The 57,671-nt window shown below is 58.7% G+C and carries 52 protein-coding genes and 1 pseudogene (2 of these 53 cut by a window edge); 34 read left to right on the forward strand and 19 right to left on the reverse strand.

Translation table 11 applies throughout. The features are described 5' to 3' along the window. Window positions 1-169 carry the final stretch of an AraC family transcriptional regulator gene (locus MARLIPOL_RS09825; protein WP_012137917.1) on the forward strand. The gene continues 794 nt to the left of window position 1, outside the view, so the window shows 169 of its 963 coding nt (coding positions 795-963); its start codon lies beyond the left edge, outside the window; the stop codon is at window positions 167-169. Window positions 170-185: 16 nt separating this feature from the next. Here the strand turns inward: MARLIPOL_RS09825 and MARLIPOL_RS09830 are convergent, their stop codons facing one another. After that, window positions 186-2,249, reverse strand: a complete 2,064-nt coding sequence (locus MARLIPOL_RS09830) for a TRAP transporter large permease subunit (protein WP_012137918.1) — start codon at window positions 2,247-2,249, stop codon at window positions 186-188. A gap of 26 nt (window positions 2,250-2,275) precedes the next feature. Continuing rightward, window positions 2,276-3,340 (reverse strand): hypothetical protein, encoded by a 1,065-nt coding sequence (locus tag MARLIPOL_RS09835; protein WP_012137919.1) that lies wholly within the window; start codon window positions 3,338-3,340, stop codon window positions 2,276-2,278. Between the two features lie 264 nt (window positions 3,341-3,604). Here MARLIPOL_RS09835 and MARLIPOL_RS09840 point away from each other — a divergent pair, with 264 nt between their 5' ends. Then, window positions 3,605-3,877 (forward strand): HU family DNA-binding protein, encoded by a 273-nt coding sequence (locus tag MARLIPOL_RS09840; RefSeq protein WP_012137921.1) that lies wholly within the window; start codon window positions 3,605-3,607, stop codon window positions 3,875-3,877. A gap of 38 nt (window positions 3,878-3,915) precedes the next feature. Here the strand turns inward: MARLIPOL_RS09840 and MARLIPOL_RS09845 are convergent, their stop codons facing one another. From MARLIPOL_RS09845 to gshB, 8 genes are all read right to left on the reverse strand, one after another. Continuing rightward, window positions 3,916-4,935, reverse strand: coding sequence for a putative solute-binding protein (locus tag MARLIPOL_RS09845; protein WP_012137922.1), 1,020 nt, complete (start codon window positions 4,933-4,935; stop codon window positions 3,916-3,918). A gap of 213 nt (window positions 4,936-5,148) precedes the next feature. Beyond that, window positions 5,149-6,456, reverse strand: coding sequence for a dihydroorotase (locus MARLIPOL_RS09850; RefSeq protein ID WP_012137923.1), 1,308 nt, complete (start codon window positions 6,454-6,456; stop codon window positions 5,149-5,151). Further along, the gene (locus MARLIPOL_RS09855) at window positions 6,453-7,466 is read right to left on the reverse strand and encodes an aspartate carbamoyltransferase catalytic subunit (protein ID WP_012137924.1); all 1,014 of its coding nucleotides are present in this window, start codon (window positions 7,464-7,466) and stop codon (window positions 6,453-6,455) included. Before MARLIPOL_RS09855 ends, MARLIPOL_RS09850 begins: the two co-directional genes overlap by 4 nt. Before the next feature lie 33 nt (window positions 7,467-7,499). Beyond that, a complete protein-coding gene (pyrR, locus tag MARLIPOL_RS09860; protein WP_012137925.1) occupies window positions 7,500-8,009 on the reverse strand; it encodes a bifunctional pyr operon transcriptional regulator/uracil phosphoribosyltransferase PyrR in 510 nt (169 codons plus the stop codon). Between the two features lie 40 nt (window positions 8,010-8,049). Then, window positions 8,050-8,475, reverse strand: a complete 426-nt coding sequence (gene ruvX / locus MARLIPOL_RS09865) for a Holliday junction resolvase RuvX (protein ID WP_036191231.1) — start codon at window positions 8,473-8,475, stop codon at window positions 8,050-8,052. Beyond that, a complete protein-coding gene (locus MARLIPOL_RS09870) occupies window positions 8,468-9,034 on the reverse strand; it encodes a YqgE/AlgH family protein (protein ID WP_012137927.1) in 567 nt (188 codons plus the stop codon). The genes ruvX and MARLIPOL_RS09870 overlap by 8 nt, the downstream gene beginning before the upstream one ends. After that, entirely contained in the window at window positions 9,031-9,897 is an 867-nt protein-coding gene (locus MARLIPOL_RS09875) for an energy transducer TonB (protein WP_012137928.1), read from the reverse strand. The genes MARLIPOL_RS09870 and MARLIPOL_RS09875 overlap by 4 nt, the downstream gene beginning before the upstream one ends. Window positions 9,898-9,899: 2 nt before the next feature. Next, the gene (gene gshB, locus MARLIPOL_RS09880) at window positions 9,900-10,847 is read right to left on the reverse strand and encodes a glutathione synthase (RefSeq protein WP_012137929.1); all 948 of its coding nucleotides are present in this window, start codon (window positions 10,845-10,847) and stop codon (window positions 9,900-9,902) included. Between the two features lie 294 nt (window positions 10,848-11,141). On the opposite strand from gshB, the gene pilG reads away from it, so the two are divergent. The 12 genes from pilG to MARLIPOL_RS09940 all read left to right on the forward strand — a co-directional run bounded on the left by pilG (window position 11,142) and on the right by MARLIPOL_RS09940 (window position 27,770). Continuing rightward, window positions 11,142-11,534 carry a twitching motility response regulator PilG gene (gene pilG, locus MARLIPOL_RS09885; RefSeq protein WP_008175635.1) on the forward strand — a complete coding sequence of 131 codons (393 nt, stop codon included), beginning with the start codon at window positions 11,142-11,144 and terminating at the stop codon, window positions 11,532-11,534. A 32-nt stretch (window positions 11,535-11,566) separates the two neighbouring features. After that, window positions 11,567-11,929 carry a twitching motility response regulator PilH gene (gene pilH / locus MARLIPOL_RS09890; RefSeq protein ID WP_012137930.1) on the forward strand — a complete coding sequence of 121 codons (363 nt, stop codon included), beginning with the start codon at window positions 11,567-11,569 and terminating at the stop codon, window positions 11,927-11,929. Window positions 11,930-11,949: 20 nt separating this feature from the next. After that, window positions 11,950-12,495: a chemotaxis protein CheW gene (locus MARLIPOL_RS09895; RefSeq protein ID WP_012137931.1), complete on the forward strand. Its 546-nt coding sequence runs from the start codon at window positions 11,950-11,952 to the stop codon at window positions 12,493-12,495. Window positions 12,496-12,585: 90 nt separating this feature from the next. Next, a complete protein-coding gene (locus MARLIPOL_RS09900) occupies window positions 12,586-14,661 on the forward strand; it encodes a methyl-accepting chemotaxis protein (RefSeq protein WP_036191234.1) in 2,076 nt (691 codons plus the stop codon). Between the two features lie 27 nt (window positions 14,662-14,688). Continuing rightward, complete coding sequence (locus tag MARLIPOL_RS09905) at window positions 14,689-15,588, forward strand: CheR family methyltransferase (RefSeq protein ID WP_012137933.1); 900 nt, start codon at window positions 14,689-14,691, stop codon at window positions 15,586-15,588. 11 nt (window positions 15,589-15,599) lie between these two features. Further along, window positions 15,600-22,979 (forward strand): Hpt domain-containing protein, encoded by a 7,380-nt coding sequence (locus MARLIPOL_RS09910; protein WP_012137934.1) that lies wholly within the window; start codon window positions 15,600-15,602, stop codon window positions 22,977-22,979. Next, complete coding sequence (locus MARLIPOL_RS09915) at window positions 22,979-24,028, forward strand: chemotaxis protein CheB (protein ID WP_012137935.1); 1,050 nt, start codon at window positions 22,979-22,981, stop codon at window positions 24,026-24,028. Before MARLIPOL_RS09910 ends, MARLIPOL_RS09915 begins: the two co-directional genes overlap by 1 nt. 11 nt (window positions 24,029-24,039) lie before the next feature. Beyond that, the gene (locus MARLIPOL_RS09920) at window positions 24,040-24,501 is read left to right on the forward strand and encodes a chemotaxis protein CheW (protein ID WP_012137936.1); all 462 of its coding nucleotides are present in this window, start codon (window positions 24,040-24,042) and stop codon (window positions 24,499-24,501) included. Window positions 24,502-24,589: 88 nt separating this feature from the next. Next, window positions 24,590-25,081: a Fur family transcriptional regulator gene (locus MARLIPOL_RS09925; protein WP_012137937.1), complete on the forward strand. Its 492-nt coding sequence runs from the start codon at window positions 24,590-24,592 to the stop codon at window positions 25,079-25,081. After that, window positions 25,074-25,856 (forward strand): zinc ABC transporter ATP-binding protein ZnuC, encoded by a 783-nt coding sequence (znuC, locus tag MARLIPOL_RS09930; protein WP_012137938.1) that lies wholly within the window; start codon window positions 25,074-25,076, stop codon window positions 25,854-25,856. Before MARLIPOL_RS09925 ends, znuC begins: the two co-directional genes overlap by 8 nt. Further along, window positions 25,843-26,655, forward strand: a complete 813-nt coding sequence (znuB, locus tag MARLIPOL_RS09935; protein WP_012137939.1) for a zinc ABC transporter permease subunit ZnuB — start codon at window positions 25,843-25,845, stop codon at window positions 26,653-26,655. Before znuC ends, znuB begins: the two co-directional genes overlap by 14 nt. A 101-nt stretch (window positions 26,656-26,756) precedes the next feature. Beyond that, window positions 26,757-27,770 carry a PAS domain-containing protein gene (locus MARLIPOL_RS09940; RefSeq protein ID WP_012137941.1) on the forward strand — a complete coding sequence of 338 codons (1,014 nt, stop codon included), beginning with the start codon at window positions 26,757-26,759 and terminating at the stop codon, window positions 27,768-27,770. Window positions 27,771-27,778: 8 nt separating this feature from the next. Here MARLIPOL_RS09940 and MARLIPOL_RS18330 read toward each other — a convergent pair whose 3' ends face one another. Then, on the reverse strand, window positions 27,779-28,024 hold the full coding sequence (locus tag MARLIPOL_RS18330) for a CDGSH iron-sulfur domain-containing protein (protein ID WP_012137942.1): 246 nt from the start codon (window positions 28,022-28,024) through the stop codon (window positions 27,779-27,781). Between the two features lie 124 nt (window positions 28,025-28,148). Here MARLIPOL_RS18330 and MARLIPOL_RS18915 point away from each other — a divergent pair, with 124 nt between their 5' ends. The 4 genes from MARLIPOL_RS18915 (at window position 28,149) to arsJ (ending at window position 32,298) form a co-directional block, all read left to right on the forward strand. Next, window positions 28,149-28,919, forward strand: a complete 771-nt coding sequence (locus MARLIPOL_RS18915) for a metalloregulator ArsR/SmtB family transcription factor (protein WP_036191369.1) — start codon at window positions 28,149-28,151, stop codon at window positions 28,917-28,919. After that, a complete protein-coding gene (gene arsB, locus MARLIPOL_RS09950; protein WP_012137944.1) occupies window positions 28,919-29,947 on the forward strand; it encodes an ACR3 family arsenite efflux transporter in 1,029 nt (342 codons plus the stop codon). The genes MARLIPOL_RS18915 and arsB overlap by 1 nt, the downstream gene beginning before the upstream one ends. Window positions 29,948-30,089: 142 nt before the next feature. Next, window positions 30,090-31,094 (forward strand): ArsJ-associated glyceraldehyde-3-phosphate dehydrogenase, encoded by a 1,005-nt coding sequence (locus MARLIPOL_RS09955; protein WP_012137945.1) that lies wholly within the window; start codon window positions 30,090-30,092, stop codon window positions 31,092-31,094. A gap of 1 nt (window position 31,095) precedes the next feature. After that, window positions 31,096-32,298: an organoarsenical effux MFS transporter ArsJ gene (gene arsJ, locus MARLIPOL_RS09960; RefSeq protein ID WP_012137946.1), complete on the forward strand. Its 1,203-nt coding sequence runs from the start codon at window positions 31,096-31,098 to the stop codon at window positions 32,296-32,298. 274 nt (window positions 32,299-32,572) lie between these two features. Here the strand turns inward: arsJ and MARLIPOL_RS09965 are convergent, their stop codons facing one another. Then, window positions 32,573-33,655, reverse strand: a complete 1,083-nt coding sequence (locus MARLIPOL_RS09965; protein ID WP_012137947.1) for a patatin-like phospholipase family protein — start codon at window positions 33,653-33,655, stop codon at window positions 32,573-32,575. Window positions 33,656-33,828: 173 nt separating this feature from the next. Between MARLIPOL_RS09965 and MARLIPOL_RS09970 the strand changes: the two genes are divergently transcribed. Then, the gene (locus tag MARLIPOL_RS09970) at window positions 33,829-34,899 is read left to right on the forward strand and encodes a GGDEF domain-containing protein (protein ID WP_012137949.1); all 1,071 of its coding nucleotides are present in this window, start codon (window positions 33,829-33,831) and stop codon (window positions 34,897-34,899) included. Between the two features lie 14 nt (window positions 34,900-34,913). Here the strand turns inward: MARLIPOL_RS09970 and MARLIPOL_RS09975 are convergent, their stop codons facing one another. Further along, window positions 34,914-35,828, reverse strand: coding sequence for an alpha/beta fold hydrolase (locus tag MARLIPOL_RS09975; protein ID WP_012137950.1), 915 nt, complete (start codon window positions 35,826-35,828; stop codon window positions 34,914-34,916). A 198-nt stretch (window positions 35,829-36,026) separates the two neighbouring features. Between MARLIPOL_RS09975 and folE the strand changes: the two genes are divergently transcribed. Together folE and MARLIPOL_RS09985 are read left to right on the forward strand one after the other, a co-directional pair. Continuing rightward, entirely contained in the window at window positions 36,027-36,596 is a 570-nt protein-coding gene (folE, locus tag MARLIPOL_RS09980; protein ID WP_012137951.1) for a GTP cyclohydrolase I FolE, read from the forward strand. 4 nt (window positions 36,597-36,600) lie between these two features. Continuing rightward, complete coding sequence (locus tag MARLIPOL_RS09985; protein ID WP_012137952.1) at window positions 36,601-37,365, forward strand: SDR family NAD(P)-dependent oxidoreductase; 765 nt, start codon at window positions 36,601-36,603, stop codon at window positions 37,363-37,365. A gap of 84 nt (window positions 37,366-37,449) precedes the next feature. Here the strand turns inward: MARLIPOL_RS09985 and folK are convergent. The 3 genes and pseudogenes from folK to MARLIPOL_RS09995 form a co-directional block, all read right to left on the reverse strand. After that, window positions 37,450-37,743: pseudogene (gene folK / locus MARLIPOL_RS18805) on the reverse strand (2-amino-4-hydroxy-6-hydroxymethyldihydropteridine diphosphokinase); the annotation flags it as partial. A gap of 7 nt (window positions 37,744-37,750) precedes the next feature. After that, window positions 37,751-39,448, reverse strand: coding sequence for a hypothetical protein (locus tag MARLIPOL_RS09990; RefSeq protein WP_012137954.1), 1,698 nt, complete (start codon window positions 39,446-39,448; stop codon window positions 37,751-37,753). Continuing rightward, the gene (locus tag MARLIPOL_RS09995) at window positions 39,445-40,173 is read right to left on the reverse strand and encodes an MBL fold metallo-hydrolase (protein WP_012137955.1); all 729 of its coding nucleotides are present in this window, start codon (window positions 40,171-40,173) and stop codon (window positions 39,445-39,447) included. Before MARLIPOL_RS09995 ends, MARLIPOL_RS09990 begins: the two co-directional genes overlap by 4 nt. Window positions 40,174-40,340: 167 nt before the next feature. Here MARLIPOL_RS09995 and MARLIPOL_RS10000 point away from each other — a divergent pair, with 167 nt between their 5' ends. The 7 genes from MARLIPOL_RS10000 (at window position 40,341) to MARLIPOL_RS10030 (ending at window position 48,790) form a co-directional block, all read left to right on the forward strand. Then, window positions 40,341-40,781 (forward strand): CoA-binding protein, encoded by a 441-nt coding sequence (locus tag MARLIPOL_RS10000; protein WP_012137956.1) that lies wholly within the window; start codon window positions 40,341-40,343, stop codon window positions 40,779-40,781. A 104-nt stretch (window positions 40,782-40,885) separates the two neighbouring features. Next, window positions 40,886-42,187: an HD-GYP domain-containing protein gene (locus MARLIPOL_RS10005; protein ID WP_051123127.1), complete on the forward strand. Its 1,302-nt coding sequence runs from the start codon at window positions 40,886-40,888 to the stop codon at window positions 42,185-42,187. Window positions 42,188-42,281: 94 nt separating this feature from the next. Further along, window positions 42,282-44,519 (forward strand): putative bifunctional diguanylate cyclase/phosphodiesterase, encoded by a 2,238-nt coding sequence (locus MARLIPOL_RS10010; RefSeq protein ID WP_145768782.1) that lies wholly within the window; start codon window positions 42,282-42,284, stop codon window positions 44,517-44,519. 52 nt (window positions 44,520-44,571) lie between these two features. Beyond that, window positions 44,572-44,886 (forward strand): hypothetical protein, encoded by a 315-nt coding sequence (locus MARLIPOL_RS10015; RefSeq protein WP_012137960.1) that lies wholly within the window; start codon window positions 44,572-44,574, stop codon window positions 44,884-44,886. A 253-nt stretch (window positions 44,887-45,139) separates the two neighbouring features. After that, complete coding sequence (locus tag MARLIPOL_RS10020; RefSeq protein ID WP_012137962.1) at window positions 45,140-45,586, forward strand: MerR family transcriptional regulator; 447 nt, start codon at window positions 45,140-45,142, stop codon at window positions 45,584-45,586. Between the two features lie 3 nt (window positions 45,587-45,589). Further along, complete coding sequence (locus MARLIPOL_RS10025) at window positions 45,590-48,199, forward strand: heavy metal translocating P-type ATPase (RefSeq protein ID WP_012137963.1); 2,610 nt, start codon at window positions 45,590-45,592, stop codon at window positions 48,197-48,199. A 129-nt stretch (window positions 48,200-48,328) separates the two neighbouring features. Further along, the gene (locus MARLIPOL_RS10030; RefSeq protein ID WP_012137965.1) at window positions 48,329-48,790 is read left to right on the forward strand and encodes a DUF411 domain-containing protein; all 462 of its coding nucleotides are present in this window, start codon (window positions 48,329-48,331) and stop codon (window positions 48,788-48,790) included. 47 nt (window positions 48,791-48,837) lie between these two features. On the opposite strand, the gene MARLIPOL_RS18660 is transcribed toward MARLIPOL_RS10030, so the two are convergent. Beyond that, the gene (locus MARLIPOL_RS18660; RefSeq protein WP_012137966.1) at window positions 48,838-49,911 is read right to left on the reverse strand and encodes a hypothetical protein; all 1,074 of its coding nucleotides are present in this window, start codon (window positions 49,909-49,911) and stop codon (window positions 48,838-48,840) included. Between the two features lie 139 nt (window positions 49,912-50,050). Between MARLIPOL_RS18660 and MARLIPOL_RS10040 the strand changes: the two genes are divergently transcribed. The 3 genes from MARLIPOL_RS10040 to MARLIPOL_RS10050 all read left to right on the forward strand — a co-directional run bounded on the left by MARLIPOL_RS10040 (window position 50,051) and on the right by MARLIPOL_RS10050 (window position 53,065). Continuing rightward, window positions 50,051-50,725 (forward strand): Fe2+-dependent dioxygenase, encoded by a 675-nt coding sequence (locus tag MARLIPOL_RS10040; protein ID WP_012137967.1) that lies wholly within the window; start codon window positions 50,051-50,053, stop codon window positions 50,723-50,725. A gap of 84 nt (window positions 50,726-50,809) precedes the next feature. Next, window positions 50,810-52,795 (forward strand): ribonuclease R family protein, encoded by a 1,986-nt coding sequence (locus MARLIPOL_RS10045; protein ID WP_012137968.1) that lies wholly within the window; start codon window positions 50,810-50,812, stop codon window positions 52,793-52,795. A gap of 60 nt (window positions 52,796-52,855) precedes the next feature. After that, window positions 52,856-53,065: a hypothetical protein gene (locus MARLIPOL_RS10050; protein ID WP_012137969.1), complete on the forward strand. Its 210-nt coding sequence runs from the start codon at window positions 52,856-52,858 to the stop codon at window positions 53,063-53,065. Window positions 53,066-53,077: 12 nt separating this feature from the next. Here MARLIPOL_RS10050 and MARLIPOL_RS10055 read toward each other — a convergent pair whose 3' ends face one another. Then, window positions 53,078-53,971: an acyltransferase gene (locus MARLIPOL_RS10055; RefSeq protein WP_012137970.1), complete on the reverse strand. Its 894-nt coding sequence runs from the start codon at window positions 53,969-53,971 to the stop codon at window positions 53,078-53,080. 197 nt (window positions 53,972-54,168) lie between these two features. On the opposite strand from MARLIPOL_RS10055, the gene MARLIPOL_RS10060 reads away from it, so the two are divergent. Continuing rightward, complete coding sequence (locus MARLIPOL_RS10060; protein ID WP_012137971.1) at window positions 54,169-55,320, forward strand: alpha/beta fold hydrolase; 1,152 nt, start codon at window positions 54,169-54,171, stop codon at window positions 55,318-55,320. 85 nt (window positions 55,321-55,405) lie between these two features. Then, a complete protein-coding gene (locus tag MARLIPOL_RS10065; RefSeq protein ID WP_012137972.1) occupies window positions 55,406-56,008 on the forward strand; it encodes a TetR/AcrR family transcriptional regulator in 603 nt (200 codons plus the stop codon). 19 nt (window positions 56,009-56,027) lie between these two features. Here MARLIPOL_RS10065 and MARLIPOL_RS10070 read toward each other — a convergent pair whose 3' ends face one another. Continuing rightward, entirely contained in the window at window positions 56,028-56,699 is a 672-nt protein-coding gene (locus MARLIPOL_RS10070) for a haloacid dehalogenase type II (RefSeq protein ID WP_012137973.1), read from the reverse strand. A 100-nt stretch (window positions 56,700-56,799) separates the two neighbouring features. Here MARLIPOL_RS10070 and MARLIPOL_RS10075 point away from each other — a divergent pair, with 100 nt between their 5' ends. Beyond that, window positions 56,800-57,671, forward strand: the 5' portion of a protein-coding gene (locus MARLIPOL_RS10075) for a LysR family transcriptional regulator (protein WP_012137975.1). 40 nt of this gene lie beyond the right edge of the window; only the first 872 of its 912 coding nucleotides appear in the window; its start codon is at window positions 56,800-56,802; the stop codon falls past the right edge of the window.

Here is a 57,671-nt window from a genome sequence, read left to right on the forward strand (position 1 = left end):
TCGGCGGCTGATGCTCGCCGAGGGGCTGGAAGCCGCCACCGCCAGCTACCGGGTGGGCTACGAAAGCCCCTCCCACTTCAGCCGGGAATACAGCCGCCTGTTCGGCGCACCGCCGAGGGCGGATGTTACCTTCTTGCGCGGCGAGCGCAGGGCGCCGGAGCCTGTTTGATGAACCGGGCCTGGACTCACGCGTAGAACAACAACGGCACAAAGGCCACCAGTACCAGGGATATTCCCATGGCAATCAATGGCATGATGATGCGTTCGTGTCGTTGATAGAAAGTGCCACCTTCCTGTTGCGCGGCCAGCACTTCCGCTTCACCGACGACCTGCCGGGTTAACAGGTGGTTCAGCGCAACCGGCGGGCTCAGGTAGCCCAGTTCGAAGGCCACCAGGGTCACCATCCAGAAGTGAATCGGATGAATTCCACTGCTGTAGGCGATGGTGGACACCGTGGCGGTGACCAGGATAACGGCACCAAAGGCGTCCATGATCATACCCAGGATCACCAGGATGACGACCATCAACAACATCGCGGACCAGGCGCTGTCGAAGGCCTGGGGGAAAACCTCCATGATCTGGGACCGTTCGATGACGCCACCAATGCTTACCGACAGCCCCAGCAGCAACAACAGCGCGCCTATCTCGGAGGTCGTGTCGTTGGTGGCCGAGCGAAGGCTGCTCTCCATGCCCTGATGTGACGGCGCCTCACTGGCGCGACCAGCGGTCTTCTTCAGGGTCACATGCTCAAACAGCAGTATCGCCAGCATGATCACCGGCAGCAGTCGTGGCGCCGAGAATTCATCCATTCGTACGTCTAGGGCAAATCGGTATAGCAGCACCACACCGGCGATCACCAGGGCGTAAGGAATCAACGGTCGCAGGGCCTGCATCATCGCCGGGAAGGCTTCTGCGGAGGGCGCCAGGTTGAACTTGCTCTGGCGGTTGACGGTCAACGCCACCGTCATGAACATTATGGCCGTCAGCACAAACACCCAGATGCCCCAGCCAAACAGCTCGTCAGTGGTCACTTCCCGGTTGAGATAGGCAATCACCACCACCAGCAAGCAAGGGCGCAGCACCACCCCCAATGAACCGGACATGGCCGTAGCAGCCAGAGCAAGATGCCGGCGGGCGCCGGCAGCACGCAATTCACCGTAGATCACCGCACCGGCGGCGATGACGAAAATGCCGGAAGCGCCGGTGTAAGCAGTGGGCACCGCAGCCACCAGGACGGCAACCACGGCCAGCATCTCCGGCGGCATGCGCCACGGGCGGAATACGTCGAAGACCAGGGTCGCCAGCCGTGTCTGCTTGAGCATCATCCCCACCCAGACGTAGAGCCCGACGTTCAGAAACATGTCCGCCAGCTCCATCATCTTTCCCAGGTAGATACCGATACCGGAAGCGTGCCCGATCAGGACGAAGTAAGTCCCTGAAATCAGACACATCACCGTATACAGCGGGACCGCGAGGAACGCCTTGTTGAGACTGCCACCGTCACGCAGATCATCGGGCACCCGGAACAATCGGTACAGACTGGCCAGGGTGAGACAGGCAAAACCAATGATCCACAGGTTATGGAGGAGCAGAGCCTCCGCAGACATGGTGGTTTCATCGCCCATGCTCGACTGCCGAAAAATCACACTGGAACCCAGCAACATGGCATTGGCAATGGTCTGGAGGGTATGGGATACGGTGTAGTCGAGCCGGGTTTCCATCGCCCGCATGGCGATGTGGTGGCGGCTGAGTGTCGCGGTCACCGCACACAGCATCACCAGAATCACCAGGATATAACGCTGGGATTCCAGCCCGAATGCGATCAGGTCGGCCACGAACAACTCTACAGCCCGGTAGGCTTTAACGCTGGGGGTCAGTTTGTCCTTCAGGTTCTCATAACTGGCGAAACTGGCCTGGCAATCCGCCACCGACCGCTCGATGGCGAGGCGGACATCCGCCGGGTCTTTCTCATGCGCCCCCAGAAGTGCCGCCATGGGGTCATCAGAAGCACCCGATTCGGCAAGCTCCTGCTGGACCGCAGCCTCAATGTCCCGGTTGGGATTGCAGCTCGGCTGGACCGGATCGGAGCGGAGCTTGTAGTAGCTCCCCCACATCTGTTCTCCGGCCCGCAGCATCTGGTTGTGAATGTCACTGCTGGTGGAAAACAGCACCACCGCCAGCAACAGCAAACAAGCCGGCAAAGAGGAAAACCACTCCAGCCGGGTACGACGAAATCCAATCTGGGACATAACAGCGCGACCTGAAGGCATGGGCGTTACAACAAGTCGTCCAGATCCATGGTTTCAACGTCTTCCTGCTCGTCATCCCAGAAAGTACCCAGCTGCCCCAGGGGTGTTCGATGGCCGTTGTTCTCAACCCACATACGGTCAGAAATGGCCACAATCAGCTGTGTCGACATGGCATCGACGAAGGCCCAGTCTTCATTCGAGGGTGTTTCCTCAATGGACTCCGCATGCCGGCGGATCACATCACGCAGACGCTCATTGTCGCCCTTGTTCATTGCAGAAATCGCGTGGAAAACATGGCTGAGGCGGACACCCGCCTGTTCACCCTGACGATCGGACATTTCCAGTCGCTCGAAGGCGTTTTCGCCCTCAGGCATGGCGCCAGGAATCATCGCCCAGATGGTAGCCCGCAGCGCCATCGGCGCTCCCCACCACTTTTCGTTATCCAGGCAGCTGGTTGCCCTGCCAACCATCGAGCCCACATTCTTGGGCACACCAATCGCGGAGGTGGATTGAATTTCGGCGTTCAGGGCCTGAAGTCCTGACAACAGGCCCGCCATGTAAATGAATTCGTCCAGATCGTCATCGAAGTCCGGGCACTCGCCGGTACCGGGCTCGCCGTAATAGGCATTGTGATGCTGCCAGCTGCGGAAGTAGCGCTTGGCGGCCAGGGCGTGTGCACGTTTCTGACGGATCATCGCATCCTCAGCGGCATCACCATCCATGTCGCCCAGAGCGGCCAGTCCGGTCAACTCGTGTTCACGGGCCTGCTCATCGGCACAGCCCGCGGCCGACAGGTAGAGCATCACAGCAATCTGATCCGGCTCATTGGTGACCCGACCAAACGACATCAACAGCGGGGTCGTGGCCTCGCTCATGGCGCAACCCATAGCCAGATCATCGGTGTTCAGCAGATAGGGCACGGTATGGTTGCGGGAGAATCCCTGAAGAACATCTCCGGTGGTCTTGTAGACCATGTGGTTCACCACGCCACACCCGCTCAATGCAACGCTTGCGACCACGGCTGCGGTCACACCACGCAGCTTTGCCATTTTGGGCAACCACTGCCCCGCAGCTTTCTGGAAACGTTTCATACTTTCTGCACCTTCTTTATTGTTTTCAGAACTAATCGGGCCGCCTGGACCACCGCCTGCGCATCGTTACAATTTGTAACCGGGCACGCATTATGGCGGACAACCCCCTGTTTTTATGAGAACCGCACCGCAAATGAAAACGGTAAAACACTATCCTTCGCCATCATGGGTTTGCACATTGCCGCCGAACCCACTATAGATTTGTTCAGCCTGCGGCTGGCTTGCCGCCGGTGTGACACCAAAAACGACAACAAGGAGTACCCGATGCGCAAACCCGAACTGGCAGCCGCCATTGCCGATAAAACCGGCCTGACCCGCGAGAAAGCCAGCGAAGTCATTACCGCTTTCACTGACCAGATCTCAGCGGCAGCCTCCAGAGGCGAGGACACCACACTGATCGGATTTGGCACGTTCAACATCCGCACACGCGAAGCCCGCGACGGACGTAACCCCCAGACCGGCGCCACCATCAAGATCCCTGCCAGCAAGACCGTCGGGTTCAAAGCCGGTAAGGCACTGAAAGAGTCGGTCGGTTAAGCTGACCCGGCCCGCTGGAGCGGGCCCTCTCCCTCCCCTCAGGAAGCACACTCAGACCGGGAACCGTCCACCCGGCAACGAATGGCCTTCATCAGCTTGATCGCACGCTCGTCGTACACACCGTCTTCAAGCAGGGACAGCCGTACCTTACGCAGCATTTTGTCGTATTCCGCCACATCTTCCTGCGGGGGATGCATCCACACGTCGTCCGGAATGTCGGCTTCAGCCTGGTTAATGATTTTGTAGGCTTCATCGATGCGCGCGATGGCCTGGTCGCGAACCATCTGCCCGGCGTCATCCGGGAAACGGTCGCGGTGGATGATGACCTGGAAATTCATGTAAGCCAGGGCGTACTTGAATACGCCGCCATCAGGCTGCACGCCCTTATAAAGCTCCAGCGGGGAGTAGGCCACCGCAGGTGCATAGGCCAGATCCACACTGCCGTTATTGAACTTGCCGGCAAAGTTGGCGGAGTTCGAGCCCACGACCGAAGCCCCCACATGACGCACCATGCGCACCGAAGCGGTGTCGAAATCCAGTGTCGCGATACGCTTGCCCTGAAGCTCCTGCACCGAATCGATGGAGCGGTCGCGGGTGTGCAGGTACACGGCACCGCCCGGGAATACGCCGGCCACTTCGTAGGGACCATCAATCAGGAATGGGCGGGCCTTGGGCTGGCTCAGGGTGTTATAGAGCAGGCGCATTTCCTCTTCGCCCGGGACCGCTCCCATGGCCTCCAGCGAGCCAGTGAACTTGTTGAATTCACGGGCCCGGGTACCGGTCAGAAGTACCGCGTCGCACTGCCCGGCCTTGAAGTCCTCGGCCGCCACTTTCTCGTCGGTGTAGGCTCGCAGGTCAAGCTTGATGCCTTGCTTCATGGCCACCGGCTGAAAGGTTTTAGTGATGGCAAACAACGGGCCATTGGCACCGACCGGGTCAAACACACAAAAACTTCGTTCGAGAACAGATTCTTCGGCCTGGCTCACAGGCGAGAGCAAAAGACTGGCACACAGGGCAGCGGCTGCGGCCACCCTTTGCGGGAGGTTAGCTGATTTCACGGGATAACTCCTGAATTATTATTGTCAGACGTCAGGCACATCCTGTTTGTACCCGTCATCGTGAGATCCTGACCTGAGATTAGGTCGGGTGCCGCAAGAATACGTTGGCACGGGCGCCTGTCTTCAAGGGCTTTTCAGCAAAAAGATGGAAATCTGTGATCAGCTCGACAGAGGTTTGGCAACCTCTGCCGCATTTTTCCAGGTACTGCCGGGTCAGGACGACCCCACGCCCCAGGCCACCCGCCCATCACAGAGGGTCAGTTTGACAACGCCAGGGATGGCGTTATCAAGCACCGGCGCATGCCGCCCAGCGGAAATCAGGGTGCCCTCACCCGGTGTCCAGGTCGCTTCCGGATCGAAGACACACAGGTCAGCAATTGCACCTGCCTCAATGCAGGCATCCCGACCAAGGATGGCCGCGGGGCCCGCCGTCAGCGACCGCAGCAGAGCCGGTAATGTCAGCTCACCCCGGCTGACCAGCATCAGTCCCATGGACAGGGTGCTTTCGATGGTGGACAGGCCGGGTTCGGTAGCACCCAGGGGCGCCTGCTTGGCTGCCGAATCGTGGGGCTGGTGCTGACTGACGATGGCATCGATGACACCATCGCGGACACCGGCCAGCAGGGCCTGGCGATCATCTTCTGTCCGCAGCGGTGGGCGCACGTGGAAGCGGCTGTCGAATCCGGACAGAGCATCTTCGGTAAACAGCAACTGGTGCATGGCCACATCGGCCGTCACGCCAATGCCACGACGGCGGGCATCCGCCACCATGTCCACACTGCGGGCCGACGACAACTGACTGAGATGCAGGCGGACACCGGTTTCTTCCGCCAGCAACAGCATCTCCATAACCGACGTGGTTTCCGCCACTTCCGGAATACCCAGCAGGCCGAGCCGTGAGGCCACCAGGCCGTCGTGGGCATAACCATCCGCCGCCAGCGCCTGATTTTCGGGGCTGAACATCACCGTCAGCCCGAAGGTTTTGGCGTAGGCCATACAGCGGCGCAGGATCCGCGCATTGCGCACACCACGGCGACCGTTACCCAACGCCACACATCCGGCAGAGGACAACCCCGCCATATCGCTAAGCAATTCACCTTCCAGGCCTCGGGTAACTGCGCCTACCGGCAGTACCCGGATGGGTGAGCGAGCCTCAGCGACATCGCGAATCAGATGGGTGACAGCGCCGGAATCATTGACCGGCGATGTCTCCGGCGAGGCACAAACCGTGGTAAAGCCACCCCGGGCCGCAGCCCTTGTCTCTGAGGCTATGTTGCCTTTTTGCCCGGTGCCCGGTTCCCGCAGGTTGCAGCACAGATCCACCAGACCCGGTGCGACAACACTGTCAGCGGCGTCAAAAACCTCATCACTGGTGGCGGCGTCGGCGGCCTCACCAATAGCGCTGATTCGACCATCAACGATATGAAGGGACGCCTTGGTCAGTTCATCACTGCCGGGCAGGAGCAGCCGGCCATTGATGATTTTCAGGGATGTCCCAGGGGTGTTGTTTGTCGCTGTCACGCCTGTTCCCTCCCGGCCTGTTTCTGATTACGTTCCGACACCTGCCCGCCCATGGCCATGGACATCACCGCCATGCGAATGGCAATGCCGTTGGTGACCTGATTCAGGATCACTGACTGGGGGCCATCGGCCACGGCGGATTCAATTTCCACCCCGCGGTTGATCGGCCCCGGGTGCATCACGATGCATTCAGGATGGGCCAGCGCCAGCTTGTCCCGGCTAAGGCCGTAGAGGCGATAAAATTCCCGCTCGCTGGGCAGCAGGGCCCCTTCCATCCGTTCCTTCTGGAGCCGCAGCATGATCACCACGTCCAGATCCTTCATGCCTTTTTGCATGTCGTATTCCACAGTGCAGCCCAGGCTTTCCACGTCCGTCGGCAACAACGTGCCGGGAGCGATCACCCGTACTTCTGCCGCACCGAGTTCATTCAGTGCACGGATCTGGGAGCGCGCCACACGGGAGTGCAGCACATCGCCGACAATGGCCACTTTCATGCCTTCGAATCCACCCTTGTGCTGGCGAATGGTCAGCATGTCCAGCATCGCCTGGGTGGGGTGGGCATGGCGGCCGTCACCGGCGTTGATGATGGCGACACCCGGGGTCACGCTCTCGGCAATGAAATGCGGCGCCCCGCTCTGGGAATGACGAACCACAAACATATCGCTGGCCATGGCTTCCAGGTTGAGCAGGGTGTCGGACAGGGACTCGCCCTTGGAGGTCGCGGAGGTACTGATGTCCAGGTTCAGCACGTCGGCGGACAGCCGCTTGGCCGCCAGTTCGAATGTACTGCGGGTGCGGGTGCTGGATTCGAAGAACAGGTTCACCACCGTGCGCCCCCGCAGCAGAGGAACTTTCTTGATGGTGCGCTCGCCCACTTCTATGAAGGAATCCGCGGTATCGAGTATGTCGGTCAACAGGGCGCGGTCGAGCCCGTCAAGAGTCAGGAAATGCCGCAACTGACCATCCGCCGTCAGTTGCAGGGATCGTTTGGAAGCTTGGTCTACAGTCATGTGTCGCCTGTTCACAAGAGAGTTTCGCGGTGGTTACTGTCCGGTTTCCTGCAATTCGATGTGCAGTGGATCGGGGCCGCGGAGCTTAACCCGCTGATGACTTTCAAGTGCCAGCACCTTGCCCGTCACGTCCGGCTGGACGGGCAATTCCCGGGCCCCCAGATCAATCAGTGTGGCGAGAATGATACTGGCTGGACGGCCATAATCGAAGATTTCATTCATCGCGGCGCGAATGGTGCGACCGCTCATGATGACGTCGTCGATCAGGATGATGTCGCGATCCTCGGTACTGAAGGGCAGGCTGGATGGTTTGACTTTCGGGTTCAGACCAATGCGGCTGAAGTCATCCCGGTAAAAAGAAATGTCCAGTTCCCCATAGGGCTCTTCGAGTCCCAGGCGCTTCCTCATGACGTCGGCGAGCCAGACGCCGCCGGTGCGGATACCAATGAGCGCCGGCGACGTCACGCCCCGGTCGGCCATGATGTTGCGCAACCCAGCTTCCAGTTCGTCCAGTAACCGGTTCATATCAAGCAATGCGGTCATTATTTCCTCACTTAACACCACCGGCGATATCCGGCGGAATTTACTGCTGGCGAAACCAGGTTTCCAGGATCAGGACGGCGGCGCGGTCATCCACCCCATGGCGACCGAAATCACGACTTCCCCCACTCGCCATCACCTCGCCCTTGGCTTCGAAACTGGTCAGGCGCTCGTCGACCATTTCCACCGGCACATGAAAGCGGCCATGCAGGCGTTTGCCGAACTTGCGGGCGCGGGCGCACATGTCGTTTTCGCTGTCGTCCATGTTCAGGGGCAGGCCGACCACTACCAGGTCCGGCTTCCATTCGTCCAGCAAGTGGCCGATGGCATCCCAGTCCGGAATACCGTCTCTGGCCGGTAACAGAGTCAGTGGCTGGCCGGTACCCAGCAGTTGCTGGCCGGTGGCTACGCCGATGCGGCGGGTACCGAAATCAAATGCCATGACCCGGCGATTGTTTCCTTCAGGCATGGCCGATGGACTCGCTCAGTTGGTTCAGATCGATCCCAATCAGCTTCAGTACGGCCTCGTACCGTTTGTCCCAGGGGGTACGGAACAGGATGTCGGTGTTGGCCGGACAGGTCAGCCAGGAGTTACTGCCCAGCTCGCTCTCCAATTGACCCTCTCCCCAGCCTGCATACCCCAGCGCCACCAGGAATGCGTCCGGCCCCTCATCACAACCGATGCCTTCCAGGATATCGCGGGACGTGGTGAGCATGACATCATCGGTCACCTGCGCAGTGTTGTGCCAGGTGGTGCCGGGCGAATGCAGGACAAAACCGCGTTCGGGCTGCACCGGGCCGCCACTGAACACCGGCAAGTCCAGTTCACCGCCCTCCATATCCAGTTGTTCGAGGATTTCCCCCAGGTGAATATCCAGAGGGTGGTTAATCATCAGCCCCAGGGCACCGTCGTCGGAATGCTCGCACAGGTAGATCACCGCACCGTGAAAACGCGGATCATCAAGATATGGAGAGGCCACCAGGAAGTGGTGCCGCAAACTGTTGGGCGAATGTTTTGATGCCGTCATCCCGATGTCAGCCCCCGACGCTGGAAAGACCAGGTTCGAATGATTTCAAGCTCGTCGACTTCCTCTTTCATGCCTTCCGGGAACGGCGCGAATGGTGCGGCCATGCGCACGATACGGATGGCGGCATCATCCAGCACGGTGCTGCCGGAGGATTGCAGAATGGCGACTTCTTTGATTGTGCCATCCTTTTCCAGAGAAACCAGCATTCTCAGTGTGCCATAGATGCCGGCTCGCCGCGCCTCTGTCGGGTAGTTGATATTGCCAACCCGCGTCACCTTGGTGATCCAGTTCTGCACGTACCAGGCGTTACTTGAGCGCAGGGTCGATGCCGCTGTGACCCGCATGATGCGGGGCTTTTTGGCATAGGCCTGGCGCTGGGCATCAAACCGGGCTTCAAGGCTGGCGATTTCCAGGCTGCGCTCCATCAGACTCTTTTTCTTACGCACCGGCAGCGGTTCTTCCGTCGGCTCCACCGTCTCTTCCGGCTCCCGGACCTGACGGACCGACGCCGCTTCGGTCTTGATCGCTTCGCGATCCTGCTGCTTCACCGGCTCGGTCCGCGACGGCGGTTCCGGCTGCACTTCGGCAATCTTTGGCTGGCTGGCCTCTGTCGGCTGCGGCGAGGTCAACTCGCGGACCTCTTCTTCGGAACCACTGCCCTGCTGGCTGGTCTGTGCCAGGAAGTCGGCCTGATCCGGATCGGTTTCATCGTCAAACTGCGACAGGGTGATTTCCATGGTTTGCGCGGATGAACGCGGAGGCTCCGGCGCGAAGGTAATCCCCAGCACAATCACTGCGTGCACGGCCAACGCCATGAACAGGGTAAAGGAAAACCGGTCGAAATCACTTACCTGCGCTGCCATTGCTACTTCAACCGCTTCTCGATGGCATCCATCAGCTGCCCGGAAATGTCGATCCCGAAGGCTGCATCCAGTTCACGAATACAGGTAGGACTGGTGACGTTGATTTCCGTGAGGTAATCCCCGATCACATCGAGCCCGACAAAGATCAGCCCTTTCTCTTTGATTGCCGGCGCCACCCGTTCACAGATCTCCCGATCACGATCAGTCAGTTCACGACCTTCTCCGCGACCACCGGCGGCAAGGTTGCCCCGGTTTTCACCGTGGGACGGAATCCGCGCCAAAGCGTAGGGTACCGGTTCGCCGTCTATCAGCAGAATGCGCTTGTCACCATCGCTGATCTGGGGAATGAATTTCTGGGCCATGGCCTGGTGGGCACCATGATTGGTGAGGGTTTCGATAATCACGCCCAGATTGGCGTCGTTTTCCTTGACGCGGAAAATGGAGCGACCACCCATGCCATCCACCGGCTTCATGATGATGTCACCGTGTTCGGCATAAAACTCACGGAAGCGGGTGGACGACCGGGTCACAATCAGCGGTGGTGTCAGGTCTTCAAACTGTGTCGCGAACAGTTTCTCGTTACAGTCCCTGAGGGTGGAAGGCGGATTCACCACCAGCGCCCCTTGCAGCTCGGCCGCATCGAGAATGTAAGTGGCCATCAGGAACTCCCTGTCCACCGGCGGATCCTGGCGCATAAGGATGACATCCAGATCGCCCAGCGCACGATCCTGGGAGGCGCCGAAGGCAAACCAGTTCTCCGGATCCATGTGTACCGTCAGGTCACGGGTGTGCGCTCTTGCCTGGCCACCTTTCAGGTACATGTCCGGGAGCTCCATGTACTCAATCTGCCAGCCTCGTTTCTGAGCCGCCAGCAACATGGCCAGTGAACTGTCTTTCTTGAAGTGGATCTTTTCGATGGGGTCCATCACGATCCCGAGTCGGACTGTCATAATGCCTCTTGAGCTCCAGGGTTAAAAACACGAACCGGTCAGCAGAGCGAAGGATAGTTTAAGTGCTATGCTGAGAACACTGATGGTATTGTACCCGAGCTTTTAATGCATCCGCAGAAATCCGGGGTGTATAACGTGACATTGCCGGCAGAAGTACATTTGGTCACAAAGTTATGCTTTTTATCCGGCCATCGATCCTCTATAAATAAGCGGGATTTATAGAAGAACCCTGAGGTTTGTGTTAAAACCCCCGTTTAAAATAATGACAGTCGCTGAGCGCAAGGCACCTGGACAATGGATGACAACTTCGAGAATCTGAAGATTATGGTGATCGACGACAGTAAAACCATCCGTCGCACCGCAGAAACCCTTCTGAAAAAGGTTGGTTGTGAGGTCATCACCGCAACTGACGGCTTTGATGCTTTGGCGAAAATCGCCGATTCCCAGCCGGACATCATTTTTGTCGATATCATGATGCCGCGCCTGGACGGATATCAGACCTGCGCACTGATCAAGAACAATTCCTCTTTCAAAAAGACGCCGGTCATCATGCTCTCCAGTAAGGACGGTCTGTTTGACAAGGCCAAGGGCCGCATTGTCGGTTCTGATCAGTATCTGACCAAACCGTTCAGCAAGGACGAGCTGCTCAACACCATCCGCCAATACGTACCCCAGGCGGAACAGTAAATCTGCCGAAGTATCGAACTATTGAGGAAACCATGGCCCGCATTCTGATTGTTGATGACTCCCCCACCGAGGTGAAGAAAATCTCAAGCATTCTGGAAAAGCACCGGCACGAAGTACTGACTGCTGATAACGGTGCTGACGGCGTGGCAAAGGCCCGCGCCGAGACTCCGGATCTGGTTCTGATGGACGTGGTCATGCCTGGCCTGAATGGCTTTCAGGCTACCCGGCAGCTGACCCGCGCTCCGGAAACCGCTTCCATCCCCGTGGTGATCGTGACCACCAAGGACCAGGAAACTGACCGTGTCTGGGGCACCCGCCAGGGCGCCAAGGGCTACCTGGTCAAGCCTGTCAACGAAGATGACCTGATCAAAACAATCAACAGTCTGATTGCCTGATCCCCAACCGTGGAGTGCCCATGTCCGCCAAGGCCGCCCCTTTTGCCGTTCTGACGGATATCGCCCAGCGCAGCCGGTCCATGGCGGCCGGCCTGCCGGAGCAACAGGAAGCCGTTGAACTCTGGAATGGCATCGGCTTTGTTCTGGCGGGCGAACGCTATGTGGCGCCCATGGGTGAGGTTACCGAAATTCTCCATGTCCCCCGGTTTACACATATTCCGGGGGTCAAGCCGTTCATGATGGGTGCGGCGAATGTTCGTGGCCGCCTCCTTCCCCTTGTCGATCTCGCCGGATTCTTTGATATATCGCGCTCATCACGCAGTCAACGTGAGCGCCGGGTTCTGGTGGTCGAACAGGGCGATGTGTTCAGCGGCCTGGTGGTCGACAGCGTGTCCGGCATGCAGTACTTCGCGCGGGACAACTTCGTGGCCTCGCCCGGAGAAGTACCACCGAGTGTTCGACCGTTTGTGAATGGTGGTTATGAACGAAATGAAGAAGTCTGGAAAGTGTTCTCCGCCGCCGACCTGGTGGAAGACGAGCGGTTTCTGGACGTTGCGCAGTGGTAAGGATGATGACAATGGCAGGAGCATCATCCCTGCTACCCAAGCACGCAGAAGCAAACTTGCCAATATAATGAAAAGGCCGGGAGCCAGAAGATGAAAAACAGAGCCGGAAGATTCAGTATGGGACAGGGAGGCAACAAGCTCGTTGCCGGCCTGATTGCCGCACTGATTGCACTCACTGTCCTGCTTGTTGTGGTCCTGTTCATAATCAACAATGACAGCCAGAACGACCAGGAATACATCGCCCACGCCTCCGAGCTGCGGGTACTGTCACAGGAAATTGCAAAGAACGCGACGGAGGCCGCCGGCGGTACCGCTGAAGCCTTCGACCAGCTGCGTCGTTCCCGTGATGAGTTCCAACAGCTGTGGTCTTATGTGGTTGACGGCAACCCCGAAACCGGCCTGCCGCCCAGTGAGATTGCCCGGCAAAGCAGTGTGCAGGCCAAGTGGGATGCGGTACGTGAAAACGCCGACAGCATCCTCTCCACCCGGGATGCGGTGCTTGGTCTCCACGAAGTGGCCCGCACCCTGAACGAAACCATTCCGCAACTGCAGGTGGAGTACGATGACATCGTACAGATCCTGCTGGACAACAACGCACCGGCAGAACAGGTGGCTCTGGCACAACGCCAGTCCCTGCTGGCAGAGCGTATTGTGCGTTCGGTCAACAACGTACTGTCCGGTGACGAAGATGCGGTTATCGCCGCCGACAGATTTGGCCGTGACGCCAGCCTGTTTGGCCGCGTACTGCAGGGCCAGATGGAAGGCAACCCGGCCATGGGTATCTCCCGCGTAGATGACGAAGACGCCATCTATGGCCTGGAAGCCGTTGGCGAGCTGTTCGAATTCGTTTCCCAGAACGTAGACGCGATTCTTGAAGCTTCTCCCGACCTCTTCAAGGTACGTACCGCGGCCTCTGATATCTTCCAGAACTCCCAGATCCTGCTGGACGATATTTCCGTCATGGCAGACCAGTTTACCGGGCAGGCCGGCTCCCGCCTGATCAGCCCGACCCTGGCCTTTATCATCCTGGCCGCCATGGTCGGTATTGTTGTCCTGATCGGTGTCGTGCTCTATCGCGAAGCCCAGGAACGGATTTCGACCACCCAGGAGCAGAACGAACAGAACCAGAATGCGATCCTGCGACTGCTGGACGAACTCGCCGATCTGGCGGATGGTGACCTGACCACCGAGGCCACGGTCACCGAGGACTTTACCGGTGCCATCGCCGACTCCATCAACTACGCGATCGACCAGATGCGCGGGCTGGTACAGGCGATTCGTGGCACGGCAGTTCGGGTTGCCTCGGCATCCCAGGAAACCCAGGCCACGGCCATGCACCTGGCCGACGCGTCAGAGCACCAGGCCCAGGAAATTGCCGGCGCCTCCGCGGCGGTGAACGAGATGGCGGTGTCCATCGACCAGGTATCCTCGAACGCCGCCGAATCCTCTGCGGTTGCGGAGCGGTCGGTTGCGATCGCGAAGAAAGGCGCGGAAGTGGTACAGAACACCATTCGCGGCATGGACAACATCCGTGAGCAGATCCAGGAAACCTCAAAGCGGATCAAGCGTCTGGGTGAATCTTCCCAGGAAATCGGTGACATCGTATCGCTGATCAACGACATCGCCGACCAGACCAACATCTTGTCCCTGAACGCGGCAATCCAGGCCTCCATGGCCGGTGACGCGGGCCGGGGCTTCGCGGTGGTTGCGGACGAGGTTCAGCGCCTGGCGGAACGTTCCTCCGCGGCGACCAAGCAGATTGAAGCACTGGTCAAGACGATCCAGTCGGATACCAACGAAGCGGTTATCTCCATGGAGCACACCACCGCCGAGGTGGTCCGTGGTGCTCGTCTGGCCCAGGACGCGGGTATCGCCCTCGAGGAAATCGAGAACGTATCCATGAGTCTGGCGGAGTTGATCCAGAACATCTCCAACGCCGCCCGTCAGCAGTCCTCGTCTGCGGCGCACATTTCCAACACCATGAACGTTATCCAGGAGATTACCTCCCAGACCTCCTCCGGTACCAACGCGACAGCGAAGTCGATCGGTAACCTGGCAGAAATGGCGTCCGAGCTGCGGTCTTCCGTTGCCGGCTTCACACTGCCTGATGAAGAAGGCGCGGAGCAGCAGGAAGAGGAAGACAGCGACGTCCCGGTGGTGGGCTGATCAACCTTCCGAGGCGACTGACGGTTTATGGCTGAAACACGCGACAACCGCTCAACTGCCGAGGGCATCTGGTCACTGCGCCGACTTCCGGAAATGGATGAGGTGCAGTTCACCCAGTGGCAAACCTTACTGGAGCGGCGAACCGGCATCACCCTGTCATCGGGCCGCCGGTCCTTTCTCGAGACTAATCTCGGGATACGGATGCGTGAGATTGGCTGCGACAGTTATCAGGCCTACTACGAGCAGATCGTCTCCGGGGCCGATGCCATTTTGGAGTGGGCAACCCTGGTTGACCGCCTGACTGTCCAGGAAACCCGGTTCTTCCGGGATCCCGATGCCTTCCGGTTCGTCTCGGACTTCGTCCTGACCCGGCCGAGGGAACAGCTGAAACGGCGACCACTGGAAGCCTGGAGTGTCGGTTGCTCCAGTGGCGAAGAGCCCTACACGCTGGCGATGATTCTGAACGAATGCATGGCCCAGTTGGCGCTGCCACCGCTGTTCGGGGTAACCGGATCGGACATCAGCAAACCAGCCATCGAACGTGCCCGCAAGGGCGTGTTCAATACCCGCAAGCTGGCGGGCGTGAACGACGATCTCAAGGCCAGGTACTTTCAGCCGGCAGAACGAAATGCCGTGGCAATGACCGAAAGTATCCGGGAACGGGTGTGTTTTACCCAATTGAACGTGCTGGACCTGAACGAAGCTCCGATGCACGGGATGAGTATTATCTTCTGCCAGAATCTGCTGATTTATTTCCGGCGCTGGCGTCGGCGGGAAATCGTGAAGCGGCTTGCAGAGAGGCTGGCGCCCGGGGGGTTGCTGGTCCTGGGCCAGGGAGAGCTGACCGACTGGCAGCCACCTGGCTTACAGAGGGTACCCTCGGAACATGTGCTGGCGTGGATCAAACGCCAGACTGACGAAGAATAACCGGAGTGGTTATGGGCAATCACCATGACAGCATCGCCCTGGACTGGGTTCGGGACGAAATACAGGACACGCTGACCCAGGGTCAGCAGGCACTGGAAGCGTATGTCGAGAACCGCGACGATACCGCGCGTCTGCGCTTTTGCCTGAACTACCTCCATCAGGTGCATGGCACCCTGCAGATGGTGGAGTTGTATGGCGCGGCCCTGCTTACCGAGGAGATGGAAAAGCTGACCCAGGCGGTGCTGAATGACACCGTCGGCAGCGTGGACGACGCCGTTGAAGTACTGATGCAGGCCATCCTGCAGCTGCCCCAGTACCTGGAACACCTTGCCACCAGCAAGGATGATTTCCCCATGGTGCTATTGCCGCTGCTGAACGACCTGCGAGCTGCCCGTGGCGAGTCTCTGTTGTCGGACACCTCCCTGTTCAAGCCCGACCTGAGCCCATCGCAGCATCGGGCCGCCAACAATGCGTCCCAGCGGCTGCAAGACCCCAAGGTACTCGGTCACATCCGCAAGCTGCGGCAGATGTACCAGTTCGCCCTCGCCGGCGTGATACGTGAAGCGGACCTGGATGCCCACTTTGACTATATGCAGAAGGTTCTGCAGCGGCTGATCCGCCTGTGCCAGAAAACCCCCAGGGGCGAACTCTGGAAAGCGGCGTCGGCTTTTCTGGAAACCCTGCAAAACCGCGTTAATCCGGTCAACACGGCGGTCAAATCCCTACTGAGAGAACTTGATTCCGAAATCCGCCGTCTCGGCGATGAACATGTGGACATCCTTCAACAGCCGGTCCCGGAAGCACTGCTGAAAAACCTTCTGTACTACGTAGCACGCGCTCGTGAACTGGACACGCCGCAGGTGACGGAGCTCCGCCAGCGTTATCAGCTGGAGCAGGCACTGCCGTCGGAAGACGATGTCGATGCCGCCAGGACGCGGGTGTCCGGCCCCGGTCGTGAAGCCATTCATTCCGTGGTTAGCGCGCTCAACGAGGAGCTGGCCAAGCTCAAGGACCAGCTCGACCTGTTTGTACGCGCCGAGCTGCGCCAGAACGATGAACTGGAAGAACTGTTGCCGGGGCTGAAACAGGTAGCCAATACCCTGGCGGTCCTGGGTCTCGGTATTCCCCGCAAGGTGGTGACCGAGCAGATCGAACTGGTCGAGCGCCTGTCCGGTCAGATCGCTGCCGTCGACGACGGCACCCTGATGGACATCGCCGGGGCTTTACTCTACATCGAAGCCAGTCTGGCCGGCCTGGATAGTGATCGCTACCAGGAAACGCCAGCAATTGACGAGTCCGAGCAAGGCATCAACCTGGGCAATCGCGAACTCAATGAAGCCAGCAGTGCGCTGTTACGGGAATCCAGAAACACTCTGGAACAGGTGAAAACCGCCATCGTCAATTTCATCGCGTCCCAATGGGATACCCGGGAAATTGAACACGTTCCCGGCCTGCTGCACAGCATTCGTGGCGGCCTCAGCCTGGTTCCACTGGATCGCGTGGCCGACATGCTGGGCTCCGCGGAACGTTACATCAACGATGTGTTATTGGGTGGCAAGCAGGTACCGGACTGGAAGCAACTGGATACCCTTGCGGATGCGGTAACCAGTGTCGAGTATTACCTGGAGCGCCTGGCCGAAGGTATTGGAGAAAATGACAGCATTCTGCAAGTCGCCGAGGAGAGCCTGGCATCCCTGGGCTTCCCCGTAGGGGCCGAGCCGACCTGGCAGGGCCCCGGAGAGCAGACTGTTCCGGTGGTCGAAAGCACAGTACCTTCCTCCGGAGAACAACTGGCGGTGCCAGAGGAAACCAAGGGTTCCGATGAAGAACTGCTGGACGATGAAATACTCGAGATCTTCGTGGAAGAGGCCGAAGAGGTCCTGCAGACCATTCACGATTTCTACCCGCGCCTGCGCCAGAACCACGACGACCGCGAAGCCCTGGCTGAAGTCCGCCGCGCCTTCCACACCCTCAAGGGCAGTGGTCGACTGGTGGGTGCAACCAGCATCGGTGAGCTGGCCTGGTCTGTTGAAAGCCTGCTGAACCGGGTGATCGACCAGACCATCAAACCCAACGATGAGCTGTTCTCCCTGATCGACGATGTGAATACCCGCATTCCTTCACTGATCAGCGATTTCCGGGAAGGCCGATCAGACGGTGATGTGATTGAGCTGATCGCACGTGCGGAGGCCATGTCCACCACCCGCAAGACGGATGACGATTCCCCGACCGCCATCGAAGATGAAGCACCTCAGAAGGAAGTGGCCTCTGAACAGTCAGAGCCAATGGCGGAGGGCGTTCCCGCCGTCAGCAGCGCAGACGATGACGACCTGATTGATGACGAAATCCTCGAGATTTTCATCGAGGAAGCCGGTGAAGTCCTGGACAGCATTCGCGAATACCTGCCTATGCTGCTGCGACAGCATGATGACCGCACGGCCCTGTCGGAAGTAAGGCGTGCCTTCCATACCCTTAAGGGCAGTGGGCGCATGGTCGGCGCACTGGTGGTCGGCGAGCTGGCCTGGTCCGTGGAGAACATGCTCAATCGCGTTATCGATGGCAGCATCTTCATGAACGATGACGTCGCAGCCCTGCTTGAGGATGTCACCGCTGCCCTGCCCGCACTGGTAGAGGACTTCGAGAAGCGTCAGCCCGCCAGCCAGGACACCGCGCCCCTGGAAGCCCGCGCCACTTCCCTGGCCAATGGCGAGATTCCGGACGCAGACACCATGCCAGCGGTTGACGACCATGGCATGCACGACACTGAGGAACTCTCCTCAGAGGCCGAACACGATGGCACAGGCGTCGATCCGGTCCTGCTGGATATCTTTGAAAGCGAAGCAGAGACTCACCTGCAAACCCTAAGGGAGTTTCTGGAAAGCGCCGGTGACAAGGCGTCTGTCGCTTATACCGACGATCTCTCCCGCGCGCTGCACACCCTCAAGGGCAGCGCGCACACCGCGGGCATTGATCCGATAGCAGCGGTGATTACACCACTGGAACGGTTCGTCAAGGAATCCCGGGCCCAGAACAAGCGGGCGAACCAGGAGATCATCACCCTGATCGCCGACGCCTGCGAATTTTTGACCCAGGGCCTGCGCCAACTCAGGCAGGATCCCCAGGCGCCCCTCGCCGGCACCGACGCCTATCTGGAACGACTCCGTGACATAACGACCGCCACTCTGCGCAGCCATGCCAGCGTAGACGACGAGTCCCCACGGCAACAGTCCGCACCGCAACTGGTCCAGCTGTTCCTGAACGAGGGTCTCGACATTCTGCTGGACGCCGATCGCATCCTCGACGAATGGGCAGCGGATCCGGAACAGACAACCGCGGTCGAAAAACTCCGCACTGAACTGCACCAATTAACCAATGGCGCGCAGGAAGCCGGTCTGGCCGATGTGGCCGGATTGTCGGACGCCCTTGGCCAGATCTATGAATGTGCCGGTTCGCCAGGTTTTACGCCGGACGCAGGCTTCTTCACCACGGTACGCGCTGCCCATGAGCAGCTGATCAACATGATGGATCAAGTCGCCGCAGGGTTGGCGACGGAATCCGGTGACGAACTGATTGCCGAGCTGGATGCCCTGAGCATCGACCTCACCGAGTCCGGGGAACCCGAACCTGACGCGTTCGAACAGGAATTCACCGGCGACCTGGAAGAGATCGACCTCAGTTTCGACATGGAGGAAGAATCACCCCCCGCTGAGGACAATGAGCAGCCTCCTTTGGTGGAAACCGATGAGGATATGGATCAGGAGCTCGCTGAGATCTTCCTGGAAGAGGCTCGAGACCTGATCAACAGCTCCGCCGATACCCTGCACAACTGGAGTGACAACACCGACAACCTCGACCTGCTGAGACTGCTGCAGCGAGACCTGCATACTCTCAAGGGTGGCGCGCGACTGGCGGATATCCCCGCCGTAGGTGATCTTTCCCATGAACTGGAAAACCTGTTCGAGGGCCTGACCGAACAGCGACTGTCGATCACCGGCGAACTGTCGGACCTGTTGTTCCGCAGCCATGACCGCCTGGCCGGTATGGTGGATGCGCTGGAACAGCAGGATTCACCACGCCCGGCCCCGGATCTGATCAGTGAAATCCGTGCCTATATGGATAACACGGGAGCATCCCGACCCGTGACGGATGTCGCCACACCGGAAGTGGACGACGAGACACCGCCGTCGAGCCCGGACGAGCCCGGGGATTTGGAAGCCACCGACCTGTCCCACCTTGATCCGGAGCTGGTGGGCATCTTCCTGGAAGAAGCCTACGACCTGATCAACTCAACCGGTAGTGCCCTTCATACCTGGAGCGAGGACCCCTCGAACCGGGCCGTGGCAGCCGAATTGCAACGTGACGTGCACACCCTCAAAGGTGGTGCCCGCATGGCCGGCGTCGATGCCATCGGCGACCTGACGCACGTACTTGAAGATCTGTTCGAGAAGGTGGCCGAAGGCCAGCTGGCGGCCAGCAGTTACATGACTGACCTGCTGTTCGCCTGCCACGACCGGCTGGCACAGATGGTCGAGCAGGTCGCCACTCAAAAACCCTGCCCCCCGGCCGAGGAACTGGTTGCCGAGGTGAAGGCCATCCTCTCGGGTAAACCGGTATCACCCAAGCAGGACGTGAGCGAGGCAATACCGGAAGCCACCAACGACGAATTGATCGGCATCTTTCTGGATGAAGGTCTGGAGATCCAGGCCGCCATCAGCGAGAGCCTGGCCCAATGGCGGGATGAACCGGACGAGTTTACCGGGGTCACACAGCTTCAGCAGGAACTCCATACCCTCAAGGGTGGCGCGCGCCTGTCCGATGTTGACCCCATCGCCGATTTGGCGGAGGCATGGTCCGACGCCCTGGATCCTCTGATCAGTGGCGCCAGTAATCAGGCCGCATTATTGGCACTGAGCGACCGGGCTCTGGATAATCTCAAGCAGATGCTGGTCAGCCTGGAAGACGGCGAAAAACCGGTGGCAAACCAGACCCTGGTGCAGGCGCTGATGGATGCTCACAAGGCCGCCGCAGAGGATGTGTCCGGAGACAGCATCTCCGAAGAAACCGATGAGCCGGAAGTTGACCCCGAAGTTCTGGAGATTTTTCTGGAGGAAGCCGGTGAAATCCTCGACCAGCTCGAGCATCTGCTGGAAGACTGGCGCAAGGAGCCAGCCAATCACCATTTCAACCAGGAAGCGCAACGCGCACTGCACACCCTCAAGGGTGGCGCTCGCCTGTCAGGGCTGAGCGAACTGGGTGATAAGGCCCATGCGTTTGAAACCCGGCTGATCGATCTGGGGGGCAATGCACCGGATGATCACACCTGGCAAAAGATCACCGATGATCATGACGCCATCGTCGCGCTGGTGAACCGTGTCCGGGAGAACGCGGGGCAAGAACACACGCCTCCCACTCCGGTACCGGAAAAACCGGCCGAGGAAGACCAACCGGTCGAATCAGCGCCCGCTGCCGCACAGACGCCTGAGCCAGCAACCGCACCACAGCCACAGAAATTACCGGCCAAGCCCCACAAGAAAGCGATGGATGTGCAGCGCGCAGCCCAGGAAACGATTCGGGTATCGGCGCCGTTGCTGGACGAATTGGTCAACCTGGCGGGTGAAACCAGTATTACCCGTGGCCGCCTGGAACAGCAGAGCAGTGATTTCAGTTACACCCTGGATGAGATGGCCGCCACCATCGAACGTTTGCGCGAACAGTTGCGACGGATGGATATCGAGACCGAGACCCAGATCCTTTTCCGCGCGGAAAAGGAACACGGGCCGGACTACGGTGACGATTTCGATCCCCTGGAAATGGACCGCTATTCATCAATCCAGCAGTTGTCACGGGCACTGACCGAGTCCTCATCGGATCTCGCGGACCTGCGTGAAACCCTGTCCGATCGGGTACGGGATACCGAGACCCTGCTGGTACAGCAGTCCCGCATCAACACGGAACTGCAGGAAGGTCTGATGAAGACCCGCATGATTCCGTTCGCCTCCATGGTTCCACGCCTGCGACGGATCGTGCGCCAGATCAGCGGCGAGCTGGGCAAGAAGGTCGAGTTCGATGTCCGTAACCCGGAAGGGGAAATGGATCGCAACATCCTTGAACGCATGATTGCCCCGCTGGAGCATATGCTGCGTAACGCCCTGGACCATGGCATCGAAACCCCGGCGGACCGCAAGAAGTCGGGCAAACCGGAAACCGGTGAAGTGACCCTGTCACTGACCCGGGAAGGCGGTGATGTGGTGCTGCGAATGATCGATGATGGCGCTGGCATTCCTTCCAGCGTGATCCGCGAGAAAGCCATCCGCCAGGGCATGCTGTCGGCGGACGAAGAGCTGAGCGAACGGGAAGTACTGCAATTCATCCTGCAGCCAGGCTTCTCCACTGCCCAGCAGGTCACACAGATCTCCGGCCGTGGCGTTGGCATGGACGTGGTTGCCAGCGAGATCAAACAGCTAGGCGGCAGTCTGGACATTGACTCCACCGTGGGTCGCGGTACCACCTTCACCGTACGTCTGCCCTTTACCGTGTCCGTGAACCGGGCACTGATGGTGTCCACCGGCGAAGATTTCTACGCCATCCCGCTGAATACCATCGAAGGTATCGTGCGGGTCAGCACCTACGAGCTCGAGGAATACTACAAACCGGACGCACCGCTGTATGAATACGCTGGTCAGCAATACCGGCTGCAGTACCTCGGCAACCTGCTGAACAGCGATCACCACCCCAAACTTCAGGGCCAGGCGCTGCCACTGCCGGTCATTCTCGTTCGTGGTACCGAGCAGCCGATGGCCCTGCAGGTGGACAACCTGATGGGCAGCCGTGAAATCGTGGTGAAATCCCTGGGGCCACAGTTCAACTCAGTGCGTGGCGTCTCCGGGGCCACCATTCTGGGTGATGGTAACGTGGTAGTGATTCTCGATCTGCCTGCAATGATCCGTTCCGACATCCTGTCCGAGCGTCAACGCCTGGCCAGCCTGGAAAAGGCCCGGGAATCCGCACGCTACGAACAGCGTGAGACCCTGGTTATGGTGGTAGACGACTCCGTAACGGTGCGAAAAGTGACTTCCCGCCTGCTCGAACGGAACGGCATGGAGGTGATTACCGCCAAGGATGGTCTCGATGCGGTGGCCCAGCTTCAGGATCACAAGCCCGACATCATCCTGCTGGATATCGAAATGCCACGAATGGACGGCTTCGAAGTGGCCAGCTTTGTACGCCATGACGATAACCTGAGGGATACACCGATCTGTATGATCACTTCGCGGACGGGAGAAAAACACCGGGAGCGGGCGCTGGCAATTGGTGTCAACGAGTACCTCGGCAAGCCATTCCAGGAAACCGAGCTGCTTGAGACCATTACCCGGCTGACCAGGAACCAGTGATGGCTGGCCTTCCGTCAGGTCGGCCCCGGGTCGGGATCGTTTCCGACATCGTCCTGCAGCGGCATCGTTTGCAAGCGGCCACGTCAAAGTTCGGCCTGGACGTGTGCTTCACCGGGGATCCGGACCGCCTGCAGGATTATCCGGAATTCCCGGATGCCAACCTCTGGCTGGTGACTCTGGAAGATGAAGCTGATCACCCGATGCTGTTCGATCACCTCCTTGGTAACACCGACGCCCCGGTTTTGTTCGGACTCGACCCGGCGCCCAAACCCGGCACCACCGACTATTTCCGCTGGGAACAGCGGCTGATGGGTAAGCTGGAACAGCAACTGGGCCACCTGGAAGAACTCGATTCCGAAGCCAGCCTGCAGGAACTGGCGGAGCAGTCACCCATGGAAGCGCCGCCATTACCCCATTGGATTCCGCCGGCGGCGTCTGATTCCATCGCCAGGGATATCTGGATTCTCGGTGCTTCCCTGGGAGGCCCTGCGGCTGTGAAAACCTTTCTGGACCACCTGCCTCCCGGATTACCCGTTGGCTTCATCTACGCCCAGCACATTGATGGCAATTTCACCGATGTACTGACCCGGGTCCTCGGACGTCACGCTCACTACCAGCTCAAGAGCGCGCAAACCGGTTACCAGGTACGCAATGGCGACGTCATATTGTTACCAGTGGAACGGGAATGGGCACTGGATGACGACGGCGCACTGATCGAAAAGGATACCCCCTGGCCCGGGCCTTACGGCCCATCCATCGACCAGGTTCTGCTGAACATTGCCGATCATTACGGCAACCACTGCCATGCTATTCTGTTTTCCGGCATGGGTAACGACGGGGCGATAGCAGCCCCCCTGCTGAAAGCCTATGGTAGCCGTATCTGGGTCCAGGAAAGCAACAGCTGTGGCAACAGTTCCATGCCCGACTCCGTCGCTGCCACCGGGTGTACCTCCTTCTGCGGTACGCCGGAACAGCTGGCCCGGGAACTAGTCAAAACGATTGAAGAATCCTGCCTGCTCAAGGGCCGGCAAAATAGGGATTCTGCCTGAGGAAATGAGTGATGAGTGATAACAGTCAAGCCCTCTCCTGCGTCATGATCCCGATGAACGGCAGACAACTCCTACTGCCCAACGTGTCCATTGCGGAAGTGGTGGATTACGCCAGCACGGATGCCGGTACCAATACTCCGGAGTGGCTGGTGGGGTACCTGAACTGGCGGGGACTTAACTTGCCGGTCATCTCCTATGACGCGGCTAACGGCGCCACCCTGACGATCCCTGGCGATAACCGTGGGCGCATAGTGGTACTCAATACCATCGGCGATGAGCACCAGAAGGTCCCGTTCATGGCAATGGTGACCCAGGGCATTCCTAGCCAGGCGCGCCTGAGTGAAGAGCAGATACGCAAACTGGACGGTGATACCGGCCCCGCCGACCTGATGCAGGTAGAGGTGGAAGGCGATACCGCCTGGATCCCCAACCTGGAATATCTGGAATCACTGGCCGCCGAAGTCGCTCACTGATCCGACCTACGGGAGATTCCATACATACCGGACATGGCGTGGCCGTTTGCAAATGTTATAATGTTGCAAATTCTTCAGGACCGTGTCCATGTCGACCAGCGCTCTTCCCTATCGCCCACACAATCACGATGCCTGTGTTGCCCAGGCGCTGGCGGACGCCCGCGCCATTTGTCAGCAACGGAATGCACGACTGACTCCGACCCGTGAACGGGTTCTGGAACTGATCTGGCAGTCCCACAAGCCCCTGGGAGCCTATGATGTCCTGGCTGTGCTGACAGAAGATGGCCATAACGCCGCCCCGCCTACGGTGTACCGGGCATTGGATTTCCTGCAACAACATGGGCTGGTTCACCGTATTGCCTCGTTGAACGCCTTTGTCGGGTGTACCCATGCCGGCAAGCACCACAATGGCATGTTCCTGATCTGTCGCAGCTGCGGCAACGTGTTGGAACTGACCGCGCCGAACGTGGCCAAGGCCGTTTCGGAGGCCGCTTCCGCCGAAGGCTTTCAACCGGAAGACGTGATGATCGAGATCGCCGGGCTCTGCCCCGCCTGCCGCGCGGGCGCTGCTCATGACTGAGCCACTGGTAACCCTCGAACGAGTAACCATCGCCTTTGACGACCGCCCCGTGGTGGACCGGGTGGACCTGAAAGTCCATCGTGGAGACATCATCACCATTATCGGTCCCAACGGCGCCGGCAAGACCACCCTGATCAAGGCCGTTCTCGGTATCCAGAGAGTGACGGAAGGATCGGTAAAACTCGCCCGCAACCTGACGGTCGGCTACGTACCGCAACACCTGATCCTGGAATCCACTCTGCCATTGACGGTCAGACGCTTTATGGCACTTAGCGGACGCCCTGGCTCTGAGTGTCAGGCTGCACTGGAGAAGACCGGTGTGGGACACCTGGTCGACGCGTCCATCCACCACCTGTCCGGAGGAGAAAAACAACGCCTGTTACTGGCCCGTGCGCTGGCGAGGAAGCCGGATCTGCTGGTACTGGATGAACCGGCGCAGGGGGTCGATATCAACGGTCAGGCGGCGCTTTATGATCTCATTCGACAACTCCGGGACCAGCTTCATTGCGGCGTGATCATGATCTCCCACGACCTCCACCTGGTGATGGCCGCCACGGACAAGGTGATCTGCCTCAACCAGCATATCTGTTGCAGCGGGTATCCGGCCGATATTTCCCACGACCCTGCGTTCATTGAAACCTTTGGTCAACCCGTAGCAGAGAGTCTGGCGGTGTACCACCATCACCATAATCACCGCCACGACCTGCACGGAGATGTGGTCTCAGGTGCAGTCACGGACGACAATCACCAGGAGTGCGACCATGCCCATCATTGACGCCATTCTGGACGACTTTTTCTGGCGAGCATTGCTGGGCGGCCTCGGTGTTGCCCTGGTGGCCGGGCCACTCGGATGTTTCGTGGTCTGGCGGAGAATGGCATATTTTGGCGATACCCTGGCGCACTCCGCGCTGCTGGGCATTGCCCTGAGCTTCCTGATCAGCGTTCCCCTCAACGTCGGTGTTATCATCACCTGTGTGGTTCTTGCGATCGCCCTGGTGCTGTTGTCCCGCAGCCACACGCTGGCGACCGATACCCTGCTGGGCATCCTCGCCCACAGCGCGCTCGCTATCGGCCTGGTCACCCTCAGCTTCATGCCCGATGTCCGCGTCGACCTCACCGGCCTGCTGTTCGGCGACCTGCTGGCCATGAGCCGTGATGATCTGCTGTGGATCTACGGCGGCGCCCTGCTGATCCTGTTACTGCTGGTAGTGCTCTGGCGCAGCCTGCTGATGAGTACCATCCACGAAGAGCTGGCCCGGGTGGAGGGCATTCCCGTTGAACGCCTGCGGCTGGTACTGATGCTGATGTTCTCATTGGTCATCGCGGTGGCCATGAAGATCGTCGGTGTACTGCTGATTACGGCGTTGTTGATCATTCCAGCTGCCACCGCCCGCCGTCTGGCGCGCAGCCCCGAACACATGACGCTGCTGGCGGTTATGTTCGGGTTCGTTGCCGTCGGGGGAGGGCTGACCCTGTCCTGGCACCTGGACACACCAGCCGGACCTTCGGTGGTGGTGACAGCGTTCAGCGTGTTCCTGCTGATTTATGGCGGGGCGCGGCAAACCCAGGTCTGACAACACTGCTTTTCCTGTGGCACTCCATTGGTCTAAAGTGTAGATCAGCGGGAACACAACCCGCCCCCTGATCGTTATCGATCGCCAAGACGGACGGAGCCATGGAAAGCACCAGTCTCAACAGGAGTCCGGGGCAGTATATTCGTTCACTGTGGCATCCCTTTCTATGGGTGCCGCTGGTGGTGCTGGTTGCTGGCCTGACCGTCACTGCCTTCACCGCAGAACAGCTGGCAAACCATACCCGAATCCTCGCCGAACATGCCTATCGCGCCCAGCACGACGCCCTCGTTAACCGTCTGCACGCTGAAGCTGTTGCCCAGTCACCAGAGCGCCAGGTAGAAGAATGGCTGGCGTCCGTGTTTTCCATGCCCTACCCGAGTCTTGCAGCAATACGTGTGGATACCCTGGAACGCCATACCAAAATGCCACTCTTCCAGACCGGCCCCCTCGTCCCGCTGGATGACTCGCGCTCCCTGCGTTCAGAAATTAATCTGGACCGACATCACTGGCTCATCACCACCATGCCGGATAACACCGTCTTCCGGCAAAGAGCCAACACCGCACGATATGCCACCTGGACCGCAGGTACCATGATCACTGCCATCGGCGTAGCACTGACGCTCTTTCTCTCTGCCCGGATTCACACTCTCAGCGATCAGCTAAGTGACCGACAGCTTGCCAGCGAAAAGCTGGACCAGCAGTTGGGCAATATGCAGGTGGAGAAATCCATCCTGCGCCAGGCCCTGAATGACAGCGAACAGCGCAGCCGGGATCTGGTGGCACTCTCCGGGGCCATGATCGGGGAACTGGATGAACAGGGCTGTATAGGTTTTATCTCGGCCACTGCAGCAGACTGGTTGCAACGAGCACCTGCCGACCTGTCGGAAACACCGTTTGAGGAACTGGTCGCGCCCGAACACCGCGCCAATTTCCGCAAAGCCCTGGCGGCCGCACGCAGCGAGAAACAAATGCATCGGATCGACCTGGAATTGCTGACCGCTGACCAGGACGAAAACATCGTACCGGCGACACTCCGCATCCTGGCTTTGCAGGATCCTGTCCACGGTTTTGCCGGCTATCGCATCAGTGCACGACCCAGCGCTGCCACTACGTAACAGCATCGCTACAGAGTTTTGTGGGAACCATCGCACAGGGGGGCAGTGCCGGTTTGTTTGCAACCGCAAAACCAGACCCACTGCTTTTTCTCTGCCACATACTTAACAGGGGTAAACCCCGTCCCCTTGTGTGACCCATCGCAGAAAGGCTGGGACTGACTGCGGCCACATGCACACCAGAAATAGCTCTTACCTGCCTCGACCAGAACCGAACAGGGCGTTGTCCTGGGAATTTCGGGCTTTGCAGCGGCCATGGAAGACTCCTCATTATTGATGTCATGTCTTTTGGGCAGTATAGCCGTGATGCGCAATACCGTTGCCAACAGCCGGACATTCAAATACCATTATATTCACTTTTTGTTATATATGGTGATAAGCATGTCCTCCCGTCGCAGAGTCCTGTTTGTCTGCACCGCCAACAGCGCCCGCTCCCTGATGGCCGAAGCCCTGCTCAGGGACATGGCGGGCGATCATTTCGACGTCGCCAGCGCGGGCACTGAACCGGCGCAACCTCACCCGCTGGCGCTGCAGTGCATTCGAGAAGCCGGAATCAATCCCGACACCGTGCACAGCAAATCGTTGAGCTGTGTGAGTGACGAGAAATGGGACTATGTCATCACCCTGTGTGACAAGGCCTCACAGGAATGCCACACCATCGGTGAGACCGCCCAGCGGATCGCCTGGGACTTCCCGGACCCGGTACCCACAAACCGACATGCGGCATTCTCGCTGCTCATGAAAGAGCTCAGGGAACGCCTGAGCCTGTTCGTGATGGTGCACCAGAAAGCCACCAGCCAGGCCGTCAGTTATGACCCTGCTGCGGTATTCAAGGCGCTGGGCGATGAAAACCGTCTTGCCATCATGCTGATGATCCGACAACAGAGCGAACTGTGTGTCTGCGAACTCACCACCGCACTGGACGCGTCCCAGCCCAAGGTCAGCCGCCATCTTGCCCAGCTCCGTGAACTGGCCCTGCTGGACGACGAACGAAGGGGACAATGGGTCTACTACCGCCTGCACCCGGCGATACCGGACTGGGTACTTGATGTGCTGAGGGATACAGCCGATGCCAACATCGCTTTCCAGCAGCCTTTTCTGACGCGACTGGCCACCATGCCCGACCGCCCCGTAAAAATGGACTGTGTCTGATGGGAAATTTTGAACGCTACCTCAGCCTGTGGGTTGCCCTCGCTATTATTCTCGGCATCACGTCCGGCACTCTGCTACCCGGACTGTTCGAGTTCGTCGCCAGCCTGACCTACGCCCACGTCAACCTGGTGGTGGCGGTCTTCATCTGGGCGATGATCTACCCGATGATGGTGCAGGTGGACTTCACCGCCATCAAAAATGTTGGCCGTAAGCCCCAGGGGCTGGCGTTAACACTGGTGGTCAACTGGCTGATCAAGCCCTTTACCATGGCCGCGCTGGGGTGGTTGTTCTTCAAGGTCCTGTTCGCCGACCTGGTGGACCCAACCACCGCCACCGAATACATCGCCGGTATGATCCTGCTGGGGGTCGCCCCCTGTACCGCCATGGTGTTCGTCTGGAGCCAACTGACCCGGGGAGATTCCGGCTACACTCTGGTGCAGGTATCGGTGAACGACATCATCATGATCTTCGCCTTCGCCCCTATCGCGGCATTCCTGCTGGGTCTGTCATCCATCACCGTGCCCTGGGAAACCCTGGTTCTGTCGGTATTGCTGTACGTGGTTGCCCCACTGATTGCCGGCATCCTGACACGGAAGTGGCTGCTGCGTGACGGTCAGCAGAGACTGGATCACTGGCTACAGCGCAGCAAACCCACCACGATCATGGGCCTTTTGGCCACAGTGGTACTGCTGTTCGGCCTGCAGGCGGACCGCATTCTCGACAACCCCTACGCCATCGGCCTGATTGCCGTGCCGTTGCTGATCCAGAGCTACGGCATTTTCTTTATTGCCTATTTTGCAGCGCGCAAAATGAAGTTACCCCACAACGTCGCCGCACCGGCTGGCCTGATCGGTACCTCCAATTTCTTCGAACTGGCGGTCGCCGTGGCCATCAGCCTGTTCGGACTAACCTCCGGGGCGGCACTGGCCACCGTTGTCGGCGTGTTGGTGGAAGTTCCGGTGATGCTGTCATTGGTTGCATTCGCGAACAGAACCAGACACTGGTTTCCGTCAGCTTCAGCTGCATAGTCGGCTCTTTCTGGTTTGGGGGGAGGTCTGGCGGGAAGAGGGTCAGAAACAAGAAACGTGGTTTCTTTGAACGTTTCCGACCCTCTTCCCGCCAGCCCCCGGCCGATATCTCACGGGCTTTGGACTTTTTGGGAGATTTGAGATGAGTAAGATCAAGGTCGGGATTAATGGGTTTGGGCGTATCGGTAGGCTGGCTTTGCGAGCTGCATGGGGCTGGCCGGAGATGGAGTTTGTGGCCATTAACGATCCGGGCGCGGATGCCGGAACGCTGGCGCATCTGCTGAACTTTGACAGCATTCACGGACGGTGGGCGCACGAAGCCAGTTCGGATGGTACACATGTGGTCATTGGTGATCAGCGTATCCGTGTCACCCACAATAAAACCATCGGAGAGACTGACTGGTCTGGTTGTGATCTGGTTATTGAAGCCAGCGGCGTCAACAAGAAGGTCAGCGCCTTACAGGCGTATCTTGATCAAGGCGTGAAGCGCGTTGTGGTTACAGCACCAGTCAAAGAGGCTGGCGCCAAGAACATCGTCGTGGGTGTGAACGACGGTATCTTTGATCCCGCCAAGGACCGGATTGTGACAGCCGCCTCCTGCACCACCAACTGCCTGGCGCCGGTGGTGAAAGTGATTCACGAGAAACTGGGTATCAAGCATGGGTCCATCACCACCATTCACAGCCTGACCAATACCCAGACTATTATCGATGCGCCACACAAGGACCTGCGTCGTGCCCGGGCCTGCGGCAGTTCGCTGATCCCGACCACCACCGGTTCAGCTACGGCCATCATCGAGATCTTCCCGGAACTGAAAGGCCGCCTGGATGGCCACGCGGTGCGGGTGCCTCTGACCAACGCTTCGCTGACGGACTGCGTGTTCGAGGTAAACCAGCCTACGGACCGGGAAACGGTAAATCAGTTGCTGAAGGAAGCCGCGGAAGGCGACCTGAAGGGCATTCTGGGTTACGAGGAACGCCCGCTGGTGTCTATCGACTACAAGACCGATCCGCGCTCATCCATTATCGATGCCCTGTCCACCATGGTGGTTAACGGCACCCAGGTGAAACTCTACGCGTGGTACGACAACGAATGGGGTTACGCCAACCGCACCGCCGAACTGGCACGCCGGGTGGGTTCCGCCTGATATGACGCCGGCCATCCGACAGTATCTGGTAATCACCGGCAACTATTGGGCCTTCACGCTCACTGACGGCGCCCTGCGGATGCTGGTGGTACTGCATTTTCATCAGCTGGGCTACTCGCCGCTGGAAATCGCCCTGCTGTTCATCTTCTACGAGTTTTTCGGCGTAGTGACCAACCTGGTGGGCGGCTACCTCGGCGCCCGCATCGGCCTGAACCGCACCATGAACCTGGGACTGTTCCTGCAAGTGCTGGCGCTGGGCATGCTCGCGGTACCCGCGGCCATGTTAACCGTGCCCTGGGTCATGGCCGCACAGGCCCTGTCTGGCATCGCCAAAGACCTGAACAAGATGTCCGCCAAGAGCGGTATCAAACTGCTGGTACCCGATGAGCAACAGGGCAAGCTGTACAAGTGGGTGGCCATCCTGACTGGCTCCAAGAACACTCTGAAAGGCGTTGGTTTCTTCCTGGGCGGGGTACTGCTGATGGCCGCCGGCTTCAAGGGCGCGGTCATCATCATGGGCGCCGGCCTGCTGGTGGTATGGCTGGCCAGCCTGTTCCTGCTCAAACAGGAGTTGGGCAAGAGCAAGGCCAAAGCCAAGTTCACCGACATCCTCTCCAAGAGCCGCGCCATCAACGTCCTCTCCGCCGCCCGCCTGTTCCTCTTCGGCGCCCGCGACGTCTGGTTCGTCGTGGCCCTCCCGGTCTACCTGCACACCGTCTTCGGCTGGGATTTCTGGAAAGTCGGCGGCTTTATGGCCACCTGGATCATCGGCTACGGCTTCATCCAGACCATCGCGCCGCGCATCACCGGCAACATGGAAGGCAAACAACCGGCAGTGCTCTGGGCCGCCGCCCTGGCAGTGATCCCCGCGGCGATTGCCATCGGCCTGATGGCGGGCTGGTCGCCCCAAGTTGTGGTGATAGGGGGCCTGCTGTTATTCGGCGTACTGTTTGCCATCAACTCCTCCCTCCACAGCTACTTGATCGTCAGCTACGCAAGAGGCGACGGCGTGTCTCTGGATGTGGGCTTCTACTACATGTCCAACGCCGCAGGAAGGCTGCTAGGCACCATCCTCTCCGGCTGGGTTTACCAGGCCTACGGCCTGGAAGCCTGCCTCTGGATATCCGCCGGGCTGGTAGCAATGGCCGCCACCCTGGCCTCTGGTTTACCCGAAAAGCAGGCGCGGCAAACCAAACAGATATAACCCTCGGACGGTTCAGCACACGGTCGATCAAGGGCCGGTGGGGTCACAGAGTCAAAAAATTCAAAGAAACCACGTTTCTCCTTTTTGGCTCTATAGATCCAACAAGGGCTGGCGGGGCCACAGGATCAAAAAATTCAAAGAAACCACCGTTTCTCCTTTTTGGCTCTATGGATCCAACAAGGGCTGGCGGGGCCACAGGGTCAAAAAATTCAAAGAAACCACCGTTTCTCCTTTTTGACCCTGTGGCCCCGCCAGCCCGTCTTCCCCCCCCAGCTCAAAGCGGCCGAACCACCTCAGCCAACCGCCCGGAAGAAACCAGCTCCATAAACTCATCCCCCAGCCGGTCACTCTCGGCAATCGCCTTACGCCAGGACCGCTCACGCCCGGCATCATCGCCGGCGTACTTCTCGAAATCCTTCCGGTCCGGCAGCTTGCGATCCGGCAACGACTCCAGATACTCCCGCGAAGGCGCCACCAGTAACACATCCTGAAGACGGGTCGCATCACCGCGACGCCAGGGCAACGTCTTATCGAACCAGCCCGGCACCACCTTATCGGTGAAATGCGGATACAGAATAACCCCCGGCTGCTCATAGGGCAGATCCAGGTGATAATCCAGCAAACCGCCATCACGGTAGACCCCCTCAGGCGCACCGGGAATATTGCGTACCCCGGACATCACCATGGGAATCGACGCTGACGCCAGCAGCGCCGGCAGCAAATTATCGCGGGTCAGCGCCACCTCATGGCTGGGAAAATCCACCAGCTTCGACACCGGCGCTTTCAGACGGGCATCGTGAATAATGCCCCGCTCCATAAAGCGCCCCAGATGACGCCGACTGACCATATTCGCGCTGATGGCATTCATCAGCCCCAGACTGAGCCGCCCCCGGGTGTCATGTTCCAACAGACCGCGACTGCGAACCACCACCACATTCAGACGATAAAGCGGGTGATTCAGCAAATAATCCTCATGACCACCCAGCAGCTCTTCCAGAAACAGAATACTCTTACGACTCACCTCCGCCGTACTCACACCCTTGGCAAACCGCTGCGACGTATAAAGGTCAGCCAGACGCGCCAACTGGGCCTTGGGGTCATCTGTCGAAGCAACGGCCGCAAAGCGCCAGCTGCCGATCGAGGAACCAATCAAAGATCGCTCTTGTGGAACCGTAGGCAGCCAGTCTCCAAAAATGGCTTTATCCAACCCCGAAATACCGAGAGCCTTGGGCCCGCCGGCGGCACCCGGAATAACATGGACATCATCCGCCGACAGCGGTTTGTCTTGCAGCCGCTGGAGGGCACGGCGACCCGCCCGGATGGTCAGTGCGGGCGATCGGGTATGTATGGCTGTCATGGTGCTCCCCTTTTAAGATCTCCGGGAGTTTAACGAACTGACGGGCTCTCAGCCAGGGACTGCGCAGAGGTACAGTGAGCCAAATCTGGCCCACCATGCGACGCACCGTGCTAGACTTCCTGAAGCCCGGATATGGAAGCGGGCTCAATAGAACAAAACAGCAGGAGTGCGCTGTGAGTCCATTGCTCTCAACAGATAAGGTCGCCACAAATCCCACACTGGCGGTTCTGGGCTTCAAACGTCAGATTGTCTATCACCTTCACTTCTGGTCGTTTATTGCCGTCGCGCCACTGGTTCTGGTGCAGTGGAATCATGGCAATTATCTCCTGTCAGCACTGTTGGTACTGTTTTGCACCAACGCCCTACTGGTTATCGCGCTCCTCAGGTATCGAAATGTCTATTTCCTGAAAGGGCGGCTGTTTCCATTGCTGGCGGTGATCTGCGCGGCCTACTCCACAACGATTAACGGCCATGCCGGCCTGTACTGGGCCTATCCGGCCGCAACGGCCCTGTTTTTCCTGCTGCCGTTACGGGAAGCGACCACCTGTAATATCTTTTTTGTCACGGTGATGGCGGTGGTGTCGTTCCTCAAGTTTCCGGAGGCTGATTTCTGGCGCATCACGTTTTCCCTTGGCCTGACTTGCCTGTTCGCCATGATTTTTGCCTGGCTGGTCGGCCGACTCCAGGGTGAACTCACCCGACTGGCAACCACCGATCCCCTGACCGGCTGTCTCAACCGATCTCAGCTGGCCGATATCCTCAACAGCCAGATCCAGATACGTGAACGCTACGAGCGGGTATCCAGCCTGATTCTGCTGGATCTCGACTACTTCAAGTCAATCAACGACCAGTGGGGGCATCTCGCCGGCGATCAGGTTCTGGCTGAGCTGGCCATAAGGACTCGTCGGCGTCTTCGTGAGAGCGACCAGCTGTTTCGTATTGGAGGGGAGGAGTTCATGCTGGTGCTGCCGGAAACCCGCCAACGGGATGCCGAAACCCTGGCCCAGGAGCTGCTGACCAGCATCAGTGCCCACCCCTTTGGGGATGATATCCACATTACGGCCAGCGCCAGTGTGGCGGAAGTGGCCAAGGGCGAAACCTGGTCCGTGTGGCTGAATCGCGCTGACCAGTCACTGTACCAGGCCAAATCCCAGGGTCGGAATCAGGTGGTCAGCGCACCAAGAACCGCAGACGCCTCAGGCTCACCCGATGACGGCGGCGCGGAACTGATCGCTGAAACCTGAGTTTCGGTTCGGAATTACTGCTGGCTGCGAAACTCCCGGTAAGCAGAAAATACGTCCCAGGGGCTTTCAAAATGCGGGTAATGGCCCACATTCCGCAAACTGACAACATCCGCATTCGGAACCAGTTCCCGGTAACGCCTCGCCATGGCGGCACCGGAAACCGGGTCTGCCATACCGGACACCAGTCTCATGGGCTGCGTAGCATGCTGCAGCGCACCCACCCAGCGATTGCGGTGACAGCGCCGCTCTTCCATAAAATGAATCAGATGGTGAAGGATGCCGCGGCCATTGTTGTAGGTGAGTAATTGCCAGAAATCGTCCATGTCCTGGCGATCCGGCGGGTTGGCCGGTCCCAACAGCCGGCGAAAATTACGCTCAAAGATCCGGCGATTCAGACCACGACTGATCAGCCCGCCCAGGGGACTGCACAGCAGCTTCTGAATCAGCAACGGGTTGTGAACCTCCGGAAACAGTGCTCCGTTCAGGAAGCAGATACTGGCGATATGGAATGGCAATGTGCCTTCCTGGTCCCGGGCCAGCAACTCCTGGGTCACACTGCAGCCGTAGTCATGGGCAAACAGGTGGACAGTCTTCAAGCCCAGGCCGGAAATCCAGCCCTCTATCAGATCGGCCTGATCTTCAATGCTGTAGTCGTAAGGCACGGGCTTGTCGGAAAAGCCGAAACCCAGCATATCCAGTACCAGCACGTTGTACTGCTGGGTCAGCATGGGCCACAGTCGGTTCCAGTCCCAGCTTGCGGTCGGAAACCCGTGCAACAGAACCAGCGGCTCGCCCTGTCCCGCCATCCGGCTGAAAATGGCATGGCCTTCATAACTGAACCACTTGCCGCCCTGTTGCCACCACTCCAACGTTCCAACCTGTTGCGTAGCCCTGGAAGCCGTTGTGTGTCCGGTGATGACCTGTTCCATGCCCTGTTCCTGGATAGAGTTTGCAGACTAAAACTGTAGAACAAACCGGTGGGTGCCGCCATAGCTGCGCACAGGATTTGCGGGTGTCAGTCGAGCCACATGTGGTCTTTTGTGGACCGGCACTCGTAAACCATGGAGATAACCGGCGATTTCCCTTAAGCTTCGCCCTGAATCAGACACTGAATACCGGAACCGATTATGAGCAACTCCCTGGAAGATTTGGCCGGCCATTACCGCGACATCATTAATGGTCTGGGGGAAGACACCTCCCGCGAGGGCCTGATGGACACGCCAAAACGCGCGGCCAAGGCCATGCAATTCCTGACGAACGGCTATCAGCAGGATTTGGGTGAACTGGTCAACAACGCTGTCTTTGAGTCCTCCATGGACGAGATGGTGATGATTCAGGACATTGAGCTTTACAGCATGTGCGAACACCATATGCTGCCGTTCATCGGCAAATGCCATATTGCCTACATGCCACAGGGCAAGGTGCTGGGGCTGTCCAAGTTTGCCCGTATTGTCGACATGTACGCGCGAAGGCTGCAGATCCAGGAAAACCTGACCCGGGAAATCGCCGAAGCCATTGAATCGGTCACCGGTGCCAAAGGTGTGGCCGTGGTGATCGAAGCCCAGCACATGTGCATGATGATGCGAGGTGTGGAGAAACAGAACTCCCGCATGAAAACCTCGGTCATGCTGGGCCAGTTCCGCAAATCCCAGGCGACCCGAACCGAATTCCTGCAGCTGCTCAGCCATCGAGACTGATTCCATGTCGACCGCTCCAGTGGCCGTGATCACCGGTGCCGGACGGAGGCTCGGCTATGAAGTGAGCCTGGCTCTGGTTGAGCGGGGCTACCGGGTGTTCGCCCTGCACCGGACGCACACCGATGAGATCGATTTTCTCATCGGTCAGGGTGTGACGGCACTGCAGGTCGATCTGGCCGATCCGGACGCGGTGCAGGCCCGGATCGACGACATTGTTCGCGACACCACCAGCGTCAGCCTGTTGGTCAACAATGCCTCCACCTTCGAAACCGATGCCCAGGATCCACGGCAGCGGCCGGCCCAGGCTGCCCGCCTGTTTCAGATCAACAGCACCGCTCCCATGCAGCTGATGCACGGCCTCGGCCCTGCCCTGGAGACAGCGGCTCGGGCGTGCGGACGGCCGTCACTGATCGTCAACATCACCGATATCTTCACGGAACGCCCCAACCCACAATATGGAGCCTACTGTGCGTCCAAGGCGGCCCTCGCTAACCTGACCCTGAGTTATGCCGCGTTGCTGGCACCCGATGTGCGGGTCAATGCCATCATGCCCGGCCCTATCGGATTCCTGCCCCGCCATACCGACAGTCAGAAGCGGCAGGTATTGTCAGAGACTCTGCTGGCCCGGGAGGGAGGCTTTCACAGCGTGGTTATGCAGTTGCTGGCCCTGGTGGACAACGATTTCATCACCGGTGCGCAGATCCCGGTGGATGGTGGCCGACGCCTGGCCCAGGGTATGGCCCGCCACGGTCAGGGAAGCCCGGACTGAGTTTTCAATCTGCCCATCGAAAAGCCTTTGGTAATAAGGCTCCTCTATTTTCTGGCCAATAAAACGACCGCTCTCACTGAACTCCAGAATGTCCACATCAATCGGTCGATCCTTGAGACTGCAGAGGGGATCCGAGCGGTCGCGTCCGAGAGATTCCTCCAACTGATTGAAGCGGGCCTTGAGTTTCTCTGGAGACAGGGGACTGAATACGATCACCAGCGCATTGAGAAACGGACGTTCGGTCTCCATGCCCTGGGGACGAGTGTGGATGATCGGCGACAACCAAAGCGACCCATGGCTTTCCAGCAGGTTGGTGACAGCCCTCACCAGGTTCTGTTCCGGATCGATATTACTTCCCAGTCCACACAGGTACCACATGACAGAGTTATCTCAGCAGTTTGCGAATGTATGCACCCACTAATACGGTTACAAACAGTACACCGATCATGGACTCCAGGGTGACAAGCACGGACAGGAGCCCGGTGGCAGGTGGTTCAGGCGCACTCCATTGACCATAGAAACTGCTGATGAAGCTCTGCAGACTTAACATCACCGCTTCCCCGATTCTGACTCCGACCGTCATGAACCCCAGCGCAAACAGGATGGAGATCATCAGCGCCGCCGCCAGAATATTCCGAAACCGGATGCCCCATCCGAAAATCCCCCCGAGGAGAAAACGGCGCGCCCTGCTGGTTTCCTTGTGGTGCCGCATGTGGAAAAACGCGTGGTCTTCCTCCCGCAGATGCCCGGTGGTCGACATCCAGTTTTTGAACCGGGTATAGGCTTCCGCCAGATGACGACGGTCATCACCACTGGGGCGGGGCGTCAGGGCCCGTGCCAAAAGGCCAAAGGGGGGTGGTGTTGTCGAGCGTCGGGCCGGTTTGGCACCGTAGATCAGTGACACCGGATCAAACCATGCCTGCTCGGCGTGGAAGCGCACCATCTCCACCCTCGGCGTACCTTCCTCAGGCGCTTCCAGCTCCAGCATCCAGGCTTGAGCCACCGATGAGCCGTTCAGACACAAGCGGCCACTGAAGTGATGCCCAGTCATCCGCAGGTGACGCCCCACCAGGGTATCTTCGATACCAATACCGGCTTCTTCGTCCGTCACAGTGACCCGATCCAGCCACAGGTCAGCAGCCAGTTCGCAGTTGTCCACCAGGATCGTTTCCGCTGTCAGCTCTCCCAACCGTAACTGGTTCAGATGGCTGCGGCGGATCTCGACACAGCCTGACACCGTATACCCCTGCACAAACAGCCCGCCCTCAAACCCGTTCCTGCTCAGCTGTTCAGCGTGATAACTCTGGCGACCAATATAGACCTGGCCCAGGGAAGGAGAATCGTTCACCGGCGCCTCATCCTGGACTGCCATCAGTTGCACCGGCGCCTGGAAGCTACCGTTCAGGGCCAGGCAACCACTCAACGTCATTTCGTTGAGCCAGAGCATATCATCGCTGCCACGGGTACCGAATTCCATCAGCACGGAGCAGGCCCGTATACCACGGAACGAGATGCCACCGGCGCCGCTGAAGTCACAGCCGAACATAACGACGCTGCCATCCAGGTGGCCGGATTTCATGCTGAAATGATTGTTGAAGCGGCAGTTGAGACACCAAAAACTGCCGCGAAATCGGGCCCCTAGCCAGCGGAAATCACCCAACACATGACAGTTGATCAACACGACGGATCCTGAAAACTCCAGGTCGGACCGTTCAGAACCATTAATCACCGCATTGGCGATTACCACCACACCGTCGGCGGACCCAATGGCCGCCAGGAGCTCCGCCTCGGACATATGACGCGGTTGGTCCGATGGCAACGCCAGCCCATGGCTGTTCACTGCCACTTCTTGTGCTTCAGCGGTACCCAGCACCTCACGTACCACCAGCGTCACACTATCCCTGCGATCACGCCCAAGCCGGACCCGGAACTCCTGACCCAGCGTGACTGCCGGATAACCTGCCTGCTGGAACGGGCGCCAGTGACTGTAGACCAGTCGTTGATCTTCGGTTACCAACACCAGAAATCGACCGGCTTTCAGGTCGGAATGCACAACCCGGGCTACAACGGTTTTCCCGGTCACAGGGCAAACTCCTGTCCCTGGCGGGCAAACCCGGCAAACTCACGTTCCACTTCCGCACGATGTTGCTCGAAATTGTCTTCGTAGCTCATCAAATACATACGCTCACGCAAGGCGTCCGAATAGTTCTCACGAAGCTCACGAACCGAGGCGTGGACCGGGTTCCAGTCCGACAGGGTGGCATCGTGAAGAATGGTCTGCGGTGCATAGGTTGCCACCAGCTCGGGAATCGGACGGGTATCACCACTGAACAGCAGGTGATTATTGATCATCAGGCCGTAGGACGGCTTTGCCGGGGTGTGTCGGTTCTGGAACGGTTGCAACCGGACGCCTTCAAACTCGAAGGGCTGATCATCCAGTAACACCACATCAAAAAAGTCTGTCAGCTCCGCAGGCCCTTCCCCCACCTGCCCCATCACCCCCTTCAGGGTGTGCTCCCACAACTCCTCATAAACCCCCGGAGGCAAATACAGCACAGGCTTGAAGCCATAACGGAAACGACACTCATACCCCAGTCGTTCCAGGCCAAAACAGTGATCCGCATGAGCATGGGTAATAAAGATTGCATCCACATCGGCCAGGGTCAGGCCCCGGTCCCGCAACGCAAACTTGATGGTGTAGCCGGCGTCGATCAACAAACGTCGGCCACCGGCCTCTACCATGGCATTGTTGTTCCAATGGTCAATTGCTTCGGAGTGGCCAACTCCCAGCATGGTCAAGACTGCCATACTCTGGTCCTTTTCAGATGACGGGACGGATCACCTTGGTGAACTCCTTGAACAGCGATCCTATTACATGCAAGCCTTGTCGATCAAAGACCTATAGTATCATTTCCTGACACCGGCAGGCCGGCGACCAACCGGAAACTCACAGTGCTAAAAGGGCCTACATAACCATGCCAACCCAGACACCAGAAGCAATCCGCGCCATTTTAACCAGTATTCGCACCATTGCGCTGGTGGGCGCCAGCAACAAAATCCACCGCCCCAGCCACGAAGTGATGGCCTATCTGCAGGGCCGGGGCTACCGCGTCATCCCCGTCAACCCGAAGCTGGCCGGCCAGCAGCTGTTAGGTGAAACCGTTTACGCCGATCTTAATTCGCTGCCTGAACCAGTAGACATGGTGGAGCTTTTCCTGGCGCCAGAACGCACCGGGCCGGTGATCAATGCCGCCATTAAACTCAACGTGCCTGTGGTGTGGATGCAGATTGGTGTAATCAACGAAGAAGGCGCCCGGAAAGCAGAGGCCGCCGGCCTGACTGTCGTTATGGATCGCTGCCCCAAGCAGGACATTCCGCGACTCGGCGTGCCACCGGTTACTGGCGGCGCCCTCTAGGTTGTTAGTGCTGCTCACTCCAGGCCAACCTGTGACCCACGACCTGTTCGAATCGTCAGCGCTCTGCCATAATCAGGTCAAACAATCCGAAAACTGGCATCGCCATGTGGTTCAGACGCAAAACCAACAGGGCACATACGGCACCCCGACCGATCGCTGAGAAGGCGATGACGCCATCGGGGCGATCGCCTGCCTCCCTGCGTCGCACCAATCTGCCCGTCGATCTGCTAGAAATCGGCATGAAAGTCGTCAACCTGGACCGCCCGTGGACCGACGTCCCCGTCCTGTTCCAGGGATTTGTCCTTACAGATCCAGGCCAGGCCCAGGTTCTGAGGCAGTACTGTGAGTGGGTCGTGGTGGAGGATGAAGAGAGACGCCTGGCCCCGATCATCAGCAAGGTCGCACGGCTGCGAAAACGCACCACAGAGCCCATGGAAGAAACCCGGTCGCTGCTGGAGGAAATTCCCAGGGCCAAGGCGACCTGGAACAAGACCCGCATTTTTGTCGAGCGGGTGATCCGTGATATCGAACAGGGCAATAACAATCTGCACCTTCAACATGCCCGCCCCATCATTCGAAACTGCGTGGACAGCATCAAGGCCAACGCGAGTGCCATGTTCTGGATGACCAGAATCAAGTCCCGGGACGCCTACACCGCCGAGCATTGCCTGAGGGTCGCAATATTCACCGTGGCTTTTGCCCGTTTTCTGGGCATGCCTGATGAGGACCTGGAGATTGCCGGACTGTGTGGCCTGCTACACGACATCGGCAAACTCAAGGTACCGCCATCAATACTCAACAAGCCAGGCGCCCTCAGCCCCGATGAATTCAGCGTTATGCAGAAACACACCACGCTGGGCTACAAACTGCTGAAGCAGGACCCGGACGTGGATTCAATCATCAGTGACGTTACGGTTCACCACCACGAACGTATCGATGGTTTCGGCTACCCCCATCAACTGGAAGAAGCACAGATCAGTCGCTTTGCACGGCTGGTCTCCATCGTCGACGCGTTCGATGCTCTCACCAGCGACCGATGCTATCGCGATGGCGTGCCCACGTCAGACGCCATGCGTATCCTTTACCGCAATCGGGGGCAACAATTCGACACAGGAATGGTGGAGGCCTTTATTCGAATGATCGGTGTTTATCCGCCTGGAAGTTTGGTAGAACTGTCGTCGGGGGAAGTCGCTCTGATCGTCGCCACTCACCCTGGGAAAAAACTGAAACCAAAAGTTGAGGTATTACTGGATGCCAATAAGCATCCGGTGACACCCAGAGTTCTCGATCTGTCGAAACAACCGGATGAAACACAACACGGCATTTTACGCCCGCTGCCTGACGGTGCCTTCGGTATCTCGTTACAGGGACGTATACAACAATTAGTGGCCGGTGACCGCCCGTAACCCTCATAATCAAACACAATCTGCCGATAGATACTGTTGTTGGTGCATCAGACCGGAGTGACGTGTGGAAAAAACCGAATCAGCGACGAACGTAATGGTCAAAGGGCTTCTGCACCCCGTTTTTCCAGTACTGATTCTCATCGTCTTTCTCGGAATTGCTTCCGTTCTGAAGTATGGCATCGACAGGCAGGACAGGCGCCAGCTTGAAAGCAGCCTGGCCAGCGAAACCCAAGCCATGGCCGCCAACCTGGAACGGGAATTCCTGGTCCATGTGCAGGCAATCCGCCGCATGGCAAAACGTATTGAGGCCAACCCGGAATTAACGAAAGAGCTGTGGCGCCAGGACGCCAGAAACTACCTGGACGACTTCGGGGTCTATCAGGCCCTGGAATGGATTGACCGGCAGTTCGTGATTCGCTGGCTGGAGCCCCTGTCGGGCAATGAAGAAGTGGTTGGCTACAATGTGGCATTTTCCGCTGACCGTCGAGCAGCACTGAAAGCGGCGCAAGCCAATGGCACCATTGATATTTCCGGCGTGGTCGATCTTCGACAAGGCGGCAAGGGCCTGGTCATCTATGTGCCGGTCCACTCCGGTGATGATAACAACGGGTTTGTTGCCGGTGTCTTCCAGATGGAAACCCTGGCTCGTCAATTACTGACCAGCAGGGTTCTGGAAGCATTCAATATACGTATTTTCGAGGGCGAAGCACTTGCCTACGAACTTAATACCGACGGTGAGTTCGACACCCGATACTCCCAAACCGTCGACGTCGATCTCCCGACAATGAATTGGTCGCTTACCGTTACCCCATCAACCGCCTGGATCGGCAGCCGGAAAAGCATCTGGCCCTGGACCACGTTCACCTCCATCCTGTTCATGGGGCTACTGACCAGCCTGACCACCCTGCTGGTTCAGATCCTGCTCAAGCATAATCGCGCCCTGCTGAAAACCCGCAAGGAGCTGGAGTTTGAAATAGACCAACGCAAAGCCGTGCAACAGGATCTGGTCCGCCTGGAGTCCACGGATGCCCTGACCGGCCTCGCTAACCGTCGTTTCTTCATGGAAGACCTGAGTCACACCCTCAGCATCGCCGACCGGCAAATGCGCCAGGTCGCCCTGGTGATGATGGATCTCGACCGCTTCCAGATGCTCAATGACACCCTCGGCCACCAGTTCGGGGACGAGCTGCTGATCAAGGTGTCCGAGCGCCTGAATAGCCTGAGTAGTGAGAAAATCCTCGTGGCCTACTCCGGTGGAGACGAATTCATGGTCTGCCAGCAGCATGTGGATAGTCTGGACGACGTCATTCACCTGTTGGGCCAGATCAAGCAATGTTTCGCAGAACCTTTCGAGGTCCAGAACCAGGCCCACTGCGTTACCGCGACCATGGGCATTGCGGTTTACCCACAAAGTGGCCTGGACACCGATACCCTGCTCCGTAACGCCGACATCGCCCTGTACCGGGCCAAGGATCAAGGGCGCAACACCTACCAGTTCTATACCGAGGGCATGCAGGAGCGGGAAGTCATGCGCCTGGAACTGGACAAGGACCTCAGCCAGGCCCTTGCCAATGACGAGTTTGTCCTTCACTTTCAGCCACAGGTCGACCTGGAGAGCGCCGAGATAGGCAGCGCTGAAGCGCTAATACGATGGCAACATCCGCGCCGGGGATTACTGCCTCCGATCGATTTCATCCCGTTGGCAGAGGAAAGCGGCCGCATCACCGAGATCGGACGCTGGGTCGTGATGGCCGCCTGTCGACAGCTTGCCCGTTGGCGCGGCACTGCCTTCGAACACCTCAGGATTGCGGTCAATCTCTCCGGGCGGGAACTGGATGATGAAAGTCTGGTGGATCATATTCAGGAGGCACTGGAGACCCACAACGTGCCGCCGCATCAGCTGGAAGTGGAGCTGACCGAGGAAATCTTTATCCAGAACATCGAACACAATCTCAATCAGCTCTCCAGGTTACACAAACTCGGTGTGCACCTTGCTATCGATGATTTCGGGGTGGGTTACTCCTCACTGGGCTATCTGCGAGACTTCCCCGTAGACTTACTGAAAATCGACCGATCGTTCATTACCGAAGTCACCGAACGCCACGACGATGCGGTGATCACCCGCGCAGTCATCAATCTGGCCCACAATCTAGGCATCCGGGTCGTGGCGGAAGGTGTTGAGACCATGGAGCAGCTGGCGTTCCTGAAGGATCACCATTGTGATCTGGCCCAGGGCTACCTGATCAGCCGGCCCGTTCCTGCTGCCACACTGGAAAAAGCCCTGAGCGAAGGTACTATGGTTACCGGCATTCCAGCGGATACCCGCATCTAGCCAACCTCGTTCAATCGTTGTTTTCGGACCATTCCCAGCAAGGTAAGACTCCATGACAAGCCGCTACCTGACGCCTGAACAAGACCGGAAAATCCGCCAGTGGGAGCGCTGGAACCGGAATTATTTTATTTTTGCCTTCGTGGCGCTGACGATTATTCTGGTGTTCAGCAGTCAGCTGGGCTTGTCCAGTGGTGAGAGCTGGGGGCCACTCGGAGCGCTGATCGCGGTTCTGATCACGCCGATTATTGTGCTTCAGCTGCGGCTCGCGTGCCCAGCCTGTGGTCACAAGATCGGCTGGCAGGCAAAGCTGATGGCGCCGGACCAGTGCAGAGCCTGCGGTACATTCCTTCGCGCCAAGAGCCAGTAATCTTCTCTTCTTAAAAAAACCTTTGACCTGTGAGTTACTCACAGGTTTTAGGCTATCCTTGAATCAGGTTTCGGTGATTGCCGTGTTGAGGCACGCGCGACTCCCGAAAACCGCTGTTAATACGTCCCTGTACGCTTGCTCTCCGCCATCCATGGCTCCGAGCATTTTCGGGAGTCGCGCCTGCCTCAACACTCCGCTTACTTCAGTGATGGATTCCTTTGACCATTACTTATTTCGGGGTGAGGAACAGGATATGAAAGTCAAAGACATTGCGGAAGCCGCCGGCGTGAATCCGGATACCGTGCGGTTTTACACCCGGGAAAATCTGTTGAAGCCGACCCGCAATCCGGACAACAACTACCAGCAATTCGATGCCGAGGACCTTCGGCGCTTGCGGTTCGCCCGCAAAGCCCGGCAGTTGGGGTTTTCACTGCCAGAGATCCGGCAGATTCTGGAGCAGGCGGATGGCCATCATTCTCCCTGTCCGATGGTACGGGATGTCTTTCAACAACGGCTGGCGGAGGTGGAACGGGAAATTCGTGAGCTGCAGGAGCTGCGCCAGCGGATGACGTCGGCGATGGCCGCCTGGCAGGACATGCCGGACGGTACGCCGGATGGCCACACCATTTGCCGATTGATCGAACACTGGGAAGACCCGATGCCCTCTCACCGGGCAGACAATCAGAGTGAGGAGCACTAACGAATGACTGACGCACCTGTACTTCAGACCACGCTCAGTATTTCCGGGGCCTCGTGCCAGGGCTGTGTAAAGAAGATCCGAACGGCTCTGGAGCCGCTGACCGGCGATGCAGACCTGGTGGAAGTGAATCTTGAACAGCAGACCGTCGCTCTGCCAGAGGACGTGGATGCCGCCGAGGCGGCGCGGATTGTGACGGAGATGGGTTATCCGGCGGAGCCATTCGAAGATACTCCGGAGCCCGCCAGTTGCTGTGCCGCCAAAGCTGAACTTGGCAAAAACGACGATGATCACTCGGCTAATCTCTCCGAAGAAGCGGCCGAGACGGTCTCTGAGAGTGCTCAGGCTGAACCTTCCGATACAGGAAATGGGCAGGTTCATCTGTCGGTAACCGGTGCGACCTGCGCTTCCTGCGTGAGTACCATAGAGAAGGCCCTGATGTCGGTGGGTGGTATCAGCCATGCCCATATGAATCTGGCGGACAACACTGCGACGGCCACGGGTGACGCGGATCCCCAGGCTCTGGTGATGGCCGTGGAAAGCGCCGGCTATGGCGTCAGTGTGATTGAGAATGAGGACGACGCAGACGATCGCAAGCAGGAGGAGGACCGGAAGCAGTACAAAACCCTGCTGATCAAGATGGCGGTCAGCCTGAGTCTGGGCCTGGGATTGATGGTCTGGGGTATGGGCTTTGGCACCATGATGGTAACTGAGACCAATCAGGGCACCTGGCTCGGCCTGGGCGTGCTGACTCTGGTGGTTATGGCCGCCACCGGCGGGCATTTCTACACCGGGGCCTGGAAGGCCTTCAAGCACCACAACGCCAACATGGATACGCTGATTGCCTTGGGCACCGGCACCGCCTGGCTCTACTCGATTGTGGTAGCCAGTATACCCGGCGCCCTGCCGGAGATGGCGCGGCATGTGTACTTTGAAGCCTCGGCCATGATCATCGGCCTGATCAACCTGGGCCAGGCCCTGGAGTTGAGGGCCAAGGGCAAGACGTCGGAAGCCGTGCGCCGGTTACTGGACTTGCGGGCGAAAACCGCCCGGGTTATCCGCGATGGTGAAGAACGGGACATCCCTGTGGAAGACGTCCGCAAGGGTGACCATATAAGGGTCCGGCCCGGGGAGAAGCTGCCGGTGGACGGGGTGATTGCCGAAGGCTCGACCCGCATCGATGAGAGCATGCTGACCGGTGAGCCGATGCCGGTTAGCAAATCCGCGGGCGATGAGGTTTCCGCCGGCACGATGAACACCCATGGCTCAATCATTTACGAAGCCACCCGGGTCGGCAGCGAAACCGCGCTGGCCCAGATCATCAAGCTGGTGAAAAAGGCCCAGGGCTCCAAACCCGCCATTGGCCGACTGGCCGACAAGATCTCATCGGTGTTCGTGCCCACAGTCATGCTGATTGCCGTGGTGGCGGCGCTGGTCTGGTACAACGTCGGGCCGGAGCCTGCGGTGGTGCATATGATGGTGGCAGCTACGACGGTGCTGATCATCGCCTGCCCCTGCGCCCTGGGCCTGGCCACCCCCATGTCGGTGATGGTCGGGGTTGGCAAAGCGGCAGAGTATGGTGCGCTGATTCGTCAGGGCGACGCCCTGCAGACCGCCGGAAAGCTGGACTTGGTGATTCTGGACAAGACCGGCACCATTACCGAAGGCCATCCGGCAGTAACGCGACTGCATGCCAGCGATGGTGATGAACAGCGCCTGTTGGCTCTTGCGGCCGGGCTCGAACAGCACTCCGAACATCCGCTGGCGGAGGCCATTATTGCGAAGGCGAACGAGGAAGGCGTCGAGGCTGAAAAAGTGTCCGGTTTTGAAGCCCTGAACGGCAAGGGCGTCAAAGGCGAGTTCAATGGCAATCCCCTGCGCCTGGGCAACCGGCGCTGGCTGGAAAATGAAGGCGTGACTCTGGATGACCTGACCGCTGCCGCCAATGCCATTGCCGAAGAGGCGGGCACACCGCTGTTCCTGGCATTGGGCGACGAAGCCCTCGGTGTCATCGGAGTTGCCGACGCCATCAAGCCGGATTCCCAGGCCGCGATTCAGCGTCTGCATGATGCCGGTATCCGGGTGATGATGGTCACCGGCGATGTCGACGCCACCGCCAAAGGCATTGCCAATAAGGCGGGGATTGACGATTACCGGGCGGAGGTATTGCCGGAAGACAAGGCCGAGGTGGTGAGTGAAATGCGCGGTAAGGGCTACACCGTCGCCATGGTCGGCGACGGCATCAACGATGCGCCGGCCCTGGCCGCCGCCGATGTTGGCTTCGCCATTGGTACCGGCACGGACGTGGCCATCGAAAGTGCAGGCATTACGCTGATGCGCGGCTCCCTGCACGGCGTGCCCGATGCCATCGAGATCTCCCGCGCCACGGTGAGAAACATCCACCAGAACCTGTTTGGCGCGTTTGTATACAACACAATGGGTATTCCGGTGGCCGCCGGCCTGCTTTACCCTGTCTGGGGGATACTGATGAGCCCGATCCTCGCCGGTGCCGCCATGTCCCTGTCATCGGTCACTGTGGTCTCCAACGCCAACCGCCTGCGGTTGTTCCGGAGCAGTTACAAAAATATCGGCAATCAGCAAGAGGAGCGGAACTGATGGGCACACTTCTGGTCAACTCCGGAGGATTGTTACTGATGGCGGCCATCGTCTGGTGGTTCTGGCTGTCACCGTCATCCACCGGCGCCTCCAACAACGATCACGGCCATCATCACTGAGGAATCTGACATGACTTTACGTAAAAAAGCGCTCGGTCTCACCGCCGCCTTCGGTCTCAGCACCCTGGTCAGCACCCCGTTGCTGGCGGCGGAGGGTACTGAAAGCATTCACGTGTACAAATCACCCTCCTGCGGCTGCTGCAGCGACTGGGTCGATCACCTGGAAGAAAACGGCTTTGACGTCGACGTTACAGAGACCAATGACCTCAACCAAATCAAAATCGACGCTGGCCTGACCCCGGCGCTGGCCAGCTGCCACACGGCGTTCGTGGGTGACTACGTCATCGAAGGTCATGTGCCCGCCAGCGATATCCAGCGCCTCATCACGGAGGCGCCGCAAGCCACAGGGCTGAGCGTGCCCGGCATGCCCCTTGGCTCACCGGGTATGGAAGTGGGCGACCGGAAAGACCACTACAAGGTCATCCTGTTCAACGAAGCCGGTCAGACCCGAGTGTTTTCACAATACAATTAACTGAAACCTCAAGCCGGGGCCGTATAGGCCCCGACTTTGTACCAGGATCAGTAAAGGTATGGAGCCAACGCAAGCTCCAGCCTCGCCTGGGCAGAGTACAGATCAGCGACCGGAATCACTGGCTGCTCCGGTGGAACCGCTGTGGGCCAGGCCTTCTGCAATTCATCCAGGGCTTTGCCTACATCACGCCAGGCTTCCTTATTCTGCTTCTTCAGAACCGCCTTATGGCGATCCAGATAATCACGGGCGGAAAGCACGAAGCCACGGCCGTCCTGGTATTCGTGAACCGCTACAAACTGCTCACCGTCGAGTGCCTCGTCATACTCCAGCACCGCCTGTTTGGTGAGCGACAACGCAACCTTTGAGACGGTTGCAGCGCTCTGCTCACCACCACCGACTGAGTTCAATGCTTCCTCGGCCGCAACCCAGGCAGACTGAAACTCCTGATTGATGTCGCCCCAGTTCTCAACCTGCCCCGCTTTTTCCGCCAGGGTCTGCAGGCGACCGCCCAGCTCTTTCTGGCCGCGGTGTTTCAGCCCCGCTTCAGCCATGGGGTAAACCTCAATCCAGGGATGGGTGAGATGCGGCCGGCCCTCGGCGACCTCGCCTGACTTGATCAACTCCCGCGCTGCCATCAGATGCCCCTGCATCATCTTAAGCATCGCGACATAGGCGCCGTCGGACTCAACCGCTGACACGGAACCACCCGCTTCTCCGCCTTCTCCGCCTTCTCCGCCTTCTCCGCCTTCACCACCTTCGCCGCCAGCAGCGAAGTAGCTAAAAGCGGCGCCAGCCTCTCCTCCATGATGCTCACCGCCTTCGCCACCATGGTGTTCGCCACCTTCACCGCCATGGTGTTCACCGCCTTCACCGCCATGGTGTTCACCGCCTTCACCACCGTGATTTTCTCCACCTTCGCCGCCGTGGTGCTCGCCGCCCTCGCCACCGTGGCGTTCTCCTCCCTCTCCGCCATGGTGTTCTCCTCCCTCTCCGCCATGGGAGCCGGACGTCATCATGTCGTCGTGATGGCCGCTTTTATGATCATCGGCAACGGCGCCGGAACTGGCCAGCAAGGTTGCCATACCGATACCAGTCCACAGCTTCAGTTTCTGATTGTTCATCGTGCTCTCCTCAAACAACAAAAGACCACCGGCTCAAACACATCCAGGCCGGGAAGATTGATGGTTACTCCATGGTGATGCATGATGTTCCAATTAAGACTGTAATTGCAAATTAGTCGTATTACCGATTGGAGACACCATGATTCTTTGCATTGGTGAGGTATTGAACAGAGAACAGCTGGGGCGCGTCCGCTCCGCACTGGATAGCGGCCAGTTTGAAGACGGGCGCAGCACTGCAGGCTGGCATGCCCGCCTGGTAAAGAACAATGAACAGATGCAGGTCACCGACGAAGCCGGCCAATCAATTCGCACCGAGGTGGAAAATGCCCTGACCGGGCATCCCGTCTTCCAGATGGCGGTTAGGCCCGCGAAGATGACTTCCATTCTGTTCAGTCGCTATCGGGATGGCATGACCTACGGTAACCATGTTGACGACCCGGTGATGGGCCGTGGGCCAGGACGGTTGCGGACCGACATCTCCTTTACCCTGTTTCTGGACGATCCCGACAGCTACGATGGCGGTGAACTGGTGACCGACACCACAGCCGGCGAACAGTCCTACAAAATGCCCGCCGGCTCGGTAGTGATTTACCCTTCCTCGACCCTGCACCGGGTTGAGCCGGTATCGCGAGGTCAGCGCCGCGTCGCCATCGGCTGGATTCAGAGCACGATTCGGGATCCTGCCCAGAGAGAAGTGCTGTTTGACCTTGATACCGCCCGGCGCCAGCTTTTCGAACGCGAGGGCAAGTCCACAGAATTCGACCTGCTCACCAAGTCACTTGCCAATCTTCAGCGATTCTGGGCAGAAATTTAATATGGGAAGTCTGCTATCTGACGCGTGGACCGAGAACCGTTATACTCCGCCCCATCATTCATTTTTACCAGCCAGGTCCCGTTCATGCTCAATGCCGACGCTCTCAGCCAGTTGCGCCAGCTGAAAACCGACATTAAAGAAAACAAGGTGGTCTTCCGCGGCACCGTCAAAGCCACCAACGGTCGTTTCGGGTTCGTCGCGCTTGACGAGGGCCGGGATGTCTTCCTGCCACCGGAAGAAATGCAGAAAGTGCTGCCCGGAGACCGCGTCAACGTCACCGAACAGGAAGGGGACAAGGGCAAAATCCAGGGAGTGGTGGATGAGTTGCTGGAAAGCAATTTGACCACGTTCGTCGGGCGCTATCTGATCAAGGGCAAGGGACACTTTGTGGTGCCGGAAACCCCGGGCATCAACCGCTGGATCTTCATTCCACCGAAAGAACGGATGAACGCCGAGCAGGACGACTTTATTTACTGCCGCATCCACAAGCATCCGATCAAGGATGGCAAGGGCCAGGCCAAGATTCTGAAAGTCATCGGCAAGGCCGGGGAACCCGGCATTGAACGGTCCTTTACCCTGGCCACTTTTGACCTGCCAGACACCTGGCCGGACGCGGTAAAAAAACAGGCGGACGCCCTGGACGAAGGCACCGTGGAAGCTCAGTGCGGTGATCGTGAGGATCGCACCGGTCAGCCGTACGTCACCATCGACAGCCCGGGCACCCAGGATATGGATGACGCGCTGCTGGCAGAACCCAATGCCACCGGCTGGAAACTGTCCATCGCCATTGCCGACCCCACCGCGGTGATCGAACCGGGCAGCGCCGCCGAAGCCGAAGCGTTTAACCGGGCCACGGCGATCTATTTCCCGGGTGAGCCCCTGCCGATGCTGCCAGACAGCCTCAGCACACGGCTGTGCTCGCTGATGCCGGACGTCAAACGCCTGGCGCTGGTCTGCGACCTGCAGGTCAACAACGATGGCAGCCTGGGCGACTACAGCTTCCACAAGGCGGTGATCCAATCCAAGGGCAAGCTCAGCTATGAACTGGTCTCCAACCTGATCGAAGGCCGCGAGGACGACGACATCAAGGCTCTGCCCGACGCCGTCGCCAATAGCCTCGATCAGTTACACCAGACTGCTACCGCCCTGCGCAAATGGCGCGGCGAGCACGCGCTGCTGAGCGCGGACCGCCCCGAATTCCGGCTGCGTCTGGATGAGAACAAACGGGTGCGACTGATCGAACCCTCGGTTCAGAACGAGGCCCACCGGCTGGTGGAAGAGTGCATGGTAGCCGCCAACCGCTGTGCCGCGGATTTCCTCAGCCAGCAGTCCAGAGGCCTGTTTATCCAGCACCCGGGCCTGCGTGACGACCGCGTAGACAATATCCGTACCCTGCTCGCGAGCTATGCTCCGGAACTGGCCACGGTCGATGCGACCTCTGCCGAGGGCTTCCGTGACTTGATGAAACGCACGGAACAACTGGACGCCGAGGTGCCGATCAAAGCCATCATCTCCCGCCAGCTGGCACGGGCGGAACTGGCGTTCAAAGCCGCGGCTCACCAGGGCATGGGGCTGCCGGCTTACACCACGTTCACCTCTCCCCTACGCAAGTTCAGCGACTTCTATGTGCATCGACTGATCAAGTCGATTCTGTGGCAGGAGCCCATGAGTGACCTGACTGAAGAACAACTGGCGGAGCTGCAAACGACTCAGATCCGTGCCCGTCAGGCCGCAAACAGTCTGGAAAACTGGCTCAAGAGCGATTTCGCCAAGACGCTCGGGGCTGACCCCATGTCCGGCATCATCAGCCGTACCGTGCCCGCTGGATTCTTTGTCCGCCTGGCCGCCAATGGCCTGGAAGGCTTTGTCAGCTGCCGCACACTTGAAGGTAAGTTCAGCTTTGATCCGGTCACCCTGCGCCTTATCCACAACAAGAACGGCCGCATTTTCCAGCTGGAGCAGCCGGTCACCGTGACTTTCGCGGACGTGGACGAGGAGCGCAAGCAGATCAATTTCAAGCTGGTGGATACCGACGAAATCACTAAGCCAGAAGAACCGCAGAAGGGTTGAAAAACCAAAGGCACAGGCGCACCGTACTATTCAGGTAATACCTTACAAAGGAGGTGCGCCATGCCCATCAGTCCTGACGAGTTCCTCAAGAAATACGGTTTCGACAAGGACGAAGAGGAGCGGGACCACAGCCTGCGCCATAATGCTATGGAGCACGCAAAACACCTGAAGCGCCCCCACGCCGGCACGCCCCATGACTGGGAAGAGTGGGAGCGTTACAAGCAAGAGCACCCCGACGAAGTCGAGGATGATGAAGAAAGCAACCGCTGACCGCCGATGATGTTACTGCTCTAACATCCGGTTCAGGCGCTCATCCTTGGCCCGCCATTGATCCGCCAGCCACTCTTTTACGTTTCTGCGATGCTCCGCATCCGTTGAGTAATCCCGACCCTTCAGGTGTTCCGGGATAGTAACGGTGTGGATCTCCATTTTCACTTCCCTCACCCGACCGCAGATAAAATCCCAGAAGGTAGGCGCGCCACTTGGGTAAGCAATAGTGACGTCCACCAGGGTCTGGATGGAGTCCCCCATGGCGTCCAGTACAAAGGCGACACCACCCGCCTTGGGAGTGAGCAGATGAGTGTAAGGTGATTTTTGCTTGTCGTGCTTGGCCGGAGTGAACCGCGTCCCCTCCACGAAATTCATCACGCTGACCGGAGTGTAGTGAAACTTTTCACAAGCCTTTCGGGTAGCCTTGAGATCTTCCCCGCGCTTTTCAGGATGCTTGATCAGATATTCCCGGGTATATCGCTTCATGAACGGAAAATCCAGCCCCCACCATGCCAGACCGATCACCGGCACCCATATCAGCTGCTGTTTCAGGAAGAACTTCAGGAACGGCGCCCTGCGATTGAAGACCCGCTGCATGGCGAAGATATCGACCCAGCTCTGGTGATTGCTGAGCACCAGGTACCAGCTTTCCCGCTTCAGGTTTTCCGCGCCTTTCACGTCCCAGCGGGTACCATGGGTGAGTTTCATCCAGCCGGTGTTACAGGCCACCCAGGATTCCGAGATCCAGATGATGGCTCGGGTGCAGAGCACGCGGAAGCCCTTATGGGGAATAATAAGTTTCAGCAGCGCCGGAATGTAGAGCAGCAGGCACCAGAACAGTGTGTTGATTCCCAGCAGGATGGAGTTGAGTACACCGATAACGGGAGCGGGCAGGAAGCTGAGCATGGTGGTCCTGTTTTGGTTGTTGTTTCCAATGGAGGGCAATCATATCAACCAGAGACAGGATTGGGCAGTGGCCCGAAGTGACCGGTATGCCCCATTTATGTGACGGTGATGCCATAGCTCATTTCAGTGTGCGGCGGTAGCCTTCAGGAAATTGCCAAGTATCAACGTGAGTTGCGAATCCCACTATGGACATCCCCATGCCAAATCTCTTCAAATCCGCGGCTGACAAAGCGTCGGGACTCACCCGGCAAACGGCTCTTTACGCGGGCAATGCCTTTGATCGGGTATTCCGCGCCGCCAGCCTGGTAAAGGCGGGACAAACACCGTTTGAAACGCTGTACACCGATGGGCTGGTCAGTCTGCGGTATTACCCGCCGCTGGCGGAGGATTTTATCGAGCTGGATGGCGAGACCATCACGGTCGAACGCACCGCACACAAAACACCGATTGTCATAGTGCCGCCGCTGGCGGTGAATATGCTGATCTACGATCTGTTTCCCCAACGCAGCCTCGTCCGTTTCCTGCGGGCGAAGGGATTTGAGGTGTACCTGATCGACTGGGGCATCCCGACCCGCGAGCACAGTCACTACAATCTGCACACCTATGTGGCGGAGTTGCTGCCTGCCTACCTGAACCGGGTACGGGAGCACAGTGGCGAGCAGGAGTTGTCGCTGCATGGCTGGAGCATGGGAGGCATGTTCACACTGTTCTACTCCGCCCTGAGCAAGGATCAGCACATCCGCAATGCCGTGGTTCTGGGCTTGCCTATCGACAGTCATGCGTCCGGTCTGATGGGTCTGATGTACCAGCGCGTCGCAGATGTGGCGGACTTTGTGCGAAAACGTACCGGTTTTCGCATCCACAATGTCAAACCCCACTGGTTCCACACACCGGGCTGGGCCAATACCATCGGCTTCAAGCTGACCAATCCGATTGGCAGCGTGATGGGGTACTGGGAACTGATTGTGCGCCTGGGTGACCGGGAGTTCGTCAGCAACCACGCCACAACCTCTGCATTTCTGGACCGGATGGTGGCTTATCCCGGTGGCATTATTCAGGACACCGTGGTGCGGATCTGGATCGACAATCAGCTGTCGAAGGGTGAGATTCAAATCGGTGAAGATGTTGCCCGCCTGGAGAATGTGAACGCCAACTTACTGGCCATCGCTGGCCAGGAGGACACACTGGCGACACCCGGTGCGGCGAAGCGGGTGATGGATCACGTCAGCTCTGCCGACCGGACCTTCCGAGTAGTGCCGGGGGGTCATATGGGCATCCTGGCCGGCAGCAAGGCGCCCCGGGAAAGCTGGCTGGAGTTGGCGGAATGGTTGGCGGAGCGATCTGACTGAGTTTTCATCGTCCGTGTTAGCCGGCAGGGTGCTACTATTAGGAAAGGATAAGCCGAAAGTACCCTGACCGAAAAGGAAGGATTCTATGCCCCCAAAGTCAGAGGACATGAAAACCGATTCCACCCTTCAGCCGCAACGTACACGGCTGGTTGCCATTGCCCGCGACATCGTCCGCAATGACGGTATGGCAGCCCTCAGTCTTGAGGCTCTTGCAGCAAAGGGCGATACACCACTGCCCACCGTGGAATCCCTGTTCAAAGACAAACCCGGTCTGATCCGCGCACTTTACGAGGCCTGGGTGGAGGAGTGGCAACGTAGACTGATGACCGCCCTGCCCGAGACACCGCCAGAGGCCATGCTGCGACAGGCCGCGCACATTTACCGTGAACTGGCCTGCTCTGACCGCGCCCTTTTCCTGGCAGCCAGCACCCCTATAGCCATTGAGGCCGACCTGTTCGGGGTCTTGTCCAGATCGACCGCCTTCGAGCTGTTTGCCAACTTCCTCAAGACAGGCATGGCGGAGCGCCGGTTCCGTGTCACCGCCGACCCCGACGCCACTGTCCGGACCCTGTGGGGAGTCGTGCATGGCACCGTGCTTCTGGAAATCTGCAGCGGTTACGACGAGCTGACGGGCAAGCGAACGCTGGATGAGAGTATCAGCCTGATGACGCGGGGACTGCAGCGCTGACACACTCCGGAGCTCCTCTTCAGAGGTGTTTAAGGGCCTCCGGTAACTCTGAGAGACTGTGTATCACAGCTGACGGTTCTATACCCCAGTCTTCAAAGACTTTGCTGATATCTCTCTGCACCCAAACCGCTTTCAAACCCGCAGCCCGTGCACCGATCACGTCCCAGGCATTACTCGATACCAGGCACAACGGCTCGTCCCAGGCTCCCGTTGCCCTTTTGGCATAGGCATACACGGCGGGATCGGGCTTGAAACTCTTGATGTCATCGACGGAAACCAGGCCTTCGAACTGGTCCAGCAAATTATTATGGCCCAGCACTTTTTCCAGGGCGGGGTAGCTTCCGTTGGAAAATGCGAACAACGGATAGTTGCCGTTCAGTGCTTTCAGGGCAGGTAACGCATCATCAAACGCAGGCAGGGACAGATACGCGGCCATCAGCTCATCCTCACGATTCCCGGCCAGCGGCAGTTTATGAGTGGCCATGGCATACCGCAGAGCCTGACGAGTGCAAACACCAAAGTCCTCATAGACCCGCATCAGGCCCTTGCGGAAGGAGAACTCCAGCTGTTTTTCCCGCCACAGGGCACTGACAGCCTGTGCGCTTTCGCCAGCGTCCTGCGCCAACAGATCCGCCATGCCCATGGGGTCGACCAGCGTGCCGTATACGTCGAATGCGAGTCTGAGCGTCATGGTGCCCCCGGAAATTATTGATCGATCACTCACCACACACTAGATCAGTGATCCTGGTTTGTGTATGCGACCAGGGTGTAAGTGGATTACACTGCGACCCATGAACGGCATCGATACATTAAACCTCGACACTCGCTCGCTGAGCACCTTTCTGACGGTGCTTGATGAGGGCAGCGTGTCCCGCGCAGCGATTCGTCTGGGGGTCAGTCAATCGGCCGTGAGCCACACCCTGGACCGGTTGCGCCAGGCACTCGGGGATCCGTTGTTTGTGAAATCCGGGCGCGGCATTACACCCACACAGTACGCGCTGCGGGTGGGACCTCATATCCGGCAGATCCTGGATGACCTGCAGTCCCTCTCCAGCGGACCACCGTTCGCTCCCGCGACCGCGGAGTTCACCTTCACCATCGCCGCCAACGATTACCAGCGTGATCTCCTGTTACCGGGATTGGTCAGCACACTCCGACGGGAGGCGCCAGGCATTCGGCTGCAGGTGATCCCCTCCGGCATTCCGACCGCCGACATGCTGCGAAAGGACGTCTGCGACCTGATCATCTCGCCCCACGCACCAGAGGCGACAGACATCATGCAACGGGGATTGATGGCGGACCGGATGGTGGTGTTCTACGATCCCGACTATCGAGAGCCGCCCCGGGATATGGCGGAGTACCTCAAGGCCGATCATATCGCCCTGCTGTTCGCCACTGGAGAAAAGCCCACCCTTGAAACCTCGCTGAACGCCCGCGGGCTGACCCGCCGCAATACAGTGACTGTGTCCAACTTCTCCGGTTTGCCAGAGTTCCTTCGTGGTACGAATATGCTGGCCACCGCGCCAGAACGTATGAGTAATCACTTACTCAGGGGCTTCGCTTCGGTTCCCCTGCCCTTCGATTTCAAACCTTTCACCCTGCTGATGCTGTGGCACCGCCGCAACCAGAACGACCCCGCCCACCGCTGGCTTCGCAACCAGGT

The sequence above is a fragment of the Marinobacter lipolyticus SM19 genome (assembly GCF_000397065.2).
GTDB classification, from domain to species: Bacteria; Pseudomonadota; Gammaproteobacteria; order Pseudomonadales; family Oleiphilaceae; genus Marinobacter; species Marinobacter lipolyticus.

Bases quoted from the DNA above. Each gene is read 5' to 3' on its own strand.
- MARLIPOL_RS10030 (WP_012137965.1), top strand. From the start codon at position 48,329: ATGACTTTACGTAAAAAAGCGCTCGGTCTCACCGCCGCCTTCGGTCTC.
- MARLIPOL_RS10005 (WP_051123127.1), top strand. From the start codon at position 40,886: ATGTGGTTCAGACGCAAAACCAACAGGGCACATACGGCACCCCGACCG.
- folE (WP_012137951.1), top strand. From the start codon at position 36,027: ATGAGCAACTCCCTGGAAGATTTGGCCGGCCATTACCGCGACATCATT.
- pilG (WP_008175635.1), top strand. From the start codon at position 11,142: ATGGATGACAACTTCGAGAATCTGAAGATTATGGTGATCGACGACAGT.
- MARLIPOL_RS10055 (WP_012137970.1), bottom strand. From the start codon at position 53,971: ATGCTCAGCTTCCTGCCCGCTCCCGTTATCGGTGTACTCAACTCCATC.
- MARLIPOL_RS09870 (WP_012137927.1), bottom strand. From the start codon at position 9,034: ATGACGGCATCAAAACATTCGCCCAACAGTTTGCGGCACCACTTCCTG.
- MARLIPOL_RS18330 (WP_012137942.1), bottom strand. From the start codon at position 28,024: ATGGCCGCTGCAAAGCCCGAAATTCCCAGGACAACGCCCTGTTCGGTT.
- MARLIPOL_RS09830 (WP_012137918.1), bottom strand. From the start codon at position 2,249: ATGTCCCAGATTGGATTTCGTCGTACCCGGCTGGAGTGGTTTTCCTCT.
- MARLIPOL_RS10010 (WP_145768782.1), top strand. From the start codon at position 42,282: ATGGTCAAAGGGCTTCTGCACCCCGTTTTTCCAGTACTGATTCTCATC.
- MARLIPOL_RS10065 (WP_012137972.1), top strand. From the start codon at position 55,406: ATGCCCCCAAAGTCAGAGGACATGAAAACCGATTCCACCCTTCAGCCG.
- ruvX (WP_036191231.1), bottom strand. From the start codon at position 8,475: ATGCCTGAAGGAAACAATCGCCGGGTCATGGCATTTGATTTCGGTACC.
- MARLIPOL_RS18660 (WP_012137966.1), bottom strand. From the start codon at position 49,911: ATGAACAATCAGAAACTGAAGCTGTGGACTGGTATCGGTATGGCAACC.
- MARLIPOL_RS09940 (WP_012137941.1), top strand. From the start codon at position 26,757: ATGGAAAGCACCAGTCTCAACAGGAGTCCGGGGCAGTATATTCGTTCA.
- MARLIPOL_RS09910 (WP_012137934.1), top strand. From the start codon at position 15,600: ATGGGCAATCACCATGACAGCATCGCCCTGGACTGGGTTCGGGACGAA.
- MARLIPOL_RS10015 (WP_012137960.1), top strand. From the start codon at position 44,572: ATGACAAGCCGCTACCTGACGCCTGAACAAGACCGGAAAATCCGCCAG.
- pilH (WP_012137930.1), top strand. From the start codon at position 11,567: ATGGCCCGCATTCTGATTGTTGATGACTCCCCCACCGAGGTGAAGAAA.
- MARLIPOL_RS09905 (WP_012137933.1), top strand. From the start codon at position 14,689: ATGGCTGAAACACGCGACAACCGCTCAACTGCCGAGGGCATCTGGTCA.
- MARLIPOL_RS10040 (WP_012137967.1), top strand. From the start codon at position 50,051: ATGATTCTTTGCATTGGTGAGGTATTGAACAGAGAACAGCTGGGGCGC.
- MARLIPOL_RS09900 (WP_036191234.1), top strand. From the start codon at position 12,586: ATGAAAAACAGAGCCGGAAGATTCAGTATGGGACAGGGAGGCAACAAG.
- MARLIPOL_RS09915 (WP_012137935.1), top strand. From the start codon at position 22,979: ATGGCTGGCCTTCCGTCAGGTCGGCCCCGGGTCGGGATCGTTTCCGAC.
- MARLIPOL_RS09925 (WP_012137937.1), top strand. From the start codon at position 24,590: ATGTCGACCAGCGCTCTTCCCTATCGCCCACACAATCACGATGCCTGT.
- MARLIPOL_RS09895 (WP_012137931.1), top strand. From the start codon at position 11,950: ATGTCCGCCAAGGCCGCCCCTTTTGCCGTTCTGACGGATATCGCCCAG.
- arsB (WP_012137944.1), top strand. From the start codon at position 28,919: ATGGGAAATTTTGAACGCTACCTCAGCCTGTGGGTTGCCCTCGCTATT.
- MARLIPOL_RS10020 (WP_012137962.1), top strand. From the start codon at position 45,140: ATGAAAGTCAAAGACATTGCGGAAGCCGCCGGCGTGAATCCGGATACC.
- pyrR (WP_012137925.1), bottom strand. From the start codon at position 8,009: ATGACCGCATTGCTTGATATGAACCGGTTACTGGACGAACTGGAAGCT.
- MARLIPOL_RS09835 (WP_012137919.1), bottom strand. From the start codon at position 3,340: ATGAAACGTTTCCAGAAAGCTGCGGGGCAGTGGTTGCCCAAAATGGCA.
- arsJ (WP_012137946.1), top strand. From the start codon at position 31,096: ATGACGCCGGCCATCCGACAGTATCTGGTAATCACCGGCAACTATTGG.
- znuC (WP_012137938.1), top strand. From the start codon at position 25,074: ATGACTGAGCCACTGGTAACCCTCGAACGAGTAACCATCGCCTTTGAC.
- MARLIPOL_RS09955 (WP_012137945.1), top strand. From the start codon at position 30,090: ATGAGTAAGATCAAGGTCGGGATTAATGGGTTTGGGCGTATCGGTAGG.
- MARLIPOL_RS18915 (WP_036191369.1), top strand. From the start codon at position 28,149: ATGTCCTCCCGTCGCAGAGTCCTGTTTGTCTGCACCGCCAACAGCGCC.
- MARLIPOL_RS09875 (WP_012137928.1), bottom strand. From the start codon at position 9,897: ATGGCAGCGCAGGTAAGTGATTTCGACCGGTTTTCCTTTACCCTGTTC.
- gshB (WP_012137929.1), bottom strand. From the start codon at position 10,847: ATGACAGTCCGACTCGGGATCGTGATGGACCCCATCGAAAAGATCCAC.
- MARLIPOL_RS10070 (WP_012137973.1), bottom strand. From the start codon at position 56,699: ATGACGCTCAGACTCGCATTCGACGTATACGGCACGCTGGTCGACCCC.
- MARLIPOL_RS09995 (WP_012137955.1), bottom strand. From the start codon at position 40,173: ATGGCAGTCTTGACCATGCTGGGAGTTGGCCACTCCGAAGCAATTGAC.
- MARLIPOL_RS09920 (WP_012137936.1), top strand. From the start codon at position 24,040: ATGAGTGATAACAGTCAAGCCCTCTCCTGCGTCATGATCCCGATGAAC.
- MARLIPOL_RS10050 (WP_012137969.1), top strand. From the start codon at position 52,856: ATGCCCATCAGTCCTGACGAGTTCCTCAAGAAATACGGTTTCGACAAG.
- MARLIPOL_RS09965 (WP_012137947.1), bottom strand. From the start codon at position 33,655: ATGACAGCCATACATACCCGATCGCCCGCACTGACCATCCGGGCGGGT.
- MARLIPOL_RS09855 (WP_012137924.1), bottom strand. From the start codon at position 7,466: ATGACTGTAGACCAAGCTTCCAAACGATCCCTGCAACTGACGGCGGAT.
- MARLIPOL_RS09985 (WP_012137952.1), top strand. From the start codon at position 36,601: ATGTCGACCGCTCCAGTGGCCGTGATCACCGGTGCCGGACGGAGGCTC.
- MARLIPOL_RS10060 (WP_012137971.1), top strand. From the start codon at position 54,169: ATGCCAAATCTCTTCAAATCCGCGGCTGACAAAGCGTCGGGACTCACC.
- MARLIPOL_RS10000 (WP_012137956.1), top strand. From the start codon at position 40,341: ATGCCAACCCAGACACCAGAAGCAATCCGCGCCATTTTAACCAGTATT.
- MARLIPOL_RS09975 (WP_012137950.1), bottom strand. From the start codon at position 35,828: ATGGAACAGGTCATCACCGGACACACAACGGCTTCCAGGGCTACGCAA.
- MARLIPOL_RS09840 (WP_012137921.1), top strand. From the start codon at position 3,605: ATGCGCAAACCCGAACTGGCAGCCGCCATTGCCGATAAAACCGGCCTG.
- MARLIPOL_RS10045 (WP_012137968.1), top strand. From the start codon at position 50,810: ATGCTCAATGCCGACGCTCTCAGCCAGTTGCGCCAGCTGAAAACCGAC.
- znuB (WP_012137939.1), top strand. From the start codon at position 25,843: ATGCCCATCATTGACGCCATTCTGGACGACTTTTTCTGGCGAGCATTG.
- MARLIPOL_RS10025 (WP_012137963.1), top strand. From the start codon at position 45,590: ATGACTGACGCACCTGTACTTCAGACCACGCTCAGTATTTCCGGGGCC.